Annotated in this window: 65 protein-coding genes and 1 tRNA gene (1 of these 66 only partly in view); 33 read left to right on the top strand and 33 right to left on the bottom strand. The window is 68.0% G+C overall.

The genetic code is table 11. The features are described 5' to 3' along the window. The 13 genes from Q0579_RS05105 to flgB form a co-directional block, all read right to left on the bottom strand. Positions 1-501: the 5' portion of a flagellar motor protein MotB gene (locus Q0579_RS05105; protein ID WP_298809832.1), read on the bottom strand. 405 nt of this gene lie to the left of the window's left edge; the window shows 501 of its 906 coding nt (coding positions 1-501); it begins with the start codon at positions 499-501; its stop codon lies beyond the left edge, outside the window. A 1-nt stretch (position 502) separates the two neighbouring features. Beyond that, on the bottom strand, positions 503-1,366 hold the full coding sequence (motA, locus tag Q0579_RS05100; protein WP_298809830.1) for a flagellar motor stator protein MotA: 864 nt from the start codon (positions 1,364-1,366) through the stop codon (positions 503-505). A 125-nt stretch (positions 1,367-1,491) separates the two neighbouring features. After that, entirely contained in the window at positions 1,492-2,421 is a 930-nt protein-coding gene (flgL, locus tag Q0579_RS05095; protein ID WP_298809828.1) for a flagellar hook-associated protein FlgL, read from the bottom strand. Beyond that, positions 2,421-3,755: a flagellar hook-associated protein FlgK gene (flgK, locus tag Q0579_RS05090; RefSeq protein WP_298809826.1), complete on the bottom strand. Its 1,335-nt coding sequence runs from the start codon at positions 3,753-3,755 to the stop codon at positions 2,421-2,423. Before flgK ends, flgL begins: the two co-directional genes overlap by 1 nt. Then, positions 3,752-4,093 carry a rod-binding protein gene (locus Q0579_RS05085; RefSeq protein WP_298809823.1) on the bottom strand — a complete coding sequence of 114 codons (342 nt, stop codon included), beginning with the start codon at positions 4,091-4,093 and terminating at the stop codon, positions 3,752-3,754. Before Q0579_RS05085 ends, flgK begins: the two co-directional genes overlap by 4 nt. Further along, positions 4,090-5,214, bottom strand: a complete 1,125-nt coding sequence (locus Q0579_RS05080; protein ID WP_298809948.1) for a flagellar basal body P-ring protein FlgI — start codon at positions 5,212-5,214, stop codon at positions 4,090-4,092. Before Q0579_RS05080 ends, Q0579_RS05085 begins: the two co-directional genes overlap by 4 nt. A gap of 50 nt (positions 5,215-5,264) precedes the next feature. After that, positions 5,265-5,990: a flagellar basal body L-ring protein FlgH gene (locus Q0579_RS05075; protein ID WP_298809821.1), complete on the bottom strand. Its 726-nt coding sequence runs from the start codon at positions 5,988-5,990 to the stop codon at positions 5,265-5,267. Then, on the bottom strand, positions 5,990-6,778 hold the full coding sequence (gene flgG, locus Q0579_RS05070; protein WP_298809818.1) for a flagellar basal-body rod protein FlgG: 789 nt from the start codon (positions 6,776-6,778) through the stop codon (positions 5,990-5,992). The genes Q0579_RS05075 and flgG overlap by 1 nt, the downstream gene beginning before the upstream one ends. 61 nt (positions 6,779-6,839) lie before the next feature. Next, positions 6,840-7,592 carry a flagellar basal body rod protein FlgF gene (gene flgF / locus Q0579_RS05065; protein ID WP_298809814.1) on the bottom strand — a complete coding sequence of 251 codons (753 nt, stop codon included), beginning with the start codon at positions 7,590-7,592 and terminating at the stop codon, positions 6,840-6,842. Positions 7,593-7,630: 38 nt separating this feature from the next. Beyond that, complete coding sequence (locus tag Q0579_RS05060; RefSeq protein ID WP_298809811.1) at positions 7,631-8,878, bottom strand: flagellar hook protein FlgE; 1,248 nt, start codon at positions 8,876-8,878, stop codon at positions 7,631-7,633. Between the two features lie 46 nt (positions 8,879-8,924). Continuing rightward, positions 8,925-9,590 carry a flagellar hook capping FlgD N-terminal domain-containing protein gene (locus Q0579_RS05055; protein WP_298809808.1) on the bottom strand — a complete coding sequence of 222 codons (666 nt, stop codon included), beginning with the start codon at positions 9,588-9,590 and terminating at the stop codon, positions 8,925-8,927. Positions 9,591-9,592: 2 nt separating this feature from the next. Next, entirely contained in the window at positions 9,593-10,000 is a 408-nt protein-coding gene (gene flgC / locus Q0579_RS05050; RefSeq protein WP_298809805.1) for a flagellar basal body rod protein FlgC, read from the bottom strand. 4 nt (positions 10,001-10,004) lie between these two features. Then, entirely contained in the window at positions 10,005-10,355 is a 351-nt protein-coding gene (gene flgB / locus Q0579_RS05045; protein WP_298809802.1) for a flagellar basal body rod protein FlgB, read from the bottom strand. Positions 10,356-10,447: 92 nt separating this feature from the next. Here flgB and Q0579_RS05040 point away from each other — a divergent pair, with 92 nt between their 5' ends. From Q0579_RS05040 to Q0579_RS05000, 9 genes are all read left to right on the top strand, one after another. Beyond that, a complete protein-coding gene (locus Q0579_RS05040; RefSeq protein WP_298809799.1) occupies positions 10,448-11,254 on the top strand; it encodes a MotA/TolQ/ExbB proton channel family protein in 807 nt (268 codons plus the stop codon). After that, on the top strand, positions 11,251-11,787 hold the full coding sequence (locus Q0579_RS05035) for a flagellar motor protein MotB (protein ID WP_298809797.1): 537 nt from the start codon (positions 11,251-11,253) through the stop codon (positions 11,785-11,787). The genes Q0579_RS05040 and Q0579_RS05035 overlap by 4 nt, the downstream gene beginning before the upstream one ends. Beyond that, a complete protein-coding gene (locus tag Q0579_RS05030) occupies positions 11,784-12,293 on the top strand; it encodes a flagella basal body P-ring formation protein FlgA (RefSeq protein ID WP_298809796.1) in 510 nt (169 codons plus the stop codon). Before Q0579_RS05035 ends, Q0579_RS05030 begins: the two co-directional genes overlap by 4 nt. Before the next feature lie 69 nt (positions 12,294-12,362). Continuing rightward, positions 12,363-12,650 (top strand): flagellar biosynthesis anti-sigma factor FlgM, encoded by a 288-nt coding sequence (locus Q0579_RS05025; RefSeq protein WP_298809795.1) that lies wholly within the window; start codon positions 12,363-12,365, stop codon positions 12,648-12,650. After that, the gene (locus Q0579_RS05020; RefSeq protein ID WP_298809793.1) at positions 12,637-12,948 is read left to right on the top strand and encodes a flagellar protein FlgN; all 312 of its coding nucleotides are present in this window, start codon (positions 12,637-12,639) and stop codon (positions 12,946-12,948) included. The genes Q0579_RS05025 and Q0579_RS05020 overlap by 14 nt, the downstream gene beginning before the upstream one ends. Before the next feature lie 84 nt (positions 12,949-13,032). After that, on the top strand, positions 13,033-13,899 hold the full coding sequence (locus tag Q0579_RS05015) for a lytic transglycosylase domain-containing protein (RefSeq protein WP_298809791.1): 867 nt from the start codon (positions 13,033-13,035) through the stop codon (positions 13,897-13,899). A gap of 3 nt (positions 13,900-13,902) precedes the next feature. Continuing rightward, the gene (gene flhA / locus Q0579_RS05010; RefSeq protein ID WP_298809788.1) at positions 13,903-15,993 is read left to right on the top strand and encodes a flagellar biosynthesis protein FlhA; all 2,091 of its coding nucleotides are present in this window, start codon (positions 13,903-13,905) and stop codon (positions 15,991-15,993) included. Further along, positions 15,990-16,766 carry a FliA/WhiG family RNA polymerase sigma factor gene (locus Q0579_RS05005; RefSeq protein ID WP_298809786.1) on the top strand — a complete coding sequence of 259 codons (777 nt, stop codon included), beginning with the start codon at positions 15,990-15,992 and terminating at the stop codon, positions 16,764-16,766. Before flhA ends, Q0579_RS05005 begins: the two co-directional genes overlap by 4 nt. A 102-nt stretch (positions 16,767-16,868) precedes the next feature. Beyond that, a complete protein-coding gene (locus Q0579_RS05000) occupies positions 16,869-17,045 on the top strand; it encodes a hypothetical protein (RefSeq protein WP_298809785.1) in 177 nt (58 codons plus the stop codon). Positions 17,046-17,272: 227 nt separating this feature from the next. On the opposite strand, the gene Q0579_RS04995 is transcribed toward Q0579_RS05000, so the two are convergent. The 3 genes from Q0579_RS04995 to Q0579_RS04985 all read right to left on the bottom strand — a co-directional run bounded on the left by Q0579_RS04995 (position 17,273) and on the right by Q0579_RS04985 (position 20,289). After that, positions 17,273-18,151: a flagellin gene (locus tag Q0579_RS04995; RefSeq protein WP_298809783.1), complete on the bottom strand. Its 879-nt coding sequence runs from the start codon at positions 18,149-18,151 to the stop codon at positions 17,273-17,275. A 226-nt stretch (positions 18,152-18,377) separates the two neighbouring features. Continuing rightward, positions 18,378-19,226: a flagellin gene (locus Q0579_RS04990; protein ID WP_298809781.1), complete on the bottom strand. Its 849-nt coding sequence runs from the start codon at positions 19,224-19,226 to the stop codon at positions 18,378-18,380. A 220-nt stretch (positions 19,227-19,446) separates the two neighbouring features. Continuing rightward, a complete protein-coding gene (locus tag Q0579_RS04985; protein WP_298809779.1) occupies positions 19,447-20,289 on the bottom strand; it encodes a flagellin in 843 nt (280 codons plus the stop codon). A 306-nt stretch (positions 20,290-20,595) separates the two neighbouring features. Between Q0579_RS04985 and Q0579_RS04980 the strand changes: the two genes are divergently transcribed. Genes Q0579_RS04980 through Q0579_RS04895 form a run of 18 tightly spaced genes read left to right on the top strand, consistent with a single transcriptional unit; the run spans position 20,596 to position 37,184 of the window. Beyond that, positions 20,596-21,891, top strand: coding sequence for a sigma 54-interacting transcriptional regulator (locus tag Q0579_RS04980; RefSeq protein WP_298809778.1), 1,296 nt, complete (start codon positions 20,596-20,598; stop codon positions 21,889-21,891). Continuing rightward, a complete protein-coding gene (fliE, locus tag Q0579_RS04975) occupies positions 21,888-22,247 on the top strand; it encodes a flagellar hook-basal body complex protein FliE (RefSeq protein WP_298809777.1) in 360 nt (119 codons plus the stop codon). The genes Q0579_RS04980 and fliE overlap by 4 nt, the downstream gene beginning before the upstream one ends. A 1-nt stretch (position 22,248) precedes the next feature. Then, positions 22,249-23,946 carry a flagellar basal-body MS-ring/collar protein FliF gene (fliF, locus tag Q0579_RS04970; protein WP_298809775.1) on the top strand — a complete coding sequence of 566 codons (1,698 nt, stop codon included), beginning with the start codon at positions 22,249-22,251 and terminating at the stop codon, positions 23,944-23,946. Then, positions 23,943-24,965, top strand: a complete 1,023-nt coding sequence (fliG, locus tag Q0579_RS04965) for a flagellar motor switch protein FliG (protein ID WP_298809772.1) — start codon at positions 23,943-23,945, stop codon at positions 24,963-24,965. Before fliF ends, fliG begins: the two co-directional genes overlap by 4 nt. After that, positions 24,958-25,749, top strand: coding sequence for a FliH/SctL family protein (locus Q0579_RS04960; protein ID WP_298809769.1), 792 nt, complete (start codon positions 24,958-24,960; stop codon positions 25,747-25,749). The genes fliG and Q0579_RS04960 overlap by 8 nt, the downstream gene beginning before the upstream one ends. Positions 25,750-25,784: 35 nt before the next feature. Continuing rightward, positions 25,785-27,104 carry a FliI/YscN family ATPase gene (locus Q0579_RS04955; protein ID WP_298809767.1) on the top strand — a complete coding sequence of 440 codons (1,320 nt, stop codon included), beginning with the start codon at positions 25,785-25,787 and terminating at the stop codon, positions 27,102-27,104. Positions 27,105-27,116: 12 nt separating this feature from the next. Beyond that, complete coding sequence (locus Q0579_RS04950) at positions 27,117-27,542, top strand: hypothetical protein (protein WP_298809764.1); 426 nt, start codon at positions 27,117-27,119, stop codon at positions 27,540-27,542. A gap of 44 nt (positions 27,543-27,586) precedes the next feature. Then, positions 27,587-29,761, top strand: a complete 2,175-nt coding sequence (locus tag Q0579_RS04945; protein WP_298809761.1) for a flagellar hook-length control protein FliK — start codon at positions 27,587-27,589, stop codon at positions 29,759-29,761. Positions 29,762-29,772: 11 nt separating this feature from the next. Next, entirely contained in the window at positions 29,773-30,399 is a 627-nt protein-coding gene (locus Q0579_RS04940; protein WP_298809758.1) for a flagellar basal body-associated FliL family protein, read from the top strand. Between the two features lie 6 nt (positions 30,400-30,405). Then, on the top strand, positions 30,406-31,374 hold the full coding sequence (locus Q0579_RS04935) for a FliM/FliN family flagellar motor switch protein (protein ID WP_298809754.1): 969 nt from the start codon (positions 30,406-30,408) through the stop codon (positions 31,372-31,374). After that, positions 31,371-31,661 (top strand): flagellar motor switch protein FliN, encoded by a 291-nt coding sequence (gene fliN / locus Q0579_RS04930; RefSeq protein ID WP_174193862.1) that lies wholly within the window; start codon positions 31,371-31,373, stop codon positions 31,659-31,661. Before Q0579_RS04935 ends, fliN begins: the two co-directional genes overlap by 4 nt. Positions 31,662-31,672: 11 nt before the next feature. Continuing rightward, positions 31,673-32,029 (top strand): flagellar biosynthetic protein FliO, encoded by a 357-nt coding sequence (locus Q0579_RS04925; protein ID WP_298809750.1) that lies wholly within the window; start codon positions 31,673-31,675, stop codon positions 32,027-32,029. Next, the gene (gene fliP, locus Q0579_RS04920; RefSeq protein WP_298809747.1) at positions 32,026-32,922 is read left to right on the top strand and encodes a flagellar type III secretion system pore protein FliP; all 897 of its coding nucleotides are present in this window, start codon (positions 32,026-32,028) and stop codon (positions 32,920-32,922) included. Before Q0579_RS04925 ends, fliP begins: the two co-directional genes overlap by 4 nt. Before the next feature lie 46 nt (positions 32,923-32,968). Continuing rightward, positions 32,969-33,250 carry a flagellar biosynthesis protein FliQ gene (gene fliQ, locus Q0579_RS04915; protein ID WP_093006364.1) on the top strand — a complete coding sequence of 94 codons (282 nt, stop codon included), beginning with the start codon at positions 32,969-32,971 and terminating at the stop codon, positions 33,248-33,250. 50 nt (positions 33,251-33,300) lie between these two features. Beyond that, positions 33,301-34,074 (top strand): flagellar biosynthetic protein FliR, encoded by a 774-nt coding sequence (fliR, locus tag Q0579_RS04910; protein ID WP_298809740.1) that lies wholly within the window; start codon positions 33,301-33,303, stop codon positions 34,072-34,074. Next, entirely contained in the window at positions 34,074-35,198 is a 1,125-nt protein-coding gene (locus Q0579_RS04905) for a flagellar type III secretion system protein FlhB (protein ID WP_298809738.1), read from the top strand. The genes fliR and Q0579_RS04905 overlap by 1 nt, the downstream gene beginning before the upstream one ends. Positions 35,199-35,255: 57 nt before the next feature. Then, positions 35,256-36,767 carry a flagellar filament capping protein FliD gene (fliD, locus tag Q0579_RS04900; RefSeq protein ID WP_298809737.1) on the top strand — a complete coding sequence of 504 codons (1,512 nt, stop codon included), beginning with the start codon at positions 35,256-35,258 and terminating at the stop codon, positions 36,765-36,767. An 18-nt stretch (positions 36,768-36,785) separates the two neighbouring features. Continuing rightward, positions 36,786-37,184 carry a flagellar protein FliS gene (locus Q0579_RS04895; protein WP_298809734.1) on the top strand — a complete coding sequence of 133 codons (399 nt, stop codon included), beginning with the start codon at positions 36,786-36,788 and terminating at the stop codon, positions 37,182-37,184. A gap of 19 nt (positions 37,185-37,203) precedes the next feature. On the opposite strand, the gene Q0579_RS04890 is transcribed toward Q0579_RS04895, so the two are convergent. Continuing rightward, a complete protein-coding gene (locus Q0579_RS04890) occupies positions 37,204-37,545 on the bottom strand; it encodes an MmcQ/YjbR family DNA-binding protein (RefSeq protein ID WP_298809729.1) in 342 nt (113 codons plus the stop codon). Positions 37,546-37,733: 188 nt separating this feature from the next. Here Q0579_RS04890 and Q0579_RS04885 point away from each other — a divergent pair, with 188 nt between their 5' ends. Further along, positions 37,734-38,150, top strand: coding sequence for a DUF4383 domain-containing protein (locus tag Q0579_RS04885; RefSeq protein ID WP_298809726.1), 417 nt, complete (start codon positions 37,734-37,736; stop codon positions 38,148-38,150). Positions 38,151-38,154: 4 nt separating this feature from the next. Here the strand turns inward: Q0579_RS04885 and Q0579_RS04880 are convergent, their stop codons facing one another. The 5 genes from Q0579_RS04880 to argH are packed head-to-tail and all read right to left on the bottom strand — an operon-like array spanning position 38,155 to position 42,772. Beyond that, positions 38,155-39,135 (bottom strand): CorA family divalent cation transporter, encoded by a 981-nt coding sequence (locus Q0579_RS04880; protein WP_298809723.1) that lies wholly within the window; start codon positions 39,133-39,135, stop codon positions 38,155-38,157. Further along, positions 39,132-39,902 (bottom strand): NAD(P)-dependent oxidoreductase, encoded by a 771-nt coding sequence (locus tag Q0579_RS04875; protein WP_298809721.1) that lies wholly within the window; start codon positions 39,900-39,902, stop codon positions 39,132-39,134. Before Q0579_RS04875 ends, Q0579_RS04880 begins: the two co-directional genes overlap by 4 nt. 19 nt (positions 39,903-39,921) lie before the next feature. Next, positions 39,922-41,178: a diaminopimelate decarboxylase gene (gene lysA / locus Q0579_RS04870; RefSeq protein ID WP_298809719.1), complete on the bottom strand. Its 1,257-nt coding sequence runs from the start codon at positions 41,176-41,178 to the stop codon at positions 39,922-39,924. Beyond that, complete coding sequence (locus tag Q0579_RS04865; protein WP_298809717.1) at positions 41,175-41,408, bottom strand: hypothetical protein; 234 nt, start codon at positions 41,406-41,408, stop codon at positions 41,175-41,177. The genes lysA and Q0579_RS04865 overlap by 4 nt, the downstream gene beginning before the upstream one ends. After that, positions 41,405-42,772 carry an argininosuccinate lyase gene (gene argH / locus Q0579_RS04860; RefSeq protein ID WP_298809946.1) on the bottom strand — a complete coding sequence of 456 codons (1,368 nt, stop codon included), beginning with the start codon at positions 42,770-42,772 and terminating at the stop codon, positions 41,405-41,407. Before argH ends, Q0579_RS04865 begins: the two co-directional genes overlap by 4 nt. A gap of 16 nt (positions 42,773-42,788) precedes the next feature. On the opposite strand from argH, the gene Q0579_RS04855 reads away from it, so the two are divergent. Further along, positions 42,789-43,397, top strand: coding sequence for a TlpA disulfide reductase family protein (locus Q0579_RS04855; RefSeq protein ID WP_298809714.1), 609 nt, complete (start codon positions 42,789-42,791; stop codon positions 43,395-43,397). A 13-nt stretch (positions 43,398-43,410) separates the two neighbouring features. On the opposite strand, the gene Q0579_RS04850 is transcribed toward Q0579_RS04855, so the two are convergent. The 7 genes from Q0579_RS04850 to Q0579_RS04820 form a co-directional block, all read right to left on the bottom strand. Further along, a complete protein-coding gene (locus Q0579_RS04850) occupies positions 43,411-43,833 on the bottom strand; it encodes a hypothetical protein (RefSeq protein ID WP_298809711.1) in 423 nt (140 codons plus the stop codon). A gap of 54 nt (positions 43,834-43,887) precedes the next feature. Further along, on the bottom strand, positions 43,888-44,739 hold the full coding sequence (locus tag Q0579_RS04845) for an MBL fold metallo-hydrolase (RefSeq protein WP_298809709.1): 852 nt from the start codon (positions 44,737-44,739) through the stop codon (positions 43,888-43,890). A gap of 126 nt (positions 44,740-44,865) precedes the next feature. Then, a complete protein-coding gene (locus Q0579_RS04840; RefSeq protein ID WP_298809707.1) occupies positions 44,866-45,582 on the bottom strand; it encodes a Crp/Fnr family transcriptional regulator in 717 nt (238 codons plus the stop codon). After that, on the bottom strand, positions 45,579-45,971 hold the full coding sequence (locus tag Q0579_RS04835; protein ID WP_298809704.1) for a response regulator: 393 nt from the start codon (positions 45,969-45,971) through the stop codon (positions 45,579-45,581). The genes Q0579_RS04840 and Q0579_RS04835 overlap by 4 nt, the downstream gene beginning before the upstream one ends. Before the next feature lie 55 nt (positions 45,972-46,026). Continuing rightward, positions 46,027-48,093, bottom strand: a complete 2,067-nt coding sequence (locus Q0579_RS04830; RefSeq protein WP_298809701.1) for a PAS domain-containing protein — start codon at positions 48,091-48,093, stop codon at positions 46,027-46,029. Positions 48,094-48,240: 147 nt separating this feature from the next. Continuing rightward, complete coding sequence (locus tag Q0579_RS04825) at positions 48,241-48,945, bottom strand: RlmE family RNA methyltransferase (protein ID WP_298809698.1); 705 nt, start codon at positions 48,943-48,945, stop codon at positions 48,241-48,243. 4 nt (positions 48,946-48,949) lie between these two features. Next, positions 48,950-50,002 carry a Ppx/GppA phosphatase family protein gene (locus Q0579_RS04820; RefSeq protein ID WP_298809943.1) on the bottom strand — a complete coding sequence of 351 codons (1,053 nt, stop codon included), beginning with the start codon at positions 50,000-50,002 and terminating at the stop codon, positions 48,950-48,952. A 158-nt stretch (positions 50,003-50,160) separates the two neighbouring features. On the opposite strand from Q0579_RS04820, the gene Q0579_RS04815 reads away from it, so the two are divergent. Then, positions 50,161-50,234, top strand: a tRNA-Gln gene (locus Q0579_RS04815). 65 nt (positions 50,235-50,299) lie between these two features. On the opposite strand, the gene Q0579_RS04810 is transcribed toward Q0579_RS04815, so the two are convergent. The 3 genes from Q0579_RS04810 to Q0579_RS04800 are packed head-to-tail and all read right to left on the bottom strand — an operon-like array spanning position 50,300 to position 51,235. Beyond that, entirely contained in the window at positions 50,300-50,713 is a 414-nt protein-coding gene (locus Q0579_RS04810) for a hypothetical protein (RefSeq protein ID WP_298809695.1), read from the bottom strand. A 1-nt stretch (position 50,714) separates the two neighbouring features. Next, complete coding sequence (locus tag Q0579_RS04805; protein WP_298809692.1) at positions 50,715-51,086, bottom strand: hypothetical protein; 372 nt, start codon at positions 51,084-51,086, stop codon at positions 50,715-50,717. Then, positions 51,083-51,235, bottom strand: coding sequence for a hypothetical protein (locus Q0579_RS04800; RefSeq protein WP_298809689.1), 153 nt, complete (start codon positions 51,233-51,235; stop codon positions 51,083-51,085). Before Q0579_RS04800 ends, Q0579_RS04805 begins: the two co-directional genes overlap by 4 nt. Before the next feature lie 374 nt (positions 51,236-51,609). Here Q0579_RS04800 and Q0579_RS04795 point away from each other — a divergent pair, with 374 nt between their 5' ends. From Q0579_RS04795 to Q0579_RS04790, 3 genes are all read left to right on the top strand, one after another. Beyond that, complete coding sequence (locus Q0579_RS04795) at positions 51,610-51,882, top strand: hypothetical protein (protein WP_298809687.1); 273 nt, start codon at positions 51,610-51,612, stop codon at positions 51,880-51,882. Between the two features lie 32 nt (positions 51,883-51,914). Beyond that, entirely contained in the window at positions 51,915-52,121 is a 207-nt protein-coding gene (locus Q0579_RS18260) for a DUF2158 domain-containing protein (protein WP_366522263.1), read from the top strand. Between the two features lie 203 nt (positions 52,122-52,324). Then, positions 52,325-52,600, top strand: a complete 276-nt coding sequence (locus Q0579_RS04790) for a hypothetical protein (protein ID WP_298809686.1) — start codon at positions 52,325-52,327, stop codon at positions 52,598-52,600. A 102-nt stretch (positions 52,601-52,702) separates the two neighbouring features. Here the strand turns inward: Q0579_RS04790 and Q0579_RS04785 are convergent. Then, the coding region (locus tag Q0579_RS04785; protein WP_298809685.1) for a hypothetical protein at positions 52,703-53,184 on the bottom strand (482 nt) is incomplete at its 5' end.

Below are 53,184 nucleotides of genomic sequence, written 5' to 3'. Positions count from 1 at the left end.
GTGCTTGGCGAGCTTCGCGATGTCGGCTTTTCGGGCCAGGCGATCCATTACTTCACGCTTCAACTTGGCGAAGTTCTTCTGATCCTCCACCATTACGTCGCGAGGGCTGCTGCGAAGCGATCCCTTGGGACCATAGCCTTTCTGCGCACCCCCTGCCGACCGGACGATCGCGGTGATTGCCTGCATGCTCGACTGACCGGCCTGCGGACCAAGCTTGTTCTGTGACATGATCGACTCGCCACCAAACGGTCCAACGCCGCCGACGCCGAGCGATTTGTTGTCGATCAGCGTCGGCGCGAAATAATCGGCAATGCCCTTGCGCTGCTTTTCGGTCGTCGCACCCAGCAGCCACAGCAGCAGGAAAAACGCCATCATCGCGGTGACGAAATCGGCGTAGGCGACCTTCCACGCGCCGCCGTGATGGCCGCCGTGACCCTCGATGTAGATCTTCTTGACGATGATCTTGGGCGGCACGTTCGCGCCGTGCGGTGCGCGCGCCATCCTACTTGCCGCGCAGGCCGTCGAACACTTCGGCGAAGCCGGGCTGGTTCTTGTGCTGGATGCCCGAACGCGCCGCCTCGATCACCAGCGGCTGCGGATGGCCGTGCAATGAGGCGATGATGATCTGCTTGACCACGTGATAGATCGCGGCGTCGGCGTCGATCACCTGCTTCAACCGCCCCGCGAGCGGCGAGACGATGCCATAGGCGAGCAGCACGCCCATGAACGTGCCGACCAGCGCCGAGCCGATCATGCCGCCCAGGATCGAGGGCGGCTTGTCGATCGAGCCCATCGTCTTCACGATGCCGAGCACGGCCGCGACGATGCCGAGCGCGGGCAGCGCGTCGGCGAGGCTGGACAAGGTGGTGTGCGGCCCCTCCACCTCGTGGTGGTGCGTCTTGATCGCATTGTCCATCACCTCCTCGACCGCGTGGACGTCGAGCGTGCCCGACGACACGACGACGAGGCGCAGCGTGTCGGCGATCAGGTTGACCAGCGTGTGGTCCTTCAACAGCCGCGGATATTCGGCGAAGACGGCGGAGGACGACGGGTCCTCGACGTGCGGCTCCAGCGCGATCGGGCCTTCCATCCGCAGCATCTTCATTAGTTTCGACACCAGGAAGATGACGTCGAGATAATCCTGTTTCTTGTACTTCGGGCCCTTGAACACCTTGGCGAGCCCGCCGCCCATCGCCTTCAATTCCTTGCCGGAATTACCGATGATGAGCGCGCCCGCGGCAGCGCCGCCGATGATCAGCATTTCGTGCGGGATCGCCTCGAACACCGGGCCGAGCGCGCCGCCGGTGATCGCGAAACCACCGAACACCATGACGAGGAGGACTACGAGGCCGATACCGGCGAACATGCGCGATTCCCTGGGCTATTCGTCCGCATGGTTAACCGCGCGGTGGTAGCGAAGTGGTTAAGCGCGCGAGAAAAGGAGGCGTCGTTTGCCGCGGCTCACGACCCGTCGGCTGCCGTTCGTGGCGATCAGCGGATGTAATCGAACAGCGACAGCTGCGAGAGCTTGGAAAAGCTCGCCTGCGTTGCCGACAGGATCGTCATCGTCTTCTGCAATTCGGTGATCGCGGTGGTGACGTCGACGTCCTCCATGTCGGAACGCGCCGCCTCGCGGTCGGTCGACACTTGCGTAAAATACGCCGCCTGCAAGTCGACGCGGACCGCGCGCGCGCCGACCGAGGCCTGCGCCTGCGTGTTCTGCGCGGTGACCGTCGCCAGATCGGCGGTGTCGTCGCTCGACAGCGTACCGCCCGCCTCCAGCGTCGCGATCATCGCCGTCAGCACTTCACCCAGGTCGCGCCCCGCCTTGCCGTCCGCGCCCTTGACGGTGAGCACGTCGCGCGCGGCGACGCTCGGTTGCACGCTCTGCCCATCGCCGATCGGGATCGCAGACGGCTGTCCCGCGGCGAACGCGAGCGCACCGCTCGCGAGCTGCGTCACCGCCGGTGTTTCCGCCTGCCCCGCCGCCAGCGCTTCCGATCCGCCGAACAACGGCGCACCGCGCGCGTCCTTCGCATTGGCGAGCCCGACGATGCTCGACAGCACGTCCTTCAGCTGCGTCGCGATCGCCTTTTTGGCGTCGTCGGACAGCGTGCCGTTGCCGGCCTGCACCGCGAGCTCGTTTGCCTTCTGCAACTGGTCGCCGATCGAACCCAGCGTCGAATCAGCCTGCGCGAGCACACTCTGCGCGATCTTGACGTTGGCACCGAACGCCGCGTCGTTCGCGCCGGCGGTGCGCAGACCCTGCAGTCGCTGATAGGCGACGGCGTCGTCCGACGGCGCTTGCAGCTTCTTGCCGGTCGATACCTGCGTCTGCAACGCCTCGGCGCGCTGCGTCAGCGCGTTCATCGACGCGGCGGAGCGGCCGTAGAATCCGCTGGCGGCGAAACTGACCGACATCAGCGGATCTCCATCAGCGACTGGAACACGTCCTTGGCGATTGAAATGACGCGGCTGGAGGCCTGATATGCCTGCTGGAAGCGGAGCAGTTGCACCGCCTCGTCGTCCAGGTTGACCGCGCTGACCGAGTCGCGCGCCGTTGTCGCGCCGGTGAGGATCGCATTCTGCGCCTCGCCGACGATTTGACGGTTGGCGATCGCGGCGGCGTTACCCGCGACGAGCCCGGTGATCCCCGCCTCGTAAGCGCCGCTGGCGCGCGCCGCCTGCAGATTGGCCAGATTGCTGCCGTCGCGCGTGCCGCCGCCGGCCGAAGCGGCGGCGATCTGCTTGGGATCGGTGATCGCGACGGTGATGCGGGTGGTGTCGGCCGGATCGACCGCGAACATCGCCATGCCGGCGTTGTTGTTCAGGTCGCGGCCCTGCGCCTGCACGTCGTTGACGCCCGCGGCGAAATCGCGCGCGGTGTCGGCGACCAGTCCGCGCGTGTCGACGATCCGCTGCGCCGCATCGGCGATGCCGGCGAGCGAGCCGCCGCTCGGCTGGAACGTCTGCGCATCCTTGCCGCGCGTCACCGTGAAGGTGACGTTGCCCTGCGCACTGCGCGCGTAGGAAACCTGCCCGGCGCTGCCGCCCGCCACGAGCGTCGGCCCGGCGTCGCCGCCGAGCTTCACGGTCGCGCGGCCCGCCGCGTCGAAGCTCGCCGCCACATCGGACAGCGCGCTCATCTGTTCGAGCAACCGGTCGCGCTGATCGGCGAGGCTCGCCGCGCCCGCGCTGCCCGCGCTCGCCTTGCCGAGCCCGTCGTTCACCTTGGCGAGCGCACCCGCGAGGTTGGACAAGGTCGCCGCGTCGCCGTCGGCGGTCTGGTCGAGGTCGGCCATGACCTGCGTCAGCGCAGCACCGGTGGCGGCGAAACCGGCTGCCACGCCCTGCGCATTCTCCAGCATCACGCTCCGCTGCGCGAGCGAGGCCGGATCGGCGGCGAGCGCGGTCGCTGAGGTGTAGAAACTGGTCAGCCGGCCCGACACGTCGGCGCCGGTCAGCGCGGTCTGGATACGATCCAGCCAGGCCGAGCCCGCCTGCGTGCGCGACAGGTCCGCCCCCGCGCTGCGCACCGCAGCCGATCGGATCGCGTCAGCGGCGCGCTGCGTGCCCGTCACGGTCACGCCGTAGCCGTTGATCCCCTTCAGCCCCGCCGACGACACCTCGGCCATCGTCGCGGTGCGGCGCACGTAGCCCGCCGTGCCCGCATTGGCGATATTCTCCGACGTCGTCGTCAGCGCGCCCTGAAACGCGCGCACCCCGCTGGCGCCGATGGAGAGGAGATCGCTCATTCGGGCAGTGTGCCACCGCCGCCGTTAAGATTCGGTTGCGCGCGCCCCAGGAACTCGGTCATCGCGCGGCCGATGCCGAGTGGCGTGTGTTCCGCCATCGCCTGCACCGTTTTCTGGTCCTGCATGTCGCGAAACGTGTCCAGCGCCTTGCTGTCGAACAAAGGGTCGGCGAGTTTCGCCTGACGCATCGATTTCAGCATCATGCCGGTGAACACCGATTCGAACTGCTGCCCCGCCTTGGCGAGGTTCTCCTTGGTATTCGCGCGCGCGAACGTACTGGTCGCAGTGGTCGGCGTAAGCGACGCGGTTGCGCCCGCGATATTGGGGGTATCGGTCACAGGACGATCAGCTCCGCCTTGAGTGCACCCGCTTCCTTCAACGCTTCCAGGATCGCGACGAGGTCGGCCGGGCTCGCGCCAATCGCGTTCACCGCCTTCACCACGTCGGCGAGCTTGGGGCCGGGGTTGATGAGGAACATCGGCTTGCGCTCCTCCTCCACCGCGACACCCGACTTGCGCTCCAGCGCGGTCTGGCCCTGGCTGAAGGGTGCAGGCTGGCTGATCCGCTGGTTCTCGTCGATGCGGACGGTCAGCTTGCCGTGGGTGACGGCCGCCGCGCCGACGCGCACCGCGGAGTTGATGACGACCGTGCCGGTGCGCGCGTTGACGATCACCTTGGCGGGCGGCTCGGCACTGGCGACGTCGAGGTTCTCGATCTGGCTCATCAACCCCGCGCGGATGTCGGCGCCGACCGGCGCGCGCACCGCGACCGACACCGCGTCGATCGCCTGCGCGGTGCCGAAGCCCAGCCGGCGGTTGATCGCCGCGGCGACGTTCTGCGCGGTGGTGAAATCGGCGCGCTGGAGATTGTAAGTCAGGAACGGCGTGTCGGCAAACCCGGTCGCGACCGCGCGCTCCACCGTTGCGCCTTCGGGGATGCGCCCGGTCGAGGGCACGTTGACGACGATCTGCGATCCGTCCTTGCCCTCCGCGCCCAGCCCGCCGACCGCGAGATTGCCCTGCGCCATCGCGTAGATCTGCCCGTCGGCCCCCAACAGCGGCGCGAGCACCAGGCTGCCGCCGCGAAGCGACTTCGCCTTGCCCATCGACGCGACGGTGATGTCGATCCGCTGTCCCGGCTTGGCGAACGGCGGCAGATCGGCGGTGATCATGACCACCGCGGCGTTCTTCAGCCCCGGATTGACGCCCGCGGGCAGTTGCAGCCCGAAGCGCGAGGCGACCGCCTTCACCGACTGCACGGTATATTCGAGGTTGTCGTCACCCGTCCCGGGCAGCCCGACGACGATGCCGTAACCGGTCAACTGGTTGGAGCGGATGCCCTGAAACCCGCCCAGGTCCTTGATCCGGTCGGCCTGCGCGGGTGCGGCGAGCGCGACCAGCGCCAGCGCGGCCGCGACCAGATGGCGGATGAGCGATCGAGCGGGAATGAAGCCTGTCATGATGCGCGAACCTAGACGGGTCATGGTTACCGCGGCGCTAACGCTGCCGCTCAGAACGGTGAGATCACGCCGAAGAAGCGCGACAGCCAGCCCTGCCGGCTGGCGCGCGCGACGTCGCCCTTGCCGGTATAGGCGATCTGCGCGTCGGCGACGCGGGTGGAGGGCACGCGGTTGTTGATGTCGACGTCCGCCATCCGCACCAGCCCCTTGATCTGGACATATTCGTCGCCGCGATTGAGCGTGACGCGTTTCTGCCCCTGCACCAGCATCGTGCCGTTGGGATACACCTGCGCGACCGTGACCGAGACCTCGCCCGACAGCGAATTGGCCTGGTCGGCCGAGCCGGCGCCGTTGAAGTTGCGGTTGCCGCTGGCGCGGATCGAATTGGGGTCGATGAACGACAGCGGCCCGGTCGCGGGCGGGGTCAGCCCGCCCGCCGCGGTCGAATCGAGCTTCGACGACGCGGTCTTCGACGCCGCGGTCCGCTCCACCAGCACGATGGTCAGCGGATCGCCGACGCGCCGCGCGCGCCAGCCCTCGGTCAGCGCGCCGTAACCGTCCGACACGTGAAAGATCGCGCCGTCGGCGGGCGGCGGCGCGGCGGGCACGATCGGCGCACGCACTGCGGTGAAATCCTCCGGCGGCTTCTTCGCGCCGAACAGCTTCGCGTCGGCCGAGGACGGCACAACGGCGGCGGCGACGAGCGCGGCGGCGGTCGCGCCGAGCGCGAGTTCGATCCAGTGCGCGGATATGGAATGGGGCATACGGCTGGCCATCAGATATTCTGGTTCACGTACTTGAGCATCTCGTCGGTGGCCGAGATCATCTTGGAATTGACCTCGTACGCGCGCTGCGTCTCGATCATGTCGACCAGTTCCTCGACCACGTTGACGTTTGACGCTTCGAGCGCGCCCTGGCGCACCTTGCCGCGCCCGTCCTCGCCCGCGATGCCGAGATTGGCGGCACCCGACGACGCGGTTTCGCGAAGATAATTGTCGCCGGTGCTCTGCAAGCCCGCCGCGTTGGGGAAGCTGGCGACCTGGATCTGGCCTAGGTTCTGCGCCTCGGTCTGCCCCGGCACGGTCGCCGACACGGTACCGTCCAAGCCGATCGTCACCTGCGTCGCATTGGGCGGAATGGTGATCCCGGGCATCACCTGATAGCCCTCGCTGGTGATCAACTGGCCCTCAGGGCTGCGCGAGAAATTGCCCGCGCGCGTGTAGCCCAGCTCACCGCCCGGCAATTGCACCTGAAAGTAACCGTCGCCGTCGAGCATCATGTCGAGCGAATTGCCCGTCTGCTGCGTCGCGCCCTGCGTATCCATCCGCGCGGTGCCCTGCACGCGCACACCGGTGCCCAGATTCAGGCCCGTCGCGTACTTGCTCTCCGAACTCGACGCCGCACCCGCCGCGGTCACGACCTGGTACGACAATGTCTCGAACGCCGCGCGGTCGCGCTTGTACCCCGTCGTGTTCACGTTCGCGAGGTTGTTCGAGATGACGCGCATCCGCATGTCCTGGGCGTCAAGCCCGGTGCGCGCGATGTGCATGGCGGCGGTGGTCATGGGCGGGTTCCTGTTCGTTTGGTTCGTGGGCGGTGGGCAGGTGGATCAGCGAGCCTGGGCGCTAGCTCGGCAGCCGCATCAGCGACGCGCTCGATTCGTCCATCGACTTGGCTTCTTTCAGCAGGTTGGCTTGCACTTCGTAGCTGCGCTGGTTCTCGATCATGTCGACCAGCGCCTGCGTCATGTCGACGTTCGATCCCTCGAGCGCGCCCGAGGCGAGCTTGGCATCCAGATTCTCGGGCAGGTTGCCCCCGCCCTTGACGTGGAGGAGGTTGTCGAGCCCCTTCACCGTGGTCGACCCCTTGTCGGAGACGAGCTTGATCTTGTCGATGACCGTCGTCTCGGTCGCCGCGGCGCCGAGCGGGACGATCGAGATCGAGCCGTCGCCCGCGATCGAGAGCGACTGGTACGGCGGGATCGTGATCGGACCCGATTGCCCCATCACCAGGAACCCGTCGCCGGTCTGCAGCGTGCCCGATTGCGTGACCGACAGGTCGCCGCGGCGCGTGTACGCCTCGCTGCCGTCCGCCGCCTGCACCGCCAGCCAGCTATCATTGCCGGTCAGCGCGACGTCCAGGTTGCGCCCGGTCTGATTGATGGTGCCGGGCGTCCGGTCGGCGTCGGTCACCTCCTCCGCGGTCGGCTGGCGCGCCGACAGCGCGGAGGTGCCGTCCGACAGCGTGATCCGGTCGAACACGACGCGGTCGGCGCGAAAGCCGGTGGTGGACGCGTTCGCCATGTTGTTGGCGATCGCCGCCTGCGCCGCCATCTGCGCGCGCAAGCCGGTCGCCGCGGTATAGACGAGCTTGTCCACCTATCCTGCTCCCAATCCTTGTTTTTGGCCCGGCTCGATTACGCGCGAATGTTGAAGATGGTCTGCGAGATCTGGCTCGCGGTATCGAGCGCCTTCGAGTTCGCCTGGAAGTTGCGCTGCGCCGCGATCAGATTGACCAGCTCCTCGGTGATGTCGACGTTCGATCCCTCGATCGTCCCCGACATCAGCTTGCCGAAGCCGTTCTCGTTCGACGTGCCCATCGTCGCCTGTCCCGACAGGCCGGTGGTGGTCCAGTAATTGCCGCCGTTCTGCTTCAAACCCGTCGGATTGACGAAGTTCGCCAGCGCGACCTTGCCGAGCTTCACGGTATCACCGTTCGAGTAGCTGGCGGTGATGATGCCCGATTCATCGACCGCGACGCCCGAGAATTCGCCCTTGGCCTTCCCGTCCTGGCTGCGCGACACGACCGCGAAGGGCTGCTTGGCGGCGGTGCTGCCGGTCAGGTCGAACGAGATCGTCTGCTGCGCGGTTCCTGCACCACCGGCCGCGGTGGAGAGCGAGATCGCACCGCTCGGCGCGGTCATGTTGCCGTCGCCGTCGAACGTCACCTTGGTGCCCTGCCCGTTGTTGAGCGGCGCGCCCGCGGCATAGCTGTACATCGTCCACGAGGTCGCACCCGACGCATCGGCGACCGCATCCTTGACGAAATAATTGGTCAGCGTGGTCGTGTTCCCGGCCGCATCGATGATCGAGGTGCTGGTCGCGGTGTTATAGGTGGACGCGTCGGCGGCGTTGAAATTGCCCGCGATCTGCGTCGCGGCGGCGTTCAGCTTCATCTGCAGCGTCACCGAACCGGTCGCGACCGCCTCGCCGCTGTTCAGCGGGATGCGCACGTCGCCGACCTTGCTGTTGGCGGGCACGGTGCCGTCGGTTTCGACCGCGTACGCCTGCAACCGGCTGCCCTGCGAGTCGGTGATGAAGCGGTTGGGATCGACCGAGAACGAACCGTTGCGCGTATAAGCCTGCGTCCCGACCGCATTGGGCATGCGCACCGCGAAGAAACCGTCTCCCGCCACCGTCAGATCGAGCAAATTGCCCGTCGTCAGCAGGCTGCCCTCGCTGAACTGCTGGCGGTTCTGCTGCAGCACCGCGCCCGAGCCAACCATGCGGCGCGGATCGGAGGTGAAGTTCGACGCCATCACGTCCGCGAACTCGCTGCGCGACTTCTTGAAGCCGTTGGTCGAGACATTGGCGAGGTTGTGGCTGATCGTCGACAGATCGGTCTGCGCGGCCTGGAGACCCGAGAGCGAGGTGTAAAAGGACATGAGCGTAACTCCGAGAAAGGGGTGAAAACGGGCGTTTGGGGAGAAGTCAGCCGATCTGGCGAACGGCGCTGGCGGGGATTTCACCGAGGCCGGGTGCGGTCAGCATCGTCTGGCCGGTGGCGGTGGACACGGACTGGACCGGCGCCCACACGAGGTTGGTCGCCGATACGAACTGCCCGTCGTTCGACGCCGCCACGCTGACGGTGAAGGGACCGGCGCCCGCATCCTCGCCGGCGTCGGTCTTGCCGTTCCAGTCGTAGGAAACGGTCCCGCCGGTCTGTGCGCCCAGCGACAGGTTCTTCAGCACCATGCCGTTCGCGTCGGTGATCGTGACGCCGACCTCGCTCGCCGCCCCGCCCAGCTCGATCGCGCCCGCGACCCCGCCTGACGTGCGCGCATAGGCAGTGGTGCCCGGCGTCAGCACGGTTTTGCCGATGTAGCTCACCGCGTCGGCGGTGGTGGTCGCACCCAGCTTGTCGCTGATCGCCTTCAAGGTCGTCGACATCTCGGTGATGCCGGCGAGCGAGGAGAATTGCGCCATCTGCGCGATCATCTGCGTGTTGTCGACCGGATTGAACGGATCCTGGTTCTTCATCTGCGCGGTCATCAGCTTCAGGAAATCGCTCTGACCCAGCGTGGTCTTCGCGCCGGTGAGCGCGGTATTGGCGGTGGTCGCCGCGTTGGTGCCGGCGGTGCCGGTGATCGTGGTCATGCTCAGCGGCCCAGCTTGAGGGTGTCGATGATCAGCGACTTGGCGGTCTGCATCACCTCGACGTTGTTCTGGTAGGTGCGCGCCGATTCCATCATGTCGACCAGCTCGCGCGTTTCATCGACCGCGGCCTCGAACACGTTGCCGTCGCGGTCCGCCATCGGATTGGCGGGGTCGTAGCGCTTGGTCGGCGCCTCGCCCGCGGTGACGATGCGCTCGACATCGACCGTCGAGAGCCCGGAAGCGGCGTCGTAGCTGGTGCGGAACACCGGCTTGATCGTCTTGTACGCGGCCTCCGCGGTCCCGGCGATGCCGCCCGCATTCGCCAGGTTCGACGCGCTGGTGTTCATCCGCGTCAATTGCGCGGACATCGCGCGCCCCGCGGTCTGGAAGATGGTGACGGGCGTGCTCATGCGCTTATTCCCCCTTCAGCGCGCGGGTGATCTGGCCGATGCGCCCGTTCAGGAACGACAGCGTGGTCTGATATTGCACCGCGTTCTCGGCAAAGGCGGTCTGCTCGGACGCGAGCTCGACGGTGTTGCCGTCCATGCTCGGCTGGCTCGGCACGCGGTACTTGGTCTGCGCGGTGATGCCGGCGTCGACGTTGCCGCCCGCGCTCGCACTCGCCAGCGCCGACTTCCAGTCCACGTCGCGCGCCTTGAAACCCGGGGTCGACGCATTGGCGATGTTGGACGCGAGCACGCCCATCCGCTGCGCGCGCACCTCCAGTGCGTTTCCGTGTACCCCGAACAGACTGTCGCCAGCCATGTGCCCTGCCTCCTGCGATGCGCCGACAAGGCGCTCGCGGGAACATCAGCAAAGCGCGTGCCAATTCGCAGGCGTGGGAGAAGCGTGGGTCCGTGAAGCGCACCGCGGCGGCGCGGCCGGCAAAGGGTTGCCGGTTGCCGGCAAGCGCACTTGCCGCCTCGCCGATGCAGTGGCTGGACGGTGACCACAAACTATCGCCGCGCTTGATTGGCACGACGCTTGCGGATGCGAGCGCGATGACTCCCGGCACCTTTCTCGATCCCGTCGCGCTCGCCATCGTCGTCGGCGGCACGATGCTGGCAACCGCGCTACGCACGCCCTCGGCGGACCTGATGCGCGCACTGGCGGCGCTGCGTGTGCTCGCTCGGCGGCGTTTCTCGGCCACGGCGCTGCTCGAACAGATCACCGCGCAGGATCGGATCGCGCGGCGGCACGGCGCCATGGCGCTCGACCGCAGCGTGATCGCCGACGCCGATGTGGCGGCAGGCATCGCCGGCGTGGTCGACGGCGTCGCGCCCGAGGTGATCGCGGCCGAGCTCGACGCGCGCCGACGCGCCCGGATCGAGCGCCACCTGGCGGCCGCGGATTGCTGGGCCGGCGCGGCGGAGACGGCACCTGCAATGGGCATGGTCGGCACACTCGTCGGACTGGTCGTGATGTTCACGCGGATGAGCGACCCCGCCGCGATCGGCGGCGCGATGGCCGTGGCGCTGCTCGCGACGCTCTACGGTGCGCTCGTCGCCAATCTCGTCGCAATGCCGATCGCGGCCCGGTTGCGCGCAGCCGCGCGGATCGAGGCGGGTGAGCGGCAGCGGCTGGTTGCGCCGTTGATCGCGCTGGCGACGCGCGAAGCGCCGCGGCCGATGAGCGTCGCGCCGATCCGGGCGAACGCGGCATGACGGTTCACCTGCCTACGCGAGAAGACGACTTTCCCGCCTTCGCAACCGCACGGCCGTTGTGGTTGATCACGCTCGCCGATCTGGCGCTGCTGCTGGTCGGCTTCTTCGTGCTGCTGGAGGCGAACCGGCAGCTCGGCCCGCGCGCGATCACGCGCGCGGTCGCGGTCGGGCTGGGCGTGACCCCGCCCCCGCTCGCGGTCGCCGCCGAGGTGGTGAGCGGCTTTGCGCGCGGCTCCGCGGCCCTGCCCGCCAGCCCCGACGCGCTCGCCGCCTGGGCGCGCGGCGAGTTGCGCGATCCGCGGGTCGCGTTGCGTATCACCGGCGCGACCGATGGCAGCGCCGCCGATATCGACCGAGCGACCGGCAGCGCCGCGCTGCTCGCCAACGACCGCGCGCGCGCAGTCGCCGCGGCGCTCGCGGCGCGCGGCGTGCCGATCGAGCGCACCCAGATTTCCAACGCCGAGGCCGGCGCACGACGCGCGCGCCACGTCCTCATCACGCTCGCCTTTATCGGTGAGGAAGGAACACCATGATCATTCTCGCGCTTCTCGCCGCCGCCGCCTTTCAGGATACCAGTTCGCTCGACCGCGCGGTTGCAGCGTTCACCGCGCGCCCGATCGGCAGCGAGGGCGGCGCGCGCGCCGTCGTCGATCCGCGGCTGCGGCTCGCGCAATGCCCGACCGTCGCCTTGTCATGGCGCAGCGAGGCACACGACGCGGTGGTGGTGTCGTGCGCCGGCCCCGACTGGCGCATCTTCGTGCCCGTGCTTGCCCCGCCGCGCGCCGCAGCCGCAACGCCCGCGGTGGTGAGCGCGGGCGCGGCGATGACGCCCAAGGCACTGCCGCCGGTGATCCGCCGCGGCGATCCCGTGACGATCGAGGCAGGCTCCGACGGTTTCTCGATCACGCGCGAGGGTGTCGCGATCGGCGATGCTGCGCCCGGCGCACGCTTCATGGTTCGCGTCGACGGCACGCCGCGCCCGGTACAGGCGGTGGCGGTCGACACCGGCCGTGCAACGCTGCCCGGCTGGAGCGAATGAAAAAAGTCCTAAACTCCTCCGCGGAACGGCCGTTTGTTCGCCTGTCAGCGACGACCAACAGGTGCGGACATGGTGGACTCGGTCAAACCGACGACGATCAAGGCGAACGATCTGCGCATCGGCGCAGTCACACGGGTGGCAGCAGCCGCGCCCGCGGTGACGGCCGCCCCGGCGCAGGCCGCGATGCCGACGCCGACGCTCGCGAAGACCATGGCCGCGTCGGCACCGATCGATACCGGCCGCGTCGCGCTGATCAAGGATGCGGTCGAGAACGGTCGCTTCCCGCTCTCCCCCGCCAGCGTCGCCGACGCGCTGATCGCCGCGCGCTACGAATGGATGTCGCATGACGCGTCGTGACGCCCTCGTGCGCGTGATCGACGCGCTGCACGCCGAGATCTCCGCGCTCAAGACCAACGACGTCGCCGGGCTGGAGCGCGCGACGAGCGGAAAGCTGAAGGCGATCGAGACGTTGCAGGCGCTGGGCGATGGCCCGGCGACGCCCGAGCTGCGCGGGCTCGCCGAGGAAGCCGACCGGCTGAACGACACCTGCCGCATCTACGTCAACCTGATGGCGGCAAATGTTCGCCGCCGCCTGCAAGTCCTGTCCGGCGACTCTGCCGGCGCCTACGGCCGCGGCAAGCTCGCCTACGCCTGACACGCACCGCCTGGCGCGCTGAGGCGCGCTTGGCACGCCCCTTGCTGATCGACCGGCTCAGAACAGGGCTTTTACCAGATCAGCATGACCGTTTCCGCGATCACCTCGGCGAGCCAGCGCGTCACCTCCGCGATCCAGCGGGCGGCGGCGCGTACCGGCATCGACTTCGATTACCTGATGGGTCAGGCGAAGCTCGAGAGCGGCTTCAACGCGAACGCACGCGCCGGCACCTCCTCGGCGAGTGGATTGTACCAGTTCATCGAGCAGAGCTGGCTGGGCGTGATGAAGCAGCACGGCGGCGAGCACGGCCTTAGCTGGGCAGCGGACAGTATCCAGCGTGTCGGCGGCCGCTACGTGGTGGCGGGCGGCAATCGCGAGGCGGTGCTAGGTCTTCGCAACGATCCCGAGGTCGCGAGCCTGATGGCGGCCGAGCACGCCAGCGACAACAAGGCCGCGATTGAGGGCGCGACCGGGCGAACCGCGACCGGCACCGACCTCTACATGGCGCATTTTCTGGGCCTGGGGGGCGCGAAGCAGTTCCTGTCGGCGATGGCGTCCAACCCGGATCGCGATGCCGCGAGCCTGTTCCCCGCCGCCGCGCACGCCAACCGCAACGTCTTCTATTCGAGCGACGGCAGCGCGCGGTCTCTGTCGGAGGTGTATCAGCGCTTCGCCAGCAAGCTGGGCGACGGCGCGGACGCATCCGGCAGCGGCGTCGCCGCGACCGGCAGCCTGTCGACGATGCAGTTCGCGGCGCAGGCGCTCGGGATGGGTGACGACGCGACGGTGGTGACGGGCGCTGGTGAAAGCGCGAGCGATGCGCTGTCCTGGGCGCGCTCGACGCTAGGCCAGATCAAGGGCCAGGCGGCGAGCCAGGCGTCATTGCTGCGGCCGAGCCCCGACAATGCCCGGCTCGCCTACCTGATGCTCGCGTCGATAGGGGGCCGCTAAGCGATGAAGCTGCTCGCCAACGCCCGCCAAGCGGCCCTGCCCGCCGCGATCCTGCTGCTCGTCGTGTTGATGGTCGTGCCGATCCCGGCCGCGATGCTCGACGTGTTCTTCATCATGAACATCACCATCAGCTTGGCCGTACTGATGGTCGCGCTGAACGCAGAGAAGCCGCTCGATTTCTCCGCCTTTCCGACCGTGCTCCTGTTCGCGACCTTGTTCCGCCTGGGGCTGAACGTCGCCTCGACCCGCGTCGTGCTAGTTCACGGTCACGAGGGCGAGTCGGCCGCGGGCCACGTGATCGAGGCGTTCGGCACCTTCGTGATTGGCGGCGATTACGTCGTCGGCCTGTTCGTGTTCGCGATCATCGTCATTATCAACCTGATCGTCGTGACCAAGGGCGCAGGCCGCGTATCCGAAGTGTCGGCGCGCTTCACGCTCGACGCCTTGCCCGGCAAGCAGATGGCGATCGACGCCGATCTGAACGCGGGCCTCATCACGCCGGACGAGGCCAAGAAGCGCCGCGTCGATGTCGCGACCGAGGCCGAATTCTACGGCTCGATGGACGGTTCGTCGAAGTTCGTGAAGGGCGACGCGATCGCGGGGCTGCTGATCCTCGCCGCCAACATCGTCGGCGGCCTGATCCTGGGCCCGGTCAGCCACGGTCTCGGCATCGCCAAGGCGGCGCAGACCTATACCATGCTGGCGATCGGCGACGCATTGGTCGCGCAGGTGCCTGCCTTGCTGCTGTCGATCGCCGCCGCCTCGATCGTCACCCGCGTGAAGTCGGAGAAGGATCTCGCCGGTCAGATCGGCAGCCAGTTCGGATCGGCGCGCACCTGGACGCCGGTCGCCGCGATCCTGACGCTCCTGGGCGTGCTGCCTGGCATGCCGCACCTCGTCATCCTGCCGATCGCGGGAATCGCCGGCTTCGCCGCGTGGAAGCTCAACCAGATCGCCAAGCGCCCCGCCCCCGCCGAGCCGGCGCCCGTGGCCGAGGCACCCGATCTGTCGAAGATCGGCTGGGATGAGGTGACCGAGGGCATGATGGTCAATCTCGACATCGGTTACGGACTTGTGCCGCTCGTCGACGAGCGCCGCGGCGCGCCGCTGATGGCGCGGATCACCGGCGTGCGCCGGCAGTTGTCGAAGGAACTCGGCTTCGTCGTGCCGCAGGTCCGCGTCCGCGACGACATCAACCTCGCGCCCTACACCTATCGCTTGATGCTGGGCGGGGTGTGCGTCGGCGAGGATCAGGTCTCGCCCGACGAGATGCTGGCGCTCGACACCGGACAGGGCTTCGGTGAACTCCACGGCAAGAAGGCGAAGGACCCGACGTTCGGGCTGGAGGCGACGTGGATCGCGCCCGGCGACGCCGATGCCGCGACGGGACAGGGTTACCTCGTGGTCGACGCCGGCACCGTGATCGCGACGCACCTCAACCACGCGCTCGGCGCCAATGCGTCCGACCTGCTGGGGGCCGACGAGGTACAGGCGCTGCTCGACGGGCTGAAGGAACGCTCGCCGCAGCTCGTCGCCTCGCTCTGCCCGCAGCCGCTGCCGCTCACCACGCTGACCGCGGTGTTGCGCGCGCTGCTCGCCGAAGGCATTCCCTTGAAGGAATTCCGCCGCATCGCCGCCGCGATCTCGGCCTGCGCGCAACATAGCGCCAATGCCGAGGAGATCGTCGAACTGGCGCGGCCGCTGCTCGGCGGGCTCATCATCCAGAAGCTGGCGGGCGTGCGCGAGCCGCTGCGCGTCATGACGCTGGAGGGCGGGCTCGAGCAATTGCTGGGGCAGGCGATGCGCGCCGACCCGTCGCGCCGCCACGTCATCGAACCCGATCTCGGCCGCCGCATCGTCGATGCGCTCCAGGCCGCGGCCCAACCGATGATCGCCGAGGCCAAGCCCTTCGCGCTCGTCGTCCAGCCCGCGATCCGCGTCGCGGTACGCAAACTCGTTCGAACCGTTCTGCCGGATACCCCTGTCATGAGCTTCTTCGAAGTACCCGAGGACAAGGCCGTCGAGGTCGTCGCCGTGATCGGCGGGGCACAAGCGCCCGCGCACGTCGGCCATCAGCAGGCGCTGGCGGCATGAGCGCCGAGCCGATGCGCAGCACCTTTGCCGACGCGCAGCCGGTGGCAACGCCTCCCCTCACCGCCGCGCCACTCACCTATAGTCCGCGCGTACGCGCGCGCGATGATGCGGCGCTGGTGCAGGCGCATCTGCCGCTCGTCCGGCGGATCGCGTGGCACGTTCACGGCTCGGTCTCGACCGCGGTCGAGGTCGAGGATCTGATCCAGGTCGGCCTGGTCGCGCTGGTCGAGGCTGCCGCGGCGTTCGAGGATCGCGGCCAGGTGACGTTCAAGCAATATCTGACCACGCGGTTGCGCGGCAGCATGATCGACGAGCTGCGCCGCCACGCCGCGATGACTCGCGGCGCGATCCGCCGCCGGCGCGAGTATGCGCGGGCGACCAGCACGCTGTCGGGCGAGCTGGGCCGCGCGCCGAGCGAGCGCGAGCTGGCAGCGCGGATCGGCGTTTCGATCGAGAAACTGCGCGCCGACTACGCCAGCGCCGACGCGGTAAAATACGAATCGATCGACGAGGTCTACGCCGACGATCAGCCCTGGTTCGCGAGCGACGAGCCCGACGCGTTTACGCAACTGGCGGATGCCGAGCAGCGCGCGTGCCTTGTCGCCGCGATCGCGAACCTGCCCGAGCGCGAGCAATTGGTAATCCAGCTCTACCATGTCGAGGAACTGAACCTCGACGAGATCGGCCAGGTACTCGGCGTCGGCGCGGCGCGCGTGTGCCAGATCAAGGCCGCGGCGCACACCAAGCTGAAAAAGGCGATGCTGCGCCGCTGAACGCGCGCCCTACCCTGCACCTTTCGCCCCGCCCGCGCGACCAGCGCCGGCGGGGTTCCTTTTGCGCCGGCGGTGCGTTGGTCGCGGCGAAGGAGATGATGCATGACCGACCAGCCTAGCCCCGAGCCCGAACTGCCGATCGGCGACGTGGATGCGAGCGGCGTCCCGCTCGGTCACGAGGCGGAGCGTCGTCCGGCAGAAAGCGACGACGATACCGCGGCGCACGACGACGGCACCGACATGGATACCGACGACCTGACCGTCCAGGGCGGCGAGTAATCGCGCCACGGATCTGCGTCCTGGACGAAGCGTCGCGGCGTCGCGGAAGGTCGCAAAGGTCACACCCCCTACGCGTACGCGCGGGCGCGCGGGTAGATACGGCGATGTGAAAAAGCGGACTGTCCGCGCTCTGCCGCGGGTGCTGCGTGTGAGACAGCCCGGATAAGCAAAAGCCCCGGCGGTCGGATGACCGTCGGGGCTTGATGCCAGCGAGGCTTTGTCGCGACTTAGCCGAGCAGCTTGAGCACACCCTGGCTCGACTGGTTCGCCTGGCTGAGCATCGCGGTCGACGCCTGGCTGAGGATCTGCGCCTTGGCGAGCGCGGTCGTCTCGGTCGAGAAATCCGCGTCCTCGATCCGGCTGCGCGCGTCCGACAGGTTGGTCGCGTTCGAGGTCATGTTGTTAACCGCCGATTCGAGCCGGTTCTGCACCGCGCCGAGACCCGCGCGCGTGGTCGAAATCTGCTTCAATGCTTTGTCGAAATCGTCGAGCGAAGGCACGACCGGGGCGGCAGCGGCGGAGTCGCCCGTCATGCCGTTCAGGGTCGTATCCATATCGACCACCTTCGACAACGCGTTGTTGGTGGCGTCGTTCTTGGTCAGATAGTCGAGCGAGATCGAGAGCGTGTCGGTGCTGTTCGCACCGGTCTGGATCGTCACCGATCGCGCCGCCGGCGTGGCCTCACCGTCGCCCGCGAACAGCGTCTTGCCGTTAAAGGTCGTGTTGGTGACCACCGAGCGGATCTGGTCGGCGAGCGCGTTCTGCTCCTTGTAGATGTTCTGCTTGTCGCTGTCCGAATAGGTGCCGTTCGACGATTGCACGGTCAGCTCACGCATACGCTGCAGCATGTTGGTGACCTCGTCGAGCGCGCCTTCGGCGGTCTGCGCCAGGCTGATCCCGTCGTTGGCGTTGCGGATACCCTGGTTCATGCCCTTGATCTGCGCAGTCATCGAGCTGGCGATCGCGAGGCCGGCGGCGTCGTCTTTCGCCGAGTTGATGCGCTTGCCGGTCGACAGGCGCTCCATCGAGGTGGCGAGCGACTTGCCTGCGGCGGTCGAGGCATTGGCGGCACGCAGCGAGGAAATGTTGCTGTTGATCACGGTCATGGCAGGGTCTCCATCCATTAGCACCGCTGCTGCCCCCACGGCGACCACGATGCGTTCGCCTTGTGAAACGACCGCCGGCGGCCGAGTTTAAGGACTTTTCGCGTGCAAATTCGTGATCCGGCATGCCCCGGACGCGGAAAAGGGCCCCGGCATGTCGCCGGAGCCCCCTGATTACGCGGATGCGCGGCGTCCGAGTGGGGGCGATGCCGCCCCCGCCCGCGCGAGATCAGCCAAGCAGCTTCAGCACGCCCTGCGCCGACTGGTTCGCCTGGCTGAGCATCGCAGTCGACGCCTGCGACAGGATCTGCGCCTTGGCGAGCGCGGTCGTCTCGGTCGAGAAATCGGTATCCTCGATCCGGCTGCGCGCGTCCGACAGGTTGGTCGCGTTGTTGGTCATGTTGTTGACCGCCGATTCAAGCTGGTTCTGCGTCGCACCGAGCCCGGCGCGTGCGGTCGCGACCTGCTTGAGCGCGTTGTCGAACTTGGTGAGGTAGTCGTCTGTGCCGGCAGTGCCCGCGTCAGCAACGGTTACGTCTACGCCCAAGGCCTTGTTGACGTCAGTCTGCGTCGCGGTTGCCGAGTCATTGATCTTGCTCAGCGAGATCGAGACGAAATCGTTGGCATTTGCGCCGGTCTGTATCTTCACGCTGGTGGTTGAACCGTTGAACAGCGCGGTGTTGTTGAACTTGGTGTTGGCGAGCACGTCGGACACCTGCGAACCGAGGGCGGTCATTTCCGCCTTGATGTTCTTCACGTCGTCGCCCGAATAGGTGCCGTTCTTCGCCTGCACGGTCAGCTCGCGCATGCGCTGGAGCATGTTCGAAACCTCGTCGAGCGCGCCTTCCGCCGTTTGCGCCATTGAAATGCCGTCGTTGGCGTTGCGCACGCCCTGGTTCATGCCCTTGATCTGCGCGGTCATGCTCGACGAGATCGCGAGGCCGGCGGCGTCGTCCTTGGCCGAGTTGATGCGCTTGCCGGTCGACAGGCGCTCCATCGAGGTCGACAGCATGCTCTGGGCCTTGGTGCCCGCATTCGACGCGCGCAGCGACGAAATGTTGCTTCCGATAACGGTCATGGGTTTGCTCCAGGTCGGCCCCGACCGCCGCCCCCATGGCGGGGGACCAGGTGCCCGCTTTCCCAAACGACCGGCGCGAGGCGGCTTTTAGCGCTAAATCGCTCGCGCGCTTCGTCCGCGCGGCCTGCCCAGACGCGACGAACCCCGGCCGCCGTGTGGCGACCGGGGTTCGCGTACGGAGCCGATACCCAAGCGGGGGCGGCACCGGCTCCTGGCAGGATCAGCCGAGCAGCTTCAGCACGCTCTGCGTCGACTGGTTCGCTTGGCTGAGCATCGCGGTCGAGGCCTGCGACAAGATCTGCGACTTGGCGAGCGCGGTCGTCTCGGTCGAAAAGTCGGTGTCCTCAATCCGGCTGCGCGCGTCCGATAGGTTGGTCGAGGTTGCGGTCATGTTGTTGACCGCTGATTCGAGACGGTTCTGCACCGCGCCGAGGCCAGCGCGGGTTTGGCTGATCGTCTTGATCGCATCATCATAGTCGCCGAGGGAGGGAGCGGTTGCAGCCAACGCAGCATCGGCGGGCGTTCCCGTCGTCACCGACGCGGTGAAGATCTTGGCCATCGATGCCTCGCCGTCGAGATCAGTCAGCGTCAGATCGATCTTGTCGCCGGCATTAGCACCGGTCTGCACGTTCACCGTCGCCTTGCTGCCATCGAACAGCGCGGTGCCATTGAACTTCGTGTTCTTGAACACGCTGTCGATCTGCTTGGCGAGCGCGAGTTTTTCCTTGTCGATGTTGCCGACATCGTCGGTCGAGTAGGTGCCGTTCTTCGCTTGGACGGTCAGCTCGCGCATGCGCTGGAGCATGTTCGACACTTCCTCCAGCGCGCCTTCCGCGGTCTGCGCCATCGAGATGCCGTCGTTGGCGTTGCGGATGCCCTGGTTCATGCCCTTGATCTGCGCGGTCATGCTCGACGAGATCGCGAGGCCGGCGGCGTCGTCCTTGGCCGAGTTGATGCGCTTGCCGGTCGACAGGCGCTCCATCGAGGTCGCGAGCGACCTGCTCGCCATCGTGGACGCATTGGTGGCGCGCAGCGCCGAGGTGTTGGATGCGATAACGGTCACGTCTGTTCTCCTGTGCCCAAACCGCCCGCCGCCCCCCGTTTGTCCGAGGCAGGATGCCGAGCCGTCGACGCATCAAACGACCGCCCGGCGGCAGGTTTTAGCCGTTTGTTGCCGGCGACCGGCAGCGTGGTGCCGGACGATGTGCCCGCGGCCCGCCGCCTCGCGCGCCCTCGCCTACGCGTAGGAAAACACCCCGCGCGCGGGAGCGGACGCGCCCGGAAATTATCTGCCGGCAACGGCGGCAACGATACGCGGCGTTAACCAATTCGGCGGCAAAAGAACGTCACCAACAAGGGAATCGATTTCATGCGTTCGATCGTGCCGTCGGCGAGAGTGATGAACGAGCATCTGACGCTCGTGTCGTCGCTGCGCGCACAAGGCTTCGCGGTGGAGCTGCCCGGCGGCCGCGCGCAGGCGGGTGCGGGGCATCTGGTGGCGGACGGCGAGGCGATGGCGGTGCCGGCGCGCACGCTGATCGTCGCGCGGCCCGACACGGGCGAGGCGCCGACGGTGGTGCCGTTCCGCGACGGGCAGCCGGCTCGGATCAGCTACGCGCACGACGATGCCGCGGTCGGCAACGCGTTCGCGCGCGCGCTGATCGGCGGACCCGAGCTGCCGACCGCCGCCGATCCCGAGAGCCTGGCGCTGCTGGCGCTCGCCGAGCGCGTGGCGGAAGCAGACATCACCGTGCTGATCAACGGGCCGACCGGCACCGGCAAGGAAGTGCTGGCGCGCACGATCCACGCGAACTCCGCCCGCCGCGATGGGCCGTTCGTGGCGCTGAACTGCGCCGCGCTGCCCGAGACGATGCTGGAGGCGATGCTGTTCGGGCACGTGAAGGGCAGCTTCACCGGCGCGAGTAGCGCGGGCGACGGCTTCTTCCGCGCCGCGCACGGCGGCACGATCCTGCTCGACGAGATCGCCGAGATGCCGGTGGGGTTGCAGGCGAAGCTGCTCCGCGTGCTGCAGGAGCGCGAGGTGGTGCCGATCGGCGCGACGCAGCCGGTGCCGGTCGACGTCCGCGTGGTCGCCTGCGCCAACCGCGATCTGCAGGCCGAGGTCGCCGCCGGTCGCTTCCGCGCCGATCTTTATTACCGTCTGTCGGTGTTCCCGCTGACCACCAAGGCGCTGGCCGAACGCGCGCAGGACATCCCCGCGCTTGCCGCCACCATGATCCTGCGGCATGCCGGCACGCGCGCCACGGTGCCGTGGCCGTCCGACGAGGCGATCGCCGCGCTGATGGCGCACGACTGGCCGGGCAACGTGCGCGAGCTGGAGAATGTGATCCAGCGCGCGTTGCTGTTTGCCGGCAACGCCGACGTGATCGAGGCGCACCACATCCTGTTCGATCGCCCGACCGCCGCGGCGGTCGTGGCGCCCACGGCCGAGCAGGCCGACGCGCCCGCGACGCTGGGGCAGGTCGTGCAGCTCTCCGAATTCGCCAAGATCCGCGAAACGCTGGCGGCGTGCGGCGGCAGCCGGATCGAGACTGCGCGCCGCCTCGGCATCTCCGAGCGGACGCTGCGCTACCGCCTCGCCAAGGCACGCGAGCAGGGTGACGATCTCGCCTCGGCCAACACGCTCCAGGCGATCGGCGCATGAGCGCGATCGGCAGCGTCGGCGGGGTCGACCGCGTGATGGCGCTCAGGGCGCAGATCCTGGAGCGCAACAGTGCGTTGCAGCGCGCCAATACCGCCGCGGGTGCCGCCGCGCCCGAGAGCGCGACGGCGTCTGCGCCGACCAGCTTCGCCGACACGATGCAGAGCGCGCTGGCAAAGGTGAACGAGGGCCAGCAGCGCGCCTCGGCTTTGTCGGAGCAGTACGAGCGCGGCGAGACGATCGACATCGCCAAGGTAATGCTCGCCCGGCAAGAAGCATCGGTCGGCTTCGAGGCGACGATGCAGGTCCGCAACAAGATCCTGTCCGCATACAAGGACATCATGAGCATGCCGGTCTGACATGAGCAACGCACTTGCTCCCGCCAATAATCTCGTGCCCGAGAAGTTCGCCAACCCGCTGCGCCAGATCCAGGGCGCGCTCGCGCAGCCCGCGGTTCGCCGTGCAGGTCCGATGGCGCTGATGGTCGGCCTGATCGGCGCGGCCGGGCTCGCCTGGTCGGCGCTGTCGACGCCGCCGCAGAAGACGCTGTTTGCGGGGCTGCCCGATGCCGACAAGGCGGCGGTGACGAGCGCGCTGACCGCGGCGAACATCCCCAGCCACATCGACGATGGTGCCGGCACGCTGACCGTCAACGAGGAAGATTATTCCAAGGCGCGGCTGCTGCTGGCGGGGCAAGGCCTGCCCAAGGCCGCGCCGGGCGGCTACGCGATCCTTGATCAATTGCCGATGGGTGTCAGCCGCGCGGTCGAGGGCGAGCGGTTGCGCCAGGCACGCGAGACCGAGATCGCGCGCTCGATCCAGGAGATCGACGCGGTCGCCGAGGCACGCGTCCATCTGGCGGTGCCTGAGTCCACCGTGTTCGTGCGCGACAATGCCGCACCCTCGGCCTCGGTGGTCGTCAAGTTGCAGGCCGGGCGATCCTTGTCGGACGCGCAGGTCGCCTCGATCATCAACCTCGTCGCCTCGTCGGTGCCGGGGATGAAACCCGACTCGGTCACCGTGGTCGATCAGCTCGGCGCGCTGCTGAGCAAGTCGGGCGATGGCGGCAGCGACAGCGGAGACGCGCGATTGCGCGTGCAGCGCCAGGTCGAGGACAAGGTGCGCCAGCAGTTGAACGCGCTGCTCACCCCGCTGGTCGGCGCGGGCAATTTCACCGCCGAGGTGCAGGCCGACGTCAACATGGACGAGACCAGCGCCACGCGCGAGAGCTACGAGAAACAGGGTGCGTTGCGCGCCGAGACGGGCAATTGGACCGGCAATCAGGCGAACGCGCAGACCCCCGGCGGCATTCCCGGCGCGCTGAGCAACACGCCCCCGCCCGCCTCGCAACTGTCGACGCCGCAGCAGGCAACCGGCAATCCGGGCACGCCCGGCGCCGCGCCGGTCGCGGGCGGGCCGGCGCCCGATGCCAACAAACAGTCGGACAGCTTCCAGCGCGCCTATGATCTGGGCAAGGAAGTGTCGGTCACGCACGCCGCACCCGGCAGCATCAAGCGGCTCTCGGTCGCGGTGCTGCTGCGCGATCCGGAGAAGGGTCGCCGTACCGCGATGGAGATCAACCAGATCGACAGTCTGGTGAAGTCCGCGGTCGGCTTCGACGGCAACCGCCAGGATCAGGTCACGGTGATCAGCCGCAAGTTCGCCGGCGCCGACGACGCGGCGAAGGACGGCCCGGCGTGGTACGACAACAACTGGCTGCCCGTGCTGGCGCGCAACCTGACCGCCATTGTCATCGCGCTGCTCGTCCTGCTGCTGGGCGTGCGCCCGATCGCCAAGGTGTTGATGAAGAAGCGCGAGGACGCGACCCCTGCCCTTCCCGCCCCCGGCGCGGTCGGCAGCGACGGCGTGGCGACGCCCGCGCTCGACGCCGACGGCAACCCTGCGATCACGGTCGCGCCGCCGGTCAGCCTGGAGCAGATCGCGGCGAGCCGCAGCTACGAGGAGAAGATCGGCGCGGTGCGCGGCTTCACCCGCGACAATCCGGCGCGCGCGGCGCTCGCGGTGCGTGACATGATCATGGCGGACGCCAAGTCATGAGCGAGCAACTGCCGATGCGGCACTTCACCGGCGTCGAGCGCGCCGCGGTGCTGATGATGCTGGTGGGCGAGGAGGAAGCCGCCGCGATCCTGCAGAAGCTGGAGCCCGAGGAGGTCCGCCGCCTGGGCAGCGCGATGTTCGCGGTCGCCGACGTGAGCGAGGAGGACGTCGAGCTGGTGCTCGACGATTTCGTCGGCCGCGCGCGGGAGCGCAACGGCATCGCATTCGATCCGCGCCCGCACGTCGCCGCGGTGATGAACCGTGCGCTGGGGCCGGAGAAGGCGGAAAGCGTGCTCGCGCGGATCACGCCGGCGGAGGCCGCGTGCGAGATCGAGCTGCTCGACTGGCTCGACGCCCCCGAAATCGCGCAGATGCTGGAAAAGGAACATCCGCAGATCGCGGCGGTGCTGATCGCCAACCTCGATCCCGCGGTCGGCAGCCAGGTGCTCGAACTGCTGCCCGATGCGACACAGCCCGACATCCTGCACCGGATCGCCAAGCTCGGGCCGATCACGCCCGAGGCGGTGGAAACGCTGCGCCAGATGATCGCCAACCGATCGGCCAAGCGCGCCGGGCGCGGGCCGAGCCAGGGGCTGCAACTGGGCGGCACGCGCGAGGCCGCGAAGCTGCTGCAAGGCGCGCGCAAGGCGACCGAGCAGCGCGTCATGCCCAAGCTGTTCAAGCTCGACCGCGATGTCGCCAAGCAGATCGAGGAAGCGATGTTCGTCTTCGACAATCTGCTGGAGATGGACGACAAGAACCTCGGCACGCTGATCCGCAACGTCGACGGCGACATCCTGACGCGCGCGCTGAAGGGCGTGGACGAGATCGCGCGCAATCGCTTCCTCGGCTGCATGTCGGCGCGCGCCGCCGACGGCATCCGCGACGAGATGGAAGCGCGCGGGCCGATGAAGCTGTCGGAGGTGCTCGATGCGCAGAAGGCGATGATCCAGATCGCGCGCAACCTGGCGAAGGACGGCACGATCCAGATGGGTGTGGGCGACGACGATTATGTCTGAGGCGGGTTTCTCCACGCGCACATCTGGTCAGAGCGACAGCGGCGGCTTCGTCGTCGGCTTTCCCGCGCGGCGCGATGCCGCGGCGATGGCGCTCGCCGATGCACAGGCAACGCGCGCAACGGGCTTCACCCCGGCCGAGTTGATCGCGCGGATCGAGGAAGCGTTCGGCGGCGGGCCGAAGCATTTCTCGCCCAACCAGGCGAACGCCGCCGCGCCGCAGCATTTCGCGCCCGCCGACCGCGACGGTGACCCGACCGCAGGCTGGGACCCGATGGACGCCGATGCCGCGCCGACGCCGTTCATCGATCCCGTCACGACCGCGCATGAGGCGGGCTACGCCGAAGGCTATGCCGCCGCGCGTGTCGAGCTGGAGGCGGCCTGCGCACGCGACGGCGCGATGCTGACGGGCCTCGCCGCCGCGCTCGGCCAGGCAGGCGGGTTCGACCGCGACCTGCTCGCCGGGCGGCTGCGCGCGACCGTGATGACCTTGGTCAGCCGCGTGATCGGTGAAGCGGGTGTCTCCGCCGACCTGCTCGCCCGGCGCGTTGAGGCGGCGACCGACCTGCTGGCGGATGCGAGCGAATCGGCGATGCTGCGCGTCCACCCCGACGATGTTGCGTTGCTCGACGGGCATCTGCCAACAACGGTGTTCGCGGTCGGCGACGATCAAGTGGCGCGCGGCAGCTTCGTGATGGAGGCGGCATCCACGATCGTCGAGGACGGGCCCGGATTGTGGCTCGACCAGCTCACCGCCGCGATCGACCGCGTCGCGCTGCCCGCTTGAACCCGCCCGCCTGATCCGAACTGGCCGACACGCCCATGCTGAACGTCTTCTCAGGCGACTATCTCGATACGATCGCCAATGCCGATTTCGCGCCCCGTGCGCGCGTGTCCGGGCGGTTGTCGTCCTATGACGGGTTGCTGATGGAGGCGGTCGGGCTGTCGCTGCCGGTCGGGACCGTGTGCCGCGTCGGCGACCATGTCGAGGCGGAGGTGATCGGCTTCCGCGGCGGTCGCACGCTGATGATGAACCTGGGCGGTCCCGCCCCGCTGTTGCCGCAGGCAGCGGTACGTCCGCTCGGCGCGGCCGGTGAAGCGGAAGTCGGTGCGGCGATGCTCGGCCGCGTGGTCGACGGCGCGGGCAAGCCGATCGACGGGCTCGGCCCCATTCGCGGGGCCGGGCACTGGCCGCTGGCGGGGAAGCTGCAATCGCCGCTCGACCGCGGACGCGTGCTCACGCCGCTCGACGTGGGCGTGCGCGCGATCAACGGATTGCTGACGATCGGCCAGGGGCAGCGCGTCGGCATCATGGCGGGCTCGGGCGTCGGCAAGTCGGTGCTGCTCGGCATGATGGTGCGTGCGGCCCAAGCCGACGTGATCGTCATCGGGCTGATCGGCGAGCGCAGCCGCGAGGTCGCCGACTTTCTGGAAACCAAGGTCGCAGGGCAAGCGCGCGCGCGTTCGGTCGTGGTCGCGGTGCCGGCCAACCACTCGCCGGTGCTGCGCATCCGCGGCGCGCTGCGCGCGACCGCGATTGCGGAAGCGTTCCGTGCCGAGGGCAAGAACGTGCTGCTGATCATCGACTCGCTCACCCGCGTCGCGCACGCCGGGCGCGAGATCGGGCTGGCGCTGGGCGAGCCGGCCTCGGCACGTGGCTATCCGCCGTCCGCGATCGCGATGCTGCCGAACCTGATCGAGCGCGCGGGGTCTGACGTGCACACCGGCGGCGCAATCACCGCGATCTACACCGTGCTGGCGGACGGCGACGACGGCAACGATCCGGTGGTCGACTCGGCGCGATCGATCCTCGACGGGCATATCGTGCTGACGCGCGCGTTGGCGGAAGCGGGCGTGTACCCGGCGATCGACGTGTCGAAATCGGTCAGCCGCGTGATGACCGACATCGCCGAACGCCCGCACCTGGCCGCGGCGCGCGCCCTCCGGCGGCATCTGGCGACCTACGAGCAGAACCGCGACCTCGTGCTGATGGGCGCGTACCGGTCGGGCAGCGACCCCGCGATCGACGCCGCGATCGCCTACCATCCCGCGGTGATGGAGTTCGTGCGGCAGGATACCGACCAGTCGGTGAGCCTCGACGACGCGGTCGTCGAGCTCACCGGGGTGTTCGGCGACGCCTGATGCCGCTTGACCATGCCGCTTGATCCGGGGCGCCTCGCGCGCGTCCACCGCGTTCGCACGCTGCAACTGGGGCTGGCGCAGGCCGACGAGGCGCGCGCGCGCGATCAGGTGGCGAGCGAGCAGGCGCTCGCAGGACGCATCGCGCAACTGGCCGCGGCGGTCGCGCCGACCGAGATGGATCTGGGCGCGATGTCGCTCGCCGCCGCCGCGCATTACCGCGAGCGATTGCAGCGGTCCTCCGAAGCCGCGGCCAACCGCGTCCGCACCGCAGAATATGAGGCGCAGCGCACCGCCACGGCGACGCAATCCGCCAAGCGCGATCAGAGTGCGATCGAGAAGCTGATCCAGCGCGGGCAACAGGCGCTGGTCGAGGCCGAGCTGCGCAGCCTGCAGGACCTGCCCGGCACCCCGCGGAAGAACCGGCACGATCCTTGCTGATCGTTCTACCGGTGCCCTTTTGCCGGTGAGTTTCCACGCCTTCCATGACCGCGATCGCCAGCCTTTTGTCGACTACCGCCGTCCCGCTGCCGGGTGCACCCGCGCCGGCGAGTGGGACGCCACTCGCACCCTTCCCCATGCTGGTCGCCCCGGTCGTCGACACGGCGGCGGCGACGGGGCGGCAAGCGCTCGCCGCCACCGGCAACGCGCTGCCGGTCACACAGGGTGACGACGCGCTCGCATGGCTCGGCGTCGGTGTGGAGGGTGACGCTGCATCGGTCGCGGGCGCGTTGGTATCGGACGCTGCTGGTGCCGGTCCGAACACGGTCATGGGCGAAGGGCCCGTCATGGTCGCGAGCGCGTCGCATCAGCCAGCCTCGATCATGCCGCCCGGCGAGCGGATGGCGGGACTTCCGGGCCGGCGTCCGTCTATGCCGGTCACGGTCGCGACACCGATCGGCGCCAACGCGGACCCGCAGAACGAAGCGCTTCCGAGCACTGACCACGCTGATGTGAAGGACGACGCCGCCGAGCCGGCGCCCAGCGCGGAGTCGCTGGTCGCTGTACCGCTCCCGGCCGTCTTGCCTTCGGTGACGCCGCGTCTGACTGCGGTCGGTGCACCGCGCCCGCGCGATGGTGACCAGCAGCAGGCGATCGGCGCATCGCCGGTCATGGTACGAGCAGCCGATCCGGCAACCGTCCGGCAAACGCCGCCGCATAGCGGGCCCGTGCCGACCGGAGCTGCGGCGGCGCCCTCTCCCCTTGCGCCGGTGGCCAGCCCGGAGCTCGGGAGCGGTGTACGAACGCCCGTTCCAGCCGCGCAGGATGTTGCGGGTGAGACGACCCCCGTGCTCGTCGCCGAGCAGCCCGAGCAGCACGGCGCGGCTGTTGAACGCTTCGCGACCCCCGCCCGCTTCCAGGCCGAGCCGGCAATCTCTGCGCCTGCTGTTCGCCCCGGTGGCACTGGCAACAGCGAGGTAAATGCACCCGCTCGCGTGAACAGCTCTGTTCGCGTGCCCGAATTCGTTCGCTCCGCGCCCGTAGACGGGGTAGCGATGTTCCCCTCGGAAAACGTCGCGACCGCGTCATCGGGACGTGCCGACACGGCGCAGCCTGCGCCCGAGTCAGGCACGTTCTCGCGCCGCACCCGAACCATCGCGCCCGCTACGCTCGGCACCGGCGCAGCGCTTCCGCTGGTCGTCGACACCTTACATCCGGCGGCGCCCGCCGAACCCGCCAAGGGAGTGAGCGTAACGACCGTCGCCGGCTCGACACCGACCCCGCTCGCTGTCGCCGTGCCTCAAGGTGGCACGCGCGTCGGTCAGCCGCTCGCACACGCGGTCGCGGGCGATGTGTTCCCGCCTGCGACCACCCCGTCCGCGGCGCCGCAGCCGGCGATCACCGCCGAGGCGGCGATCACCGCTCCCATCATCCCTGCGGCCTCGAACGGCACGGCAGCTTCACCGACGCAGCCGCCGCGAGTCGAGCAGGCGCCCCCTTCTGGCGCGATGGCGACGCCGGTCGGCTTCGACCGGCCAGTCGTGTCGGAAAAGCCGTCCACGCCGATCACGGTGCCGCTCGCCCCGGTGCCGCGCACGGCGGCCAGCGACGGGTCCGCTGCGCCTGTCGCCAGCAGCGCGCGCGCCGCGCAGGTCTTCGCCGCGGCAATCCACCGCGCACTCGGCGAGCAGGACGCGCGCCGGCCGACTGATCCCGCACCCACGCTCGCCGCACCCGCGCCCGCGCTCGTCGCCGGCGTCGGGGCAGCCGGTTCAGCGCACGCGGGCACGCTCGACATGCGGCACGGCTCGTGGCCCGCGGTGATGATCGAGCGGATCGCCAGCCTGCGCGACATGGCGGCGGAGAACGATACGAAATTGCGCCTGTCCCCCGACATGCTCGGCACGATCGACGTGTCGCTGAAGCGCGACGGCGACGCGGTGCAGGTGCAGATCAGCGCCGAGCAGGCGCAGACGCGTCAGATGCTCGCGGAGGCACAACCGCGGCTCGCCGAGCTCGCCGACGCGCGCGGGGTCAAGCTGCACCTGAGCGGCGCTCCGGGCGGCAGCGCGGAACAGCAGGCCGGCAGCGGCCCGGGGCAACACGCCGGCGGCGACGCGCCGCGGCAGCAGGCTGCACCCGCGTCACCCTTTTCCACCCGTCCGCGCAGCGCCGCCCCCCGCGGCGACGCGGATGCTCACGACGAACGCATTGCCTGAGGAGGTGACCCATGAGCGACAAGGAAGAAGCCGCGCCCAAGAAGAAGGGCAAGCTGGTCAAGATACTGGGCCTGGTATTGGGAGTCGGCGTGCTGGTCGGCGGCGGCGTCGGCGCGGGGCTGTACGCCGCGAACAGCGGCATGGTCGGCGGCGCACATGGCGCGGCGAAGGAGGACCCGAACAAACCGCACCTCGTGCCGAAGTCCGAGCAGAAACGCGCGGGCGAAGGCGGCGGTGAAGGCGGTCACGGCGGCGGCGAGGAAGCCGCGAGCACCAGCCATGGCGGCCTGCCCACGCCCGAGAGCATGGCGGGCGACAAGTTCGCGTCCAATTACTACCCGCTGGACAAGGAGTTCACCTCCAACCTCCAGGACTCGACCCATTTCGTCCAGGTCGGGGTCGCGATCTCGACGCCGTACGACGACAAGGTGATCGAGCATTTGAAAACCAACGACATCGCGATCCGGTCGGCGATCCTGATGACGCTGGGCGACACCACCGAGGAGCAGGTGTTCACCAGCCAGGGCAAGCAGCAGCTGGCGCGCAAGCTGGTCGCCGCGATCAACGGCGTGCTCGAACAAAAGGAAGGATTCGGCGGGGTCAGTAACGTCTACTTTACCAATTTCGTTGTTCAGTGAACGGGCATGGTTAACAGGCCCGCAACCCCCGAATCGACGCCGGCGCGCAAACCCGCAGCCGCTCGCCCCGCGTCCGAGCGGCGTGAGCGCGCGCGCGGACAGATAGGCGCGGACGCGGGGCTGCTGGGCCAGAGCAAGCTCCATCCCTTCGGCGACCTCCACACGCTGCAGCATCTGTCGGCACGACTGGCGCGCAACCTGCGCCCCGTGTTCGAAGGTTACATGCGTGCCGAGACGCGCTGCTGGGCCGAGCCGCTCGAGGTGGTGCGTTTCTCCGATTACCGCAGCGAGCGCGGTGACGCGCTGACCGCGTGGTTGCCGATGGGCATGGACGGGCGCGCGATGCTGTGCGCGGTCGACGGCGCGTTCGTCGTCGGGCTGCTCGACATCTTCTTCGGCGGCACCGGCACGGCTCCGGCGACCGCGACCGACCTGTCGCCTGCCGCCGAGGCGCTGGTGACGCGGCTGGGCGCCGGCATCGCCGATCAATTGGAGCTGACGTGGGAGCCGGTGGCGCGCGCCGCCTTTTCGGTCGGTATCTGCGAAACCAACGCCGCGCACGTGTCGGGCATCGAGTCCGACGAGGTGATGGTCGTCACGCGCTTCGGCATCGCGGGCGAGGGTGCCGCGCCGGTGTTCGTCGACCTGCTCTACCCGGTCGCGACGTTGAAGCCGTTCACCCAGGTGTTGACCGGCAAGGTGGTCGCCAAGCCCGCCGAGGCTGATGCCGCCTGGCAGATGTCGCTGACGCGCGCGGCGATGACGGTGCGCATGCCCGTCCGCTCGGTGCTGGCCGAGCCGGTGCTACCTTTGCGCCGGTTGATGGACCTGAAACCCGGCGACGTCATCCCGATCGCGTTCAACAACGACGTGCCGATCGTGATCGGCGACACCTGCGTCGGCACCGGCACCGTCGGCACTTCGAACGGTCGCGCCGCGATCCGCATTTCCACGCTCAAAGGACCTATCGCATGAACGACATGACCGCCGATTTCGCGGTCGACGCTGCCGTCGCCGCCAATTTGCGGCTGCTGCAGGACGTCGACGTCAAGCTGACGGTCGAGATCGGATCGACCACGCTCGCGCTGCGCGAACTGCTGGCGCTCGGCGAAGGTAGCGTGATCGAGCTCGACCGCCAGGCGGGCGAGTTGCTCGACGTGTTCGTCAACGGCACGCTGATCGGACGCGGCGAGGTGGTGACGGTGGGCGAGCGCTTCGGCGTCAAGCTGCTCGAACTCGTCTCACCCGAGAAGCGCGGCTGAGGCCAACACCCATGATGTGGACCTACGTGCTCAAGCTGATCGTGCTCCTGCCGCTTGTCTGCGGCTTGATGATCGGTTCGCTCTACCTGTGGCGCAAGCTGGAGACGCGGATGCCGGGCGCGGCCGCCACCCGGACCATCGCCGTGCGTGAGACGATGATGATCTCGCCCGGCGTCAAGCTGGCGGTGGTCGAGTTCGAGGGGCGTCGCCTGCTCGTCTCGGTCGCGCGCACCGGGGTCACCCTGGTCGACAAGGGCGGCGCGGTGTCGGCGTCCGACGCCTTCGTGCCCACGCCTACCCCGACGCCGTCGTTCCGCGACGCGCTCGCCAGCCTGGCCAAGGGAAATCCGGCGCGAGGTGGCGCGTGAGCATCACCGTCACCCGCACCGGGCGCGGTCCCGCGCTGATCGCGCCCGTGTCGCCCCGCCCGCAGACGGCGCACGGCTGGGTCCGCGTCGTGCTCGCGCTCGCCGCGATACTCATCATGCTGTGCATCGCGGTACCCGCTTTTGCGCAAGTCGCACCGCCTGCCGGCGCGCCTGCTGCGCCGACGCCGGGTGTCGGCGACGCGATCGACCGTGCGCTCGGGCAGCTCTCGCGCGGCGACGCCAGCGCGACGCCGGGCGGCGGTTCGCTGTCCTTGTCGCTCCAAGTCCTCATTATCATGGGGCTGCTCACGGTGCTGCCCGGCATCGTGCTGATGATGACCAGCTTCACGCGGATCATCATCGTGCTGTCGATCTTGCGCCAGGCGATGGGACTGCAGCAGACCCCGCCCAACCAGGTGCTGATCGGCCTGTCGCTGTTCCTCAGCTTCTTCGTGATGGCGCCGGTGGTGAACCAGATCAACACGACCGCGATCCAGCCCTATGCCGCCGGCCGGCTGAACGGCACGCAGCTCATCTCCACCGCGGGCGCGCCGTTGCACGATTTCATGACCAAGCAGACGCGGGTGAAGGATGTGACGATGTTCGCCGAGATGGCGAAGTCGGGGCCGTACGCTTCACCCCGCGACATTCCGTATTCGGTGCTGCTGCCCGCGTTCGTGACCAGCGAACTCAAGACCGCGTTCCAGATCGGTTTCCTCGTGTTCCTGCCCTTCATCGTCATCGACCTGGTGGTCGCGACCGTGCTGATGGCGCTCGGCATGATGATGCTGTCGCCGACGATCATCTCGCTGCCGTTCAAGCTGCTGTTGTTCGTGCTGGTCGACGGCTGGGCGCTGACCATGGGTAGCCTCGCCAATTCGTTCGCGACCTGACGCGCGCGCTCTATCCCGACCGACCTATCCTCGCGGAACCCGACCGATGCAGCCCCTCGCCGACGCCGATTATTTCCTGACGATCGCCAACCAGACGATGTGGGTGCTGGCACTTGCCGCCGCGCCGATCCTGATTCCGGCGCTGTTGTCCGGCCTGATCCTCGGCATGGTGCAGGCCGCGACCTCGATCCAGGAACAGACGCTGTCGTTCGTACCCAAGCTGATCGTGGTCGCGGTGTCGATCATGATCTTCGGCGCGATGATCCTGGGATTGCTGAGCGATTTCACGACCGAGATCTTCGCGCGTATTCCCGACCTCGTCCGATAGGCCACGTGGCAAACCGCCTTTCCCTTTCGGCTTTACGGTAGTCGCCCGGCATGTTCGGGTTCAATTTGGCGATCGAACCGCAGCTATGGACGCTGCTGTTCGTGATGATCCGCGTCGGCGCGGCGCTGATCGCCGCTCCGGTGTTCGGCAATGTCTCCGTGCCGCTGCCGGTGCGCGTCGCCTTGTCGGGCGCGATCGCGGTGCTGGTGCTCGGCACCAACACGATCCAGGCACCGGCCGAGATCTTCACGCTCACCACCATCCTGTCGGTCGTCGCCGAAGCGCTGGTCGGCCTTGCACTCGGCTTCGTGCTCCAGATCGCCTTTGCCGCGCCGCTCGTTGCGGGCGAGATCATCGGCGGCGCGATGGGGATCGGGTTTGCCAACATGATCGACCCCAATTCGGGCCGCTCCAGCCCCGCGATTGGGCAGTTCTTGTCGATCATGCTGACGCTCCTGTTCCTGTCGCTCGACGGGCATCTGGTGCTCGTCGACATGATCGTGCGCAGCTACCGCGCGCTGCCGCCGGGGGCAGCGTGGTTGGGCGCGGGGCAGTTCCGCGACATCGCGCTGTTCGGCGGCTACGCCTTTCTCGCCGGACTGCTGCTCGCACTGCCGGTCGGGTTCCTGCTCCTGTGCCTCAACCTCGTGATGGGAATGCTGTCGCGCTCGGCACCCGCGCTCAACCTGTTCGCGATCGGCCTGCCCGCCAGCCTCGCGGTCGGCGTCGTCTCGATCGCGATCGCCTTCCCCGCGATGGGCGATTACCTCCAGGTCATCGTGCGTGAAGCGCTCGCCGCCGCGCAGAGCCTGGTGCTCACCTGATGTCGGAGGGTGGCGACAAGACAGAAGCCCCAACCGCCAAGCGCCGCAAGGACGCGCGCGAGAAGGGCGACGTCCTCAAGTCAAAGGACCTCGCAACCGCTTTGGTCGTGCTGGCGGGCGTCGCGTGGATGATCTTCTTCGGACCCCACTTGATCGCGGCGTGCAAGGCGGTGATGGCGGCGAGCTTTACGTTCGACCGCGGCGATGTAGAGGATTTCCAGCCCTGGCGACCGTTGGTGCAGGCGGGATGGCGGCTCGCCCCCGCGCTGGCTACCCTGTTCGCGATCACGATGGCGGCTGCGGTGGTCAGCCAGGCGGCGCTCGGCAGTCTGTCGTTCAACGCCTCGGTGCTCGCACCCAAGGGCGGGCGCCTCAATCCAGCAAGCGGGTTGAAACGCATCTTCGGCATGAACGGCTGGACCGAGCTCGGCAAGTCGCTGCTCAAGGTGATCCTGCTGGGCGCGATCGGCGCCTACATGCTGTGGGGCGTGGCGCAGTCGAGCTTCGGGCTCGCTTACTCCAACATCAACCAGGCGATCTCGTCGCTCGGATCGACGCTGACGGGCGTGCTGCTGGTGATGGCGATGGGACTGGTCGGAATCGCGATGCTCGACGTGCCGCTTCAGATCGTCCAGCTGCTCGGCAAGCTCCGCATGACCAAGCAGGAGGTCAAGGACGAGCATAAGGAGAGCGAGGGCAACGCCGAGATGAAGGGGCATCAGCGCGCGCAGGCGCGTGCGATGCTGTCGGGCGGGGTGCGCAAGGCGGTGGGCGAGGCGCATGTCGTGCTGACCAACCCGACCCATTTCGCGGTGGCGCTGCGCTACGATCGCGGGCGTGATCAGGTGCCGGTGGTGGTCGCCAAGGGGCGCGGCGCGACCGCGCTCGCGATCCGCGAGCTGGCAGGCGAGCGCGGACTTCGAGTGCTCGAATATCCCGCCCTCGCCCGCGCGGTCTATTACACCAGCCGCGAGGGGCAGGAGGTGCGCGACGACCTGTATCTCGCGATTGCGACGGTGCTGGCGTTCGTGTTCGGCGTCAACGCGGCGGCGGGCGGGACGCAGCCGCCGGTCGACGTGCCGCCGGGCGCACGCTTCGACGAAAACGGCATCCAGCAAGGGTGAAGAGTTGGCAGCAGGCGTAAAGGTTCGGCCCGCGCGGTCGTTTAACGGAACACAGCCATGACCACGACCAGCGCCACCAGCGGCACGACGCCGACGCCCACGCCGACCAAGTCGACCGCGAGCGTCACCACCTCGGCGACCAATTCGCTGCTGACTTCGCTCGGCACCGGATCGGGGGTCGACACCTCCAGCCTCGTCACCTCGCTGGTCGATGCGCAATTCGCGGCGAAGAAGAGCGCGCTGTCGACCAAGCTCGACACGATCTCGTCGCAGATCTCCGCGGTCGCGACGCTGAAGAGCAACATCACCGACTTCACCAAGGCGCTAGAAAACCTCGTCAAAGGCGGCACGCTCGCCTCGCAGCCGGTGGTGTCGAACGCGGGCGTATTGTCGGCCACTGCGCTGACGGGCGCGAAACTTTCGGGGCTGAACAGCACGATCAAGGTGACGCAGCTCGCCACCGCGCAGACGGCGGTGAGCGCGAAAGAGCCGACACCCAAGACGACGACGTTCGGCGAAGGCATCCTGACGCTCAAGATCGGAACGGTCACGACCGACAAGGACGGCAAGCCGATCTTGCAAGGTACCGACGCCGACAAAGACGGCAAGGACGACACGTTTTCGATCAAGATCGACAGCAGCAACAACACGCTGTCGGGCATCGCTGCCGCGATCAACGCGTCGAAATCGGGCGTGACGGCTTCGATCGTGAACGATGCCGATGGCGGCGCCTATCTGTCGCTCAAAGGCGCGACCGGCGCGGCGCAGGCATTCTCGCTGTCGAGCGATAGCGCCGACCTCGCGTCGTTCGCGGTCGATCCGCTGTCGCCAGATACGTCGGCGATGAAGGTGTCGAGCCAGTCGCAGAACGCGAAGCTCAACATGGACGGCGTCGACGTCGAACGCGCCTCGAACGAGGTGAGCGACCTGATCGCCGGCGCGAAGCTCAACCTGACAGCGGTCGGCACGACGACGCTGACGTCGAGCCGGCCGACGACCGCGATCACCAACGCGGTCAATGATTTCGTCGACACCTACAACGGCATCGTTCAATCGATCAAGGAACAGACCGACCCGATCACCGGCGTGCTGCGCGCCGATCCGGCGGCGAAGAACCTGCTGCGCGCGCTGCAGGGACTGACGAGCAAGGTGTTGAACGGCAATGCCGCCGCGGGCGTGCCCAACACCCTGGCCGCGATTGGTATCCGCACCACGCGGGAGGGCATGCTGGAGGTCGACGACAACGCGCTGACCGCGGCAATGACGACCAACGCCGACGCGGTGGAGGCGATGTTCTCCTACGGCACGTCCGACGGCATCTACTCGGCGATGCAGTCGTTGCAGCTGAACGCGACCAGCTCGATCTACGGTCTCGGGGCCTCGAACAGCAATTACCTGAAATCGCGTACCTCCGTGACGGATGCGCAGGCAAAGCTGACCGACCAGGCAACGTCAATGACCACGCGGCTGACGCAGCAATTCTCGAGCATGAACGCCAAGGTGTCGGCGTACAAGTCGACGCAATCGTTCATGCAGCAGCAGATCGACCAATGGTCGAAGTCGAACTGATAGCGGGGCTCGACTGACATGGCCTACGCATCCGCCCTGCTGCGCGATCCGGCGCGCACCTACCGCGAGATCGATCTCGCCGGCCGCACCGCGGTGGCGGACGGCCCCGCCTTGGTGCAGCTCCTCTACGAGGAACTGATCGCGGCGCTGCGCACCTCGGCCTGGGCGGCGGAGAACGGGCGCTACGCGGTCAAGAGCGAGCGCGTGACGCGCGCCACCGCGATCCTGTTCGCGCTGGAAGCAAACCTCGACTTCGAACGCGGCGGCGAGGTGTCGACCACGCTGGCGCGGCTCTACGCGGGCGCGCGTCGCCGCGTGGTGGAGGCGAGCATCGGCCACTCCGGCGCGCCGTTCCGCCACGTCGCCGACGAACTGGACGAGATCGCACAAGCGTGGAAGCAGGCGCGCGCGGCATAGCGCAGCCATAGCTAACCGATCAGGGACACGCCCCGAACACGCTACGCTGCACCTTGGTCGCACGGTCCCACCATGCGCGTGCCAGCAGCGTCGCGACGAGATCGGCATCGCCGCCGAAGCGAACGAGGATCGCCGGCCAGCCGTGATAATGATCGGTCTGCCAGAACGTCGCCGGATCGCGCTCCAGCAGCCGGTCTTTCTCCTCGAGTGCGACATGGAGCACGAAGCTGTCGGGATCGGGCGCCGTGGTCGCCGCAAGCGTGCGTCCGCGAAACCGGAGCGCGGGCTTGCCGTAGGATGTGCCCTGCTCGACCCCTGGCAGCGCAATGCCGACCGCCACGACGGCTGACCAGTCCTTCATCGCATATCTTTCCGACACCGCAGCCATCGTACCCGCCGGTCGGTGTATCAAACCACCGTGGCAAGGCCAGCATGATCCCGGCCTGCGCGCGCGAGCGTCACGTGGCGGCTTTCGCATCCACGTAAATCAAGTACACGGAACAAGCGCCCTGGCAACCCGCTGAACGGTCGTTCGCCACGGAGACGCTCATGTCGGTTCGTCATTTCGCCACGTTGTTCGGCATCGTCTTCCTGCTCGCCGGTGTGGCGGGGTTCATACCCGGCCTGTCGCCCGAGCATGTGCATCCGGGCGTCACGGTCACGGCGTCGTCGCGCCTGGCGCTGGGGCTGTTCCCGGTCAACGTGCTGCACAATCTGGTGCATGTGGCGTTCGGCCTCTGGGGCCTGTTCGCTGCACGCAGCGTCGGCGGCGCTTACGCTTATGCAAAGGGCGTGGCGCTGATCTACGCTGCGCTGACGATCATGGGGCTGATACCGGCAACCGACACGACCTTCGGCCTGGTGCCGATTTACGGCAACGACATCTGGCTGCACGCGCTGCTCGCGATCGTCGCTGCTTATTTCGGGTTCGTCCACCGGGAGCGTGTAGGGCTCGTGCAGCCCTGACCGATTATCCCGGCCCCGTCCCGCGCCCGATCCAGCGGTGGCGCACGAAGAACAACGTCGTGCCCGCGGCGATGACGAAGCAAAGCCCGACGATCGCGTCGAACGCCCAGGGTTCGTGCGCGAACCACAAACCGTCGACGTTCATCCCGTACAGCCCGGTGATGAAGGTGAGCGGCAGGAACACCATCGCCGCGATCGCGATCACCAGGCTGCGCGAATCGAGCTGTTCGGCGCGCAGGTCGGTCAGCGCCTCGTGCACCACGCTGGCGCGTTCGCGGATCGCCTCCACCTCCTCCGCCATGCGCGCGGCGCGGTCGGCGGCGGCGGACAGATGTGCGCGATCATCGTCGCCCAGCCAGTCACCCGGCAGCGTCGCCAGCCGCTCGAGCGCGATCCGCTGCGGTGCCAGGAACCGGCGGTAGTTGATCGCCTCCGAGCGCACGCGCGTCACGCCGCGGCGCAACTCGAAGATGCGTTTGACGTCGAGCTTCTGCTCGCAATCGTCGAGCCAGTCGCCGAGATCGGCGACGACCGGGTCGAGATCCTCGGTGATCTCGGTCGCGAACGCGGTCAGCAGGTCGCCGGGATCGCGGATCGTGCCCGATTTCACCTCCTCGACGACGGCGTCGAGCGCGACCAGCTTCTTGCGCGTGACCGATACGACGCGCCCCTTCGCCGCCCAGATGCGGATCGAAGCAAGCATGTCCGACGACTCAAGCTCCTCGTCGGTGCGGCCGCGCAGATTGAGGAACGCGCCCTCACCGGTGCCGCCGCCCATCTTCTCGCAACGCGGGCGGGTTTCATTCGCGGTCAGCGCGTCGACCGTGAAGGGTTCGAGCTTGGCGCACGCGCGCAGCCACGTCTGCGCATGCTCGGCGGTGGTCGCGAGATGCACCCAGACGAACGGCGCGCCGCAGCCGAGCGCGTCGGCCAGCTCGACCGGCTCGGCGCGGCCATCGGCGATGCGATAGGCGAAGCCGGTCATGCGCGCTGCCCGCCCAGCGCCACGTCGACGGTCAGCCCCTCCGCGCTCGCGCTGGACGCGGCCTCGGTCAACTCGCGCACCGCGTCGGCGCGCGCGCGGTCGAGAACCGCCGCGGGTACGTCACCGCGGTGCGTGACGCGGTCGGCCTGCGCGAGCCAGCGCGCCTCGCGCAACGTGAGATCGTCGGGATCGGTCGAGCGCAGGCGGATGTGCGCGACACGCGGCGCGGCGCCGGCGGCGATCCGTTCCACCACGTCCGCGCCGTCATGATCGCCGAGCGGATCAAGCGCACCGCCGGCGGCGAGTGCGGCACCGATCGCGCGGCGGCGCTGCGCCGTCTCGGGAAAGCGCGCGCGCAGCGCAACGCGCGCCGCGTGGAGCGCCTCGGCCAATCGCCCGATCCCCGCGGGCAGGATCGCCTCCAGCCGCTGGCGCACCGCCGCGGCGAGCCCGGCGGAGACGCCGCCGGTGCCGATCGCGACCAGCAGCGGCGCGCGGTCGACGATCGCGGGCAACGTGAAGTCGCACAGCTCTGGGCGATCGACGACGTTGACGAGTAGCCCCCGCGCCTTCAGCCGATGCGCGGCGGGTTCGTCATCGGCGACCACCGCCAGCCGCGCCTCGCCCGCGTGGTCCTCGCCGACGATCGTCGCGCCGGCGCGTTCGAGCAGGCGGCGCTTGGCATCGGCCGCCTCGCCCTCCCCCACCAGCACCACCGCGCGGCCGGACAGCCGCACGAAGATCGGCAGCGCGGGCCAGAGACTCACGGCACCGGCGCTCACCGGCTCACAACCATTCGGGCACGCGCTCAGCCGCGAGGATCGTCTCGGCGGCGATGCGGTCGGCGACCACGGCGTAGCGGTCGCTGTCGACCAGCACCTCGGGCACGAGCGCGCGGCTGTTGTAGGTCGACGCCATCGTCGCGCCATACGCGCCCGCGCTGTGGAACACCGCGAGGTCACCGGACGCCACGCGATCGATCTCGCGCGCCATCGCGAACGTGTCGCCCGTCTCGCACACCGGACCCGCGATGTTGCCCGTCATCCGCTCGCCCGTGGGCTGAACGGCTGCGAAATCGTGCCACGCGTCGTAGAGCGCGGGGCGTGCGAGGTCGTTCATCGCCGCGTCGACGATGACGTACGGGTTCACGACGCCCGGCTTGACCCAGATCACGCGCGTCAGCAGCACGCCCGCGTTCGCCGCGATCACGCGGCCGGGCTCGAACATCAGCTCCACGTCCCAGCCGCGCGTCACGCGCTCCACCATTGCGCCGTAATCGGCCGGCGGCGTCGGGCGATCGTCGGCCTTGTAGGCAACGCCCAGACCACCGCCCAGATCGACGCGCGTGACGCGGTGGCCCCCGCTACGCAGCTCGTCGACCAGTGCCTTGACGCGGTTGTACGCGGCCTCGAGCGGGGCGAGATCGAACAACTGGCTGCCGATGTGGATCGCGACGCCCTGCAGATCGAGGCCCGGCAGCGCGGACAGGCGCGCGAACATCGCCGCGGCCTGATCGATAGGCACGCCGAACTTGTTCTCGCGCTTGCCGGTCGAGATCTTGGCGTGGGTACCCGCATCGACGTCGGGGTTGACGCGCAGCACCGCGCGCGCGGTCAGCCCGCGTTCGGCGGCAAGGCGGGCGAGCACGACGCCCTCCTCCTCCAGCTCGATGTTGAACTGTCCGATCCCGGCATCCAGGCCGCGGATCAGCTCGGCGGGTGTCTTGCCGACGCCCGAGAAGACGATGTCGCGCGCGGCCATGCCGGCCGCCAGCGCGCGCGCCATCTCGCCGCCCGAGACCACGTCGGCGCCGTAGCCTTCGGCCGCCAGCAGCCGCAGCACCGCGATGTTGGGATTGGCCTTGATCGCATAGGCGAGATGCTTGCGCTCCACGCCCGCCAGGGCGTCGCGAAAGGTACGCGCGTGGTCGCGGAAGGCGGCGGCGGAATAAACGTAGACGGGGGTGCCGACCTCGTCCGCGATGCGCGACAAGGGCACGCCCTCGCACCACAAAGCGCCGTCGTGATAATGGAAATGGGTCATTGCGGGGGCAGGTCGAACTCGTCGGGCTTGCGGGGCTTGGACTTGGTCAGCAGCTCGTTGCTACGCGTCGGGCGCGCCTGCACCGAGGGGGTGAGCAATTGCGAAACGCTCGGCTTCTCGGCCGCGCCGCGCGGTGCGACGGGCAAGGCCGCACCAGGCGCGGGTTTCAGATCCTGCGTCGAGCCGCACGCGGCGAGCGGCAGCGTGGCGAGCAGCAACAGATGCTTCATGCCATCTCTCCCCGCGCCGCCCGGATTGCGGCGCGCACGTTGGCGGGCGCAGTGCCGCCGAAGCTCGTCCGGCTGGCAACCGAGGCGTCGACCGACAGCACGTCGAACACACGCGCGTCGATCCGCGCGTCGATCGCCTGCAGGTCGGCGAGCGGCACGCGGTCGAGCGTGACGCCCAGCGTTTCCGCACGCGCCACCGCGCGGCCGGTGATGTGGTGCGCCTCGCGGAACGGCACGTCGGCCTCGCGCACCAGCCAGTCGGCGAGATCGGTGGCGGTCGCGAACCCGCTCTCGGCGAGGCCGCGCATCCGATCGGTGCGGAAGGTGACGCTCTCGACCATCCCGGTCATCGCGGCGAGGCACAGGCCGAGCAGATCGTGGCACTCGAACACCGGCGGCTTGTCGTCCTGCATGTCCTTTGAATAAGCGAGCGGCAGGCCCTTCATCGTCACGGTCAGGCTGACGAGGCAGCCGGTGATCCGCCCGGCATGGCCGCGCACCAGTTCCGCCGCATCGGGATTGCGCTTCTGCGGCATGATCGAGCTGCCGGTCGACCATTGGTCGGAGAGGCTGATGAACCCGAACGGCTGCGACGCCCACAGCACGAACTCCTCGGCGAGCCGCGACAGGTGAAGCGCACACTGCGTCGCCGCCATCAGATAGTCGAGCGCGAAGTCGCGATCACTGACCGCGTCGAGCGAGTTGCGCGTCGGCGCATCGAACCCGAGCGCGTGAGCAGTGGCGTGGCGGTCGACCGGAAAGCCGGTGCCGGCGAGCGCGGCGGACCCGAGCGGGCACAGATTGGCACGCGCGCGATTGTCGGTGAAACGGCTCGCGTCGCGCGCGATCATCTCGTGATACGCCATCAGGTGGTGGCCAAGCGTCACCGGCTGCGCGGATTGCAGGTGGGTGAAGCCGGGCATGACGCTGTCGGCGTGTTCCTCCGCGCGCGCGAGCAGCGCGGTGTCGAGCGCGCGGAGAGCGGCCAGCACCTGATCGGTCGCGTCGCGCACCCACAGCTTGAAATCGGTCGCGACCTGATCGTTGCGGCTGCGCGCGGTGTGGAGGCGTCCGGCGACCGGCCCGATCGCGTCGGCGAGCCGCGCCTCGGTCGCCATGTGGATGTCCTCGAGCGCCAGGTCGACCGGCACGCCGTCCGCCTCGTAACCGTCGGCGACCTGCGCCAACCCCGCGTCGATCGCGGTTGCGTCATCCGCCGAGACGATGCCCTGCTGCCCCAGCATCGCGACGTGCGCGCGGCTGCCCGCGATGTCCTGCCGCCACATCCGCTTGTCGAAGGGGATGGAGGCATTTATCTCGCGCATCACGGCCGCCGGCCCCTCGGCGAACCGTCCGCCCCACATCTGATTGGAACCGTTCATGTCAGCGCGCTCGGCGATCGTACTTCTCCTCGGGATCGCGACGACGATCGCGGGTTGCGATAAGCCCGCATCGAATAACGGGCAAGCGGCCTCGGATCAGGTCGCCGCGAACGACGCCGCCGCCGCGCCAAGCGCGGACGAGGCCGCGCCGTCGACCGCCAGCGCTCCCAAGGCAGGCGCGGTCGATCGCAGCCACAAGGGCGAGGCGGCACCCGCGGTCGCCTTCACCAACGCTGCGGGCAAGCCGCTGACGGTCAAGGCGTTCGGCGGAAAGCCGACGCTGGTCAACCTGTGGGCGACGTGGTGCGCGCCGTGCGTCAAGGAGATGCCGACGCTCGACGCGGCGGCGAAATCGACCAATGGACGCGTCCGCTTCGTCGCGATCAGCCAGGACATGGACCCCAAGAAGGCACGCAGCTTCTTCGCGGAGCGCCGGCTGTCAACGATCGAGCCGATGTACGATCCGCAGCTCGGTTTCAGCCTGGCGTTGAATGCGAACCTGCCGACGACGATCCTCTACGACAAGCGCGGACGCGAGCTGTGGCGGGTGACGGGCGAGCGTGACTGGTCGAGTGCGGAGTCGCGCGCGCTGTTGAGCGAGGTCTGAACCCGCTCGACGCTCAGCGGCGATCGTCGCGCTGATCACGCTCGTCGGCGCGATCGTAGCCGCGGTCCCCGTACCCGCGGTCCTCCGCCGGCGCTCGCCCGCGATCGCGGTCGCGCAGCGACGCACCCGCACCTTGTAACGCTGCGCCGACATCGTCGACCGCGCGGTCGCCGTGGCGGCGGATCTGGTCGGCGAGGTCGTTGGCTGCGCGGCTGGTCTGGTTGGCGGCCTCGTCGGCCGCGCGGGCACCGACACGGTCTGCCTGCCCGCGGATCGCATCGCCGAGATTGTCGAGGCTGCTCGACACGTTCGCCGCGGCATCGTTGACGTCGTCCGACACCGCATTGCCGATGCGGTCGGCCTGACGGTCGATCTGTTCCTGGCAACCAGCGAGCGCGATCGATGCGACCGCGGCGAGGATGGCGGGCTTGAGCATGGCAGTGGACTCCTTCGTGCCGGCTCAATCAACGAGGCAGCGAAGGGTTTCGCGCTACAGCGGATCGCCCGCCTGCGCGCGTGCGAGCTCGACCGGATCGTGCGTGCACGTGACGGTGACGTGCTCGCGCTGCTCGATCGACAAACGCCTGAGCCGCGCCTGATTGTCGATCCGGCTGCGCGCGTCGGCCTCCATCAGGCGCTGATAAGCGCGCAGGCCCGGCGTGCAGCGCCGCTGCGCCTCGCGCATCTCGCCGCGGTAGAAATAAGCATCGCCGGCATGGAGCAGCCAGCGCCCGCCGTCCTGCCGGATCGCGACGCCGGCGTGACCCCAGGTGTGGCCGGGCAGCGGCACCATCAACAACTCGGGCGGCAGACCATCCAGGTCCCGCACTGCCTCGAACCCGAACCAGTCCTCTCCCTGCGCGCCGTAACGCCGCCAGTCGGCGACGCCATTCAGCTGCGGCATCCGCCAACGGTTGCGCGCGACGAAGCCGGTGTGCGGGCGCGTGGCGTCCTCATATTCGCGTGCCATGACGTGAACGGTGGCGTTCGGGAAATCCTCCAGCCCGCCGGCGTGATCGAAGTCGTGATGGGTCGCGATGATGTGGCGCACGTCCGAGGCGCGGAAGCCGAGCGCCTCGATCTGGCGAACCGCGGTTTCCTCTTCCCGCAGGCGTATGTTGAGCATCGCGCGCCACGGTCTGGGAATGCGCGGGTCGGCGCGGTGCGGGTGGTCGACATCCTTCAATCCGTAACCGGTATCGACCAGCACCAACCCGTGCGCGTCGGTTTCGATCAGCAGGCAATGGCAGACGATATGGCCGAGCAATCCGGTGCTGCACCCGTCGAACAACGCGCCGCCGAGCGGACAATCGGTGCCGCAGTTGAGATGGTGGATCCGCATCGCCTTGCTCCCGCACCTGCCCCGCCGTGCCGGACAGTTGCGCTGGGAACGGTGGCATGAAAGGCGGGTTCCGGAACGCGGGCGCGCTTCTAACCCAGGTAAGTCATTATGATCGCGCGTATTTCGTCACACCGCGCGCAGCCGCAGCGGCGAACGACCGAGTTCGCGCGCCGAACGCTCGGGATCGCTCAGCGTGATCCGCTTGCCCGTCCACACCAGGTCGCCCGCCTTGCGCGCGGCCTGGAGCATGCGGTTGACGTGAACCGGGGTGAGCCCGAGCGCGTCGGACAGCGTTTCCTGCGTCAACGGCACGTCGAACCCGCGCGAGCGCACCAGACCGGCGAGTTCGAGCCGATCGTAGAGTTCGAGCAGCAGGTCCATGATCCGCTCCTGCGCATTCATGCGGCCGAGGCGGGTCACCTGCGCCAATAGGTACGCTTCATCGCACGCGCGGCTGAGCGCATAGGCAAGATCGAGCGCGCGCGAGGCTCCGCGCGGCGGCGCCGGGCAGACGGTGAGCGGCGTCAGCGCGATGATGGTTGAGGTCGAGATCGGATCGGGCAGCTCGCTGATGCCGATCACGTCGCCGGGCACCATCAGGCCGACGATCTGCCGCCGACCATCGACGAGCAGGCGGACGCGCGCGGCCCAGCCGTCGAGCAGCAGCAGCGGCGTCTCGACCGGACGCCCTTCGGACAGCAATTCCTGCCGCGGGCGCAGCAGGTATGCGCTCGCGACCGCAACCTCCAGCAACTGCCGCGCCTCCTCGTCGAGCGGTGCCAGCTGCGACAGGCGTGCGACAACAACCGAGCGCTCGGCGGTGACGTGTCGGGCGTTGATCATTCCCTGTCTCCTTGCCCAGCCCGCTCTTCCTGCCCGCACAGCGCGGACACGGACGAGATCAGCGCCGCGTCGGCATACGGCTTGGTCAGGCGCGGCGTCGCCCGGTAAGCATCGGGCAGCGTTTCCGCATCGTAACCCGTCACGAATAGATGCGGAACCCCTACCGCGACCAGACGATCGGCCAGCGGCAGCGACCAGTGCCCGTTCAGATCGACATCGAGCACCGCCGCGTCGGGCAACTCGGCCTCGATCAGTCGGCGGGCGCCCTCGACATCGGCGACCGGGCCTATCACCTCGGCCGACGCGGCGACCAATTGCCGGCGCAAATCGGACGCGATCAGGTAATCGTCCTCTACCACCAGAATGCGCTTGCCCGCCAACGTCGCCATGTCGCGTCGAATACTTCCTGCTTTGGTCACCACCACGGGCGGCGACCTTGATCAATCAACCGTCGCCGGTGGTGAGCGGCAACCGGATCGAGCATCGCACGCCGCCGCCCTGAACCACGAAGCTCGTCGTGGCACCGTGCCGGTAAGGCAAAGCTTCCTCGATCCATTCGCGCCCGAAGCCGCGGTGGCTGGGCGTTGCCGAGACGGCCGGAACGCCGCTCTCGCTCCATGTAAGATCAAGGACGCGCTGCCCGTTATGATCCGCGTCAACCTGCCAGCGGATTTCAATCCGACCCGCACCGCGCAGCGCGCCGAACTTCAACGCATTGGTGGTCAGCTCGTGCAGCGCGAGCCCGATCGCCTCGGCGTGCGACAATGACAAGGCGACGTCGGGACCCGAGAGGGTCACCTGCGCTTCGTCGGTTGCCCCGACGCTGATCAGCTCGTCCCTGATCAGGCTCTCCAGATCGGCGGTACCGTCGGGATGGCGCGTCACGCTGACCTGCGTGCGCGCGAGCGCGTCCAATCGGCCGCGGAAATGATCGATCATGTCGGCGCGGTCGTACGTCGCCTCGGCCGTGCGCACGAAGACCGAGCGGATCACCAGCAGGATGTTGCGCGCGCGGTGCTGCAGTTCGGCGGCGATGCGGACATAGCGTTCCTGGATCATGCGCAGATCGTGGACGTCGGTTGAGGTGCCGAGCCATTCGACGATCTCACCGCCTTCGTCGCGAACCGGAGTCGCGCGGGTGGCGAACCAGCGATACTCGCCCGTTTCCGCGTGAAGGATGCGGCTCTCCATCTCGAGCTGCCCGGTCTGCTCGGCCGAGCGCCAGAAGGCGCGCGCCGCCGCGCGGTCGCTCGGGTGCACCGCGGCTTCCCAGCCGAACCCCAGGCTTGCCGGCGCGGACAGGCCGGTGAACGCGGTCCACTGCGGACTCGCCCAGGTCCATTCGCCGCCGTCGATCGCGCGCCAGACGAGCTGGGGTATCCCCTCCACCAACGCACGCTGACGCGCCTCGCTCTCGCGCAAGGCCGCCTGCGCACGCTTGCCCGCGTCGATGTCGATCGCGAAGGCGACCAGCGTGCCGTCGCCCAGTTCGCGACCCGCCATCAGCACCCATTTGGTCGACCCGTCGCGGTGGAGCAGTTGCGTCTCGAACGGCCCGACGCGCCCGGTCGCGGCGAAGATCGTCAACTGCTGCCGCGCTTGCGCCGCATGCTCGGGCGGCACTAGCCCGATCCAGCTGAGCGCACCCGCCTCCAGGTGCGCGCGCCCGCGACCGAGCTTGCCGAGCAGGCGATCGTTCGCCTCGATCAGCGTGCCGTCGCGCGCCAGCACCAGGATGCCGAACGCGTCATAGTCGAGCACGCGCTGCACCTCGCCATCGCCGCGCGCGCGCGGCGCCGCGCCATCGTTTGCGGCCTGCTCGCCCGCGAGCGGTTGGTGGAGCAGCGTGCCGAGCGTCGGAAAATCGCGCTCGATCGCATTCAGGTCACGCGCGAACGACAGCTCGGGATGCGCCTGCGCCCAGAAATGCTCGGCGCGGATGTACGACACCAGCGCGACCATCTGCGCGTAACGCTCCGCGCCGACCGCGGCGGTGAGCGCTTCGGCGAGCAGCACGGTCTTTGCCGGATGAAGAAAGATGCCGGTGACCGCATCGAGCAGGTCACCCTCCAGCGGCGATCCGGCGGGCGGCAGCGTGTCGAGCCCGTCCCCATCTCGCAGTGCCTCGGCTAACGCATCCACCGCCTCCGCCGTGACGAACGGACGCCGCAGCAGCGTGACGACGGCCGCTTCACGCAACGGCGCAACCGCGCGATCGCCGGCGGGATAGCCGTGACCGACCAGGCGGCTGACATGGCGCACCAGGCAGTAACGCACGCCCGCTGCCTGCGACAACCGCACGAACACGCATTCCTTGAACAAGGGCGGCAGGCGGTTGTCGAGATAGGCTTCCTCGGCGAAGCGGCACAATGCCTCGAGCCCCGCCTTGTCGCTGGCGGTGGTGAAGTGCGCCGGGCTGATCCCCAGCCGCGCCGCCGCGCTCGCCTCCGCACTCGCGGGGTCGGGTGCGTCGTCGGGGAATGCTTCGTCGCGCTGGGCGTGCTGCGTCACCTCGTCCGACCCCTTTCTCCGCCACACCTCGCGCGCATCCCCATCATCCGGGCGCGCGGGCGGTCGACTGCTCCGTGGCGCGCAGCATCGACGCCGTGCGCGGGCCTGACAACAAACGAGGCGCGCCAAACGACGCATCCACGATGGTCAGATCTCGTTGTCGTCCGATTCCTCATCCGCCGCCATACGCGCGCGGCCCTTGAAGCCTTGCGCGATCACGTACCATTCGGACGAATCTTTCCGGCTGGCGGGCGGCTTGGCATGCTTCACCGTGGTGAAGTTGCGCTTCATCGCGGCAACCAGGTCGGCGTCGGCACCGCCCGCGAACACCTTGGCGACAAAGGCACCGCCCGGACGCAGCACGTCGATCGCGAAGGCAAGCCCGGCCTCGACCAGCGCCATCGTGCGCAGGTGGTCGGTCTGCTGATGCCCCACCGTATTCGCCGCCATGTCGGACAGGACGAGATCGGCAGGCCCACCCAGCGCCTCGGTCAATCGGTCGGGGGCGGCATCGTCCATGAAGTCCATCTGCAGGATGGTGACGCCGTCGATCGGATCGACCGGCAGCAGGTCGATGCCGACCACGGTCGCAGCCGGCGTGCGGCGCTTCACCACCTGGCTCCAGCCGCCCGGTGCGATGCCGAGGTCGAGGATGCGCTTCTGCCCGCGCAGGAAACCGAACCGCTCGTCGAGTTCGAGCAGCTTGTACGCCGCGCGGCTGCGATAACCCTCCGCCTTTGCCTTGCGGACATAAGGGTCGTTCAGCTGGCGCTCCAGCCAGCGCGTCGACTGCGCGCTGCGCCCGCGCGCGGTGCGGACGCGGGTGCGGCCGCCTGATCCACCTCTCGACATATGCTCAGCGTGCTTCCATCAATCGGCGCAGGATGCCCTCGCGGATGCCGCGATCGGCAATGCCGAGCCGCTCGGCCGGCCAGAGGTCGAGAATGCCTTCGAGGATCGCGCAGCCCGCGACCACCAGATCGGCACGCTCGCGCCCGATGCACGGAAAACGCGCGCGTTCGGCGAGCGACATGCCGGCCAGGTCCTGGCTGATCCGCCGCATCGCGGCCGCCGGCGCGATCAACCCGTCGACCTTGGCGCGGTCGTAGCGCTCGAGTTCGAGATGCACGCTCGCCAATGTCGTCACGGTGCCGCTGGTGCCGAGCAGCCGCGGGCGCTCGCCCGGATCGGGCAATCGCTGGGCAAAGGGCGCGAAACTCTCACGCACCAGCGCGCGCATCCGCGCATAGCTCGCCGCGCGCTCGGCCGCGCTGTCGCCGCCGCCCGCGCTCTCGGTCAGCGACACGACGCCCCAGGGCGCCGAATGCCAGTCGCGGACGGTCGGCACGGTGCCCGCGGTGTCGATCAGCACCAGTTCGGTCGAGCCGCCACCGATGTCGAAGACCAGCGCGGGCCCGGTTCCGGGCTCCAGCAGCGCGTGGCAGCCGAGCACGGCGAGGCGCGCTTCCTCTTCCGCCGAGATGATGTCGAGGTGGATGCCGGTCTCGTCATACGCGCGCGCGATGAAATCCTGACCGTTCACCGCACGACGGCACGCCTCGGTCGCGACCGAGCGCGCGAGCGTCACGTTGCGGCGCCTGAGCTTGTCGCTGCAGACCTTCAACGCCGCGATCGTCCGCTCGATCGCCTGATCGGACAACCGCCCCGACGAGGCGAGCCCCTCGCCCAGCCGGACGATGCGCGAGAAGGCGTCGACCACCGCGAATCCCTCGCCCTGCGGGCGCGCGATCAGCAACCGACAATTGTTGGTACCCAGATCAAGGGCGGCATAATGCCGCGCATACCCGCCGCGCGCGGGTCCGCCGCGCAAATCCGGCGATTGCTGCCTTGCCGAACGGGCGGGATCAAGGGCCCGCCGGCGCGGCAATTCGGCGGGATGTTCCACCATTGCCGTCAGTCTCACTTTTTTCTTCCGTCACGGGCCGCTTGGATCGACCCGCCGGTGCTTGAACACCAAGCTAGCAGCGCCCGCTCCCTGCGGCAAGCGCCGCACCGCTTCAAAGGCGTTGACACCCACGCCCAATCACCCTAAATGCGCGGCCTCGTTGCCCGATCCTCTAATGGTAAGAGAGCGGACTCTGACTCCGTCAATCAAGGTTCGAGTCCTTGTCGGGCATCCATTTACCACTGATAACGCGTTGACTCGATTGGCTTTTGCCTCGGTCAGCATGGTTTGTCCCCACATTTAGACACCTTGCGCGGCGATGCGGCTCACGTCCTGAGCGATCGTCTGCAACCAGTCGATCCCGTCACCCATGTGATGTTCGAGCATGAAGGCGAGCTTCGTCTTTAGATCGGCCGCGGTGGTAACTGGGTGGTGCGCCACCTCATCCATCGCGTTGACCCACACGTCGTTGAGGTCGTTGTTGCGCCTGATCTCCCGTGACAGCGCCTCGCCCTCCAAGCCGTCCAGCGTCGCGATGTGAGCTGAAACTACTCGGTCTTTCGCGCGGCTTTCCGCAATGAGTGCGTGGAGCCGATGGTCAGCCGTTGCACCACAGGCGTCACTCGTGAGGGCCGCACCGCCAACGACGATAGCAGCACCAGCGGCATACACAGCGGCTCCGGTAAGAAGCTGGCGGCGATTGGGAGCGGCCATGTCAGTGCGCTCCCTTCAACACGGCGGCAGCGTCGGCAGCGATCGCCATCACCTCGTTTTCCTCGATCACACAGCCCTCGGTCCATTGAGCGAGGGCATGGAGCTTCTCAGTCACGCCGAGTGCGTCATGCGCCGGTTCTGAGAGCAGAGCATGGTATGCCGCGCTCGCCGCATTCCCATAGTCCGCGACCTTATCTTCGTCGGGGTCAGCTTGATCGCAGATGGCAAGGTAGCGTCCGAAGGTTGTCTTCCACTCGGCCAGCCGACGGTCAAATGCCGTGATCGGAGAGAGCGATGCGAGGGAGGGCGCAGCCGCTAGAGCAGCGATGACACCAGCGCCGCCGAACAGCGCGCGACGGTTGAGGTCGGTCACTTGCGCGCCTCCACCTGTCCGAAGCTGTAGAGAGCGTTCCACGCGCTGACATGTGCGGCATTGCTAGGATTGAACGGCGCGACGCCGGGCGCGTAGGCAGGCTGTCCGTTGGCAGAAGGCCGCACGAACGGTATGACATTTGAAGCCATGACGATCCTCCATTGATCGTTTCGGTTAGAGCCGGTGCGAGGGTCCTACGCCTTGCCCCGGCTCGCACTATCAGATATCGGTAAAGAATGACGGATGCAATAGCGGATATCGGAAAGAAGCGGGGACGCCCACCAGTTGGCTCGGTGGGAGTCCTGGTAAAGCTCCCTCCCGACGACTTGGCATCGCTTGAAGCGTGGATTGCTAAGCAGGCAAGCCCACCATCTCGACCTGAGGCTATTAGGCTCATCCTTCGAGAGAAGTTCGGGTGACTAGATTAGGCGCTGCCTTCGGAGGGCAGCGCTCATAAATAATTGCAGTTGATTCATCGCGACGATCTGCAACCCTGCCTCAATCATTCGAGGGGGAGGGAGTCGTGTCCATATTACTCGTCACTTACGATCTGAAGGCGCCGGGTCGGAACTATCAGCCGGTCTGGGACTATTTTAAACAGTACAACCGCTGCAAAGACCTTGAGTCGGTGTACCTTATCGAAACGGATAAGCTGCCTGCCACGGTTCGTGACGAGCTAGGCAAGCTGATCGACGCAAACGATAAGATATTCATCGTAAAGCTTGCGCGTTCTTGGGCTGCGCGCCGATTTGGTTGTGGCGACTGGCTCAATGAACCGGCCCGCAAATGGGGCTGACTGAATCTTAATAGATCATTGGAGGTTTTGAAGTGGCAGGTGGACCGTTCTCAGTAGGTGACTTGGTAATGCTCAAGTCTGGCGGACCGTTGATGACGGTCGAGGCATGTCAGCCGTATAATGCGGGCGGCGGTTTTCAGGCGATGACCGTGTGGTTCGCCGGAGATGAGGTTAAGAGGCTAACTTGCCATTCTCTCACCCTCGAACTCGCGCAAGATTCCGAGGATAATAACGCCTAAGTGTAGTGATCCTGGAGCCTCTATGATTAAATCTGTGACGGTGTGGGGTCAACGTTTAGAGATTAGCGTCGAGCAGCGCTCATCTAGCGTTTGGGTCGCGAGTGGTGAGTACATGGGTGAGTACAAGCAGACCACCGGCCGCTCACCGGGCACCGCTGCCGGACAATGGCGCATTTGGGCGCACACAAAGGGGGGGTGACGCGATGGCGAGTACAGAACCACAGAACGGTTGGGATACTCTGCTGGCGTTCCACGTGAGCGCGATGAACGGTATCGCCACTTTAGCCGCCACCCTGCGCGGAGCAGGGATCTTGAACGACGCGGCCGTGAGCGAGATGCATACCGTCATGTCTCACCCGCTCACGCAACTTGAGCGCGATGGGAATGGGTATGTGATCGAGATGCAACGGACGCTCGACAACATCTTCGCAGCGGTGAAGGCAGCGCCGGAAGTGATTAGGCGGGAAGAAGGCGAGTAGCGTACCGATATCGTCACGCATGGTGTGAGGCCGGGAGGGAACGAGGGATAACCTCCCGGCCTCTAGCGCAGCAGCATTTCCCGACGCTGCCACGCTATCTCGTTATTGCAATGTCCCATCCATATCGAGCTGTTGCAGCATGGTTTGCAGGTCACGTCTGATCTGCTGAACCGCTGCCGCGCTGCTCTGCTGTAGCGCTTGCGCCAGACCATCGGGGCCGATCGCGCCCGCAAGGCTGTTCGTGATATGAACATCGCCCATGCGGATCGATGGCTTCGATTTACCGTGCGCCTCGACACCCAGCGAACCGTTCGGACCGCGCTTGAGCGGCATAATCGCTTCCGCGCCGGCCTCACCCATCATCCCCATTTTCGAGCCGTTTGCGAACTTGAACAGGGTAGGCGAGGAAACGATTGAGTTGGTGAAGGCACCGCCGTTGGCGAACCGTTGCGCCGTATCGAACGCTCCACCCTTTGCGTACTGCTGAGCGGTGCCGAACGCGCCGCCGTTAGCGAACAGGCTGCCGAACAAATGTGGATCGGCGTGGAAAAGGGACCCCGGTAGCGGAGTGATCGGCGTCGAAA

The sequence above is a fragment of the uncultured Sphingomonas sp. genome, assembly GCF_936927845.1.
Lineage (GTDB): Bacteria > Pseudomonadota > Alphaproteobacteria > Sphingomonadales > Sphingomonadaceae > Sphingomonas.
Note: the sequence above shows the minus strand (reverse complement) of the source record. Positions and strands in the feature narration are given on the sequence as shown.

What these genes read in the sequence shown, in the direction of transcription:
- flgK (WP_298809826.1), bottom strand. Translation starts at nt 3,755, where the DNA reads ATGAGCGATCTCCTCTCCATCGGCGCCAGCGGGGTGCGCGCGTTTCAG.
- argH (WP_298809946.1), bottom strand. Translation starts at nt 42,772, where the DNA reads ATGTGGGGCGGACGGTTCGCCGAGGGGCCGGCGGCCGTGATGCGCGAG.
- Q0579_RS04880 (WP_298809723.1), bottom strand. Translation starts at nt 39,135, where the DNA reads ATGACCGGCTTCGCCTATCGCATCGCCGATGGCCGCGCCGAGCCGGTC.
- flgC (WP_298809805.1), bottom strand. Translation starts at nt 10,000, where the DNA reads ATGAGCACGCCCGTCACCATCTTCCAGACCGCGGGGCGCGCGATGTCC.
- Q0579_RS04820 (WP_298809943.1), bottom strand. Translation starts at nt 50,002, where the DNA reads ATGGTGGAACATCCCGCCGAATTGCCGCGCCGGCGGGCCCTTGATCCC.
- fliF (WP_298809775.1), top strand. Translation starts at nt 22,249, where the DNA reads ATGAGCAACGCACTTGCTCCCGCCAATAATCTCGTGCCCGAGAAGTTC.
- Q0579_RS05015 (WP_298809791.1), top strand. Translation starts at nt 13,033, where the DNA reads ATGACCGTTTCCGCGATCACCTCGGCGAGCCAGCGCGTCACCTCCGCG.
- Q0579_RS04940 (WP_298809758.1), top strand. Translation starts at nt 29,773, where the DNA reads ATGAGCGACAAGGAAGAAGCCGCGCCCAAGAAGAAGGGCAAGCTGGTC.
- fliN (WP_174193862.1), top strand. Translation starts at nt 31,371, where the DNA reads ATGAACGACATGACCGCCGATTTCGCGGTCGACGCTGCCGTCGCCGCC.
- Q0579_RS04955 (WP_298809767.1), top strand. Translation starts at nt 25,785, where the DNA reads ATGCTGAACGTCTTCTCAGGCGACTATCTCGATACGATCGCCAATGCC.
- Q0579_RS05000 (WP_298809785.1), top strand. Translation starts at nt 16,869, where the DNA reads ATGACCGACCAGCCTAGCCCCGAGCCCGAACTGCCGATCGGCGACGTG.
- Q0579_RS05030 (WP_298809796.1), top strand. Translation starts at nt 11,784, where the DNA reads ATGATCATTCTCGCGCTTCTCGCCGCCGCCGCCTTTCAGGATACCAGT.
- Q0579_RS04855 (WP_298809714.1), top strand. Translation starts at nt 42,789, where the DNA reads ATGTCAGCGCGCTCGGCGATCGTACTTCTCCTCGGGATCGCGACGACG.
- Q0579_RS04790 (WP_298809686.1), top strand. Translation starts at nt 52,325, where the DNA reads ATGGCGAGTACAGAACCACAGAACGGTTGGGATACTCTGCTGGCGTTC.
- fliD (WP_298809737.1), top strand. Translation starts at nt 35,256, where the DNA reads ATGACCACGACCAGCGCCACCAGCGGCACGACGCCGACGCCCACGCCG.
- Q0579_RS04840 (WP_298809707.1), bottom strand. Translation starts at nt 45,582, where the DNA reads ATGATCAACGCCCGACACGTCACCGCCGAGCGCTCGGTTGTTGTCGCA.
- Q0579_RS04990 (WP_298809781.1), bottom strand. Translation starts at nt 19,226, where the DNA reads ATGACCGTTATCGGAAGCAACATTTCGTCGCTGCGCGCGTCGAATGCG.
- Q0579_RS04810 (WP_298809695.1), bottom strand. Translation starts at nt 50,713, where the DNA reads ATGGCCGCTCCCAATCGCCGCCAGCTTCTTACCGGAGCCGCTGTGTAT.
- Q0579_RS04895 (WP_298809734.1), top strand. Translation starts at nt 36,786, where the DNA reads ATGGCCTACGCATCCGCCCTGCTGCGCGATCCGGCGCGCACCTACCGC.
- Q0579_RS05075 (WP_298809821.1), bottom strand. Translation starts at nt 5,990, where the DNA reads ATGGCCAGCCGTATGCCCCATTCCATATCCGCGCACTGGATCGAACTC.
- Q0579_RS04950 (WP_298809764.1), top strand. Translation starts at nt 27,117, where the DNA reads ATGCCGCTTGATCCGGGGCGCCTCGCGCGCGTCCACCGCGTTCGCACG.
- Q0579_RS04980 (WP_298809778.1), top strand. Translation starts at nt 20,596, where the DNA reads ATGCGTTCGATCGTGCCGTCGGCGAGAGTGATGAACGAGCATCTGACG.
- Q0579_RS04905 (WP_298809738.1), top strand. Translation starts at nt 34,074, where the DNA reads ATGTCGGAGGGTGGCGACAAGACAGAAGCCCCAACCGCCAAGCGCCGC.
- Q0579_RS04865 (WP_298809717.1), bottom strand. Translation starts at nt 41,408, where the DNA reads ATGAAGCATCTGTTGCTGCTCGCCACGCTGCCGCTCGCCGCGTGCGGC.
- Q0579_RS04935 (WP_298809754.1), top strand. Translation starts at nt 30,406, where the DNA reads ATGGTTAACAGGCCCGCAACCCCCGAATCGACGCCGGCGCGCAAACCC.
- flgB (WP_298809802.1), bottom strand. Translation starts at nt 10,355, where the DNA reads ATGGCTGGCGACAGTCTGTTCGGGGTACACGGAAACGCACTGGAGGTG.
- fliR (WP_298809740.1), top strand. Translation starts at nt 33,301, where the DNA reads ATGTTCGGGTTCAATTTGGCGATCGAACCGCAGCTATGGACGCTGCTG.
- flgL (WP_298809828.1), bottom strand. Translation starts at nt 2,421, where the DNA reads ATGTCGGTCAGTTTCGCCGCCAGCGGATTCTACGGCCGCTCCGCCGCG.
- Q0579_RS04835 (WP_298809704.1), bottom strand. Translation starts at nt 45,971, where the DNA reads ATGGCGACGTTGGCGGGCAAGCGCATTCTGGTGGTAGAGGACGATTAC.
- Q0579_RS04885 (WP_298809726.1), top strand. Translation starts at nt 37,734, where the DNA reads ATGTCGGTTCGTCATTTCGCCACGTTGTTCGGCATCGTCTTCCTGCTC.
- Q0579_RS05025 (WP_298809795.1), top strand. Translation starts at nt 12,363, where the DNA reads ATGGTGGACTCGGTCAAACCGACGACGATCAAGGCGAACGATCTGCGC.
- Q0579_RS05080 (WP_298809948.1), bottom strand. Translation starts at nt 5,214, where the DNA reads ATGACAGGCTTCATTCCCGCTCGATCGCTCATCCGCCATCTGGTCGCG.
- Q0579_RS04800 (WP_298809689.1), bottom strand. Translation starts at nt 51,235, where the DNA reads ATGGCTTCAAATGTCATACCGTTCGTGCGGCCTTCTGCCAACGGACAG.
- Q0579_RS05020 (WP_298809793.1), top strand. Translation starts at nt 12,637, where the DNA reads ATGACGCGTCGTGACGCCCTCGTGCGCGTGATCGACGCGCTGCACGCC.
- Q0579_RS05035 (WP_298809797.1), top strand. Translation starts at nt 11,251, where the DNA reads ATGACGGTTCACCTGCCTACGCGAGAAGACGACTTTCCCGCCTTCGCA.
- Q0579_RS05055 (WP_298809808.1), bottom strand. Translation starts at nt 9,590, where the DNA reads ATGACCACGATCACCGGCACCGCCGGCACCAACGCGGCGACCACCGCC.
- Q0579_RS05060 (WP_298809811.1), bottom strand. Translation starts at nt 8,878, where the DNA reads ATGTCCTTTTACACCTCGCTCTCGGGTCTCCAGGCCGCGCAGACCGAT.
- flhA (WP_298809788.1), top strand. Translation starts at nt 13,903, where the DNA reads ATGAAGCTGCTCGCCAACGCCCGCCAAGCGGCCCTGCCCGCCGCGATC.
- Q0579_RS04995 (WP_298809783.1), bottom strand. Translation starts at nt 18,151, where the DNA reads ATGACCGTGATCAACAGCAACATTTCCTCGCTGCGTGCCGCCAATGCC.
- fliQ (WP_093006364.1), top strand. Translation starts at nt 32,969, where the DNA reads ATGCAGCCCCTCGCCGACGCCGATTATTTCCTGACGATCGCCAACCAG.
- Q0579_RS04850 (WP_298809711.1), bottom strand. Translation starts at nt 43,833, where the DNA reads ATGCTCAAGCCCGCCATCCTCGCCGCGGTCGCATCGATCGCGCTCGCT.
- flgG (WP_298809818.1), bottom strand. Translation starts at nt 6,778, where the DNA reads ATGACCACCGCCGCCATGCACATCGCGCGCACCGGGCTTGACGCCCAG.
- Q0579_RS04825 (WP_298809698.1), bottom strand. Translation starts at nt 48,945, where the DNA reads ATGTCGAGAGGTGGATCAGGCGGCCGCACCCGCGTCCGCACCGCGCGC.
- Q0579_RS04890 (WP_298809729.1), bottom strand. Translation starts at nt 37,545, where the DNA reads ATGAAGGACTGGTCAGCCGTCGTGGCGGTCGGCATTGCGCTGCCAGGG.
- Q0579_RS04960 (WP_298809769.1), top strand. Translation starts at nt 24,958, where the DNA reads ATGTCTGAGGCGGGTTTCTCCACGCGCACATCTGGTCAGAGCGACAGC.
- Q0579_RS05005 (WP_298809786.1), top strand. Translation starts at nt 15,990, where the DNA reads ATGAGCGCCGAGCCGATGCGCAGCACCTTTGCCGACGCGCAGCCGGTG.
- Q0579_RS04925 (WP_298809750.1), top strand. Translation starts at nt 31,673, where the DNA reads ATGATGTGGACCTACGTGCTCAAGCTGATCGTGCTCCTGCCGCTTGTC.
- motA (WP_298809830.1), bottom strand. Translation starts at nt 1,366, where the DNA reads ATGTTCGCCGGTATCGGCCTCGTAGTCCTCCTCGTCATGGTGTTCGGT.
- Q0579_RS04945 (WP_298809761.1), top strand. Translation starts at nt 27,587, where the DNA reads ATGACCGCGATCGCCAGCCTTTTGTCGACTACCGCCGTCCCGCTGCCG.
- Q0579_RS04845 (WP_298809709.1), bottom strand. Translation starts at nt 44,739, where the DNA reads ATGCGGATCCACCATCTCAACTGCGGCACCGATTGTCCGCTCGGCGGC.
- fliE (WP_298809777.1), top strand. Translation starts at nt 21,888, where the DNA reads ATGAGCGCGATCGGCAGCGTCGGCGGGGTCGACCGCGTGATGGCGCTC.
- lysA (WP_298809719.1), bottom strand. Translation starts at nt 41,178, where the DNA reads ATGACCCATTTCCATTATCACGACGGCGCTTTGTGGTGCGAGGGCGTG.
- fliG (WP_298809772.1), top strand. Translation starts at nt 23,943, where the DNA reads ATGAGCGAGCAACTGCCGATGCGGCACTTCACCGGCGTCGAGCGCGCC.